Source organism: Bacteroides cellulosilyticus (assembly GCF_020091405.1).
Taxonomy (GTDB): Bacteria; Bacteroidota; Bacteroidia; order Bacteroidales; family Bacteroidaceae; genus Bacteroides.
On the sequence record NZ_CP081903.1, the window covers coordinates 4,788,710 to 4,846,380 of the forward strand.

Annotated in this window: 47 protein-coding genes, 2 tRNA genes and 3 rRNA genes (2 of these 52 running past the window's edge); 27 read left to right on the plus strand and 25 right to left on the minus strand. The window is 44.8% G+C overall.

Going from position 1 to position 57,671, the window contains the following annotated elements; all coding sequences use genetic code 11:
• The 8 genes from K6V21_RS18035 to K6V21_RS18070 form a co-directional block, all read right to left on the minus strand.
• A protein-coding gene (locus K6V21_RS18035) for a glycosyltransferase (RefSeq protein ID WP_217714491.1) crosses the window boundary here: on the minus strand, window positions 1-658 show its 5' portion. The gene continues 515 nt to the left of window position 1, outside the view; the window shows 658 of its 1,173 coding nt (coding positions 1-658); the start codon lies at window positions 656-658; its stop codon lies off the left edge, out of view.
• A 48-nt stretch (window positions 659-706) separates the two neighbouring features.
• Window positions 707-1,348: a dethiobiotin synthase gene (gene bioD / locus K6V21_RS18040; protein ID WP_224319434.1), complete on the minus strand. Its 642-nt coding sequence runs from the start codon at window positions 1,346-1,348 to the stop codon at window positions 707-709.
• Window positions 1,349-1,360: 12 nt separating this feature from the next.
• Window positions 1,361-2,125 (minus strand): malonyl-ACP O-methyltransferase BioC, encoded by a 765-nt coding sequence (gene bioC / locus K6V21_RS18045; protein ID WP_217714489.1) that lies wholly within the window; start codon window positions 2,123-2,125, stop codon window positions 1,361-1,363.
• Entirely contained in the window at window positions 2,110-2,808 is a 699-nt protein-coding gene (locus tag K6V21_RS18050) for a pimeloyl-ACP methyl esterase BioG family protein (protein ID WP_224319435.1), read from the minus strand. The genes bioC and K6V21_RS18050 overlap by 16 nt, the downstream gene beginning before the upstream one ends.
• Window positions 2,809-2,963: 155 nt before the next feature.
• Complete coding sequence (locus tag K6V21_RS18055) at window positions 2,964-4,118, minus strand: 8-amino-7-oxononanoate synthase (protein ID WP_224319436.1); 1,155 nt, start codon at window positions 4,116-4,118, stop codon at window positions 2,964-2,966.
• Window positions 4,115-6,373: an adenosylmethionine--8-amino-7-oxononanoate transaminase gene (bioA, locus tag K6V21_RS18060; RefSeq protein ID WP_224319437.1), complete on the minus strand. Its 2,259-nt coding sequence runs from the start codon at window positions 6,371-6,373 to the stop codon at window positions 4,115-4,117. Before bioA ends, K6V21_RS18055 begins: the two co-directional genes overlap by 4 nt.
• A 15-nt stretch (window positions 6,374-6,388) precedes the next feature.
• Complete coding sequence (locus tag K6V21_RS18065) at window positions 6,389-6,871, minus strand: hypothetical protein (protein WP_224319438.1); 483 nt, start codon at window positions 6,869-6,871, stop codon at window positions 6,389-6,391.
• A 148-nt stretch (window positions 6,872-7,019) separates the two neighbouring features.
• Window positions 7,020-7,163, minus strand: a complete 144-nt coding sequence (locus tag K6V21_RS18070; RefSeq protein WP_224319439.1) for a hypothetical protein — start codon at window positions 7,161-7,163, stop codon at window positions 7,020-7,022.
• Window positions 7,164-7,213: 50 nt separating this feature from the next.
• Between K6V21_RS18070 and K6V21_RS18075 the strand changes: the two genes are divergently transcribed.
• From K6V21_RS18075 to gpmA, 16 genes are all read left to right on the plus strand, one after another.
• Window positions 7,214-7,402 (plus strand): hypothetical protein, encoded by a 189-nt coding sequence (locus K6V21_RS18075; RefSeq protein ID WP_224319440.1) that lies wholly within the window; start codon window positions 7,214-7,216, stop codon window positions 7,400-7,402.
• Window positions 7,403-8,480: 1,078 nt separating this feature from the next.
• Window positions 8,481-10,003, plus strand: a 16S ribosomal RNA gene (locus tag K6V21_RS18080).
• Between the two features lie 138 nt (window positions 10,004-10,141).
• Window positions 10,142-10,215, plus strand: a tRNA-Ile gene (locus tag K6V21_RS18085).
• A gap of 31 nt (window positions 10,216-10,246) precedes the next feature.
• Window positions 10,247-10,320, plus strand: a tRNA-Ala gene (locus tag K6V21_RS18090).
• Between the two features lie 142 nt (window positions 10,321-10,462).
• Window positions 10,463-13,345: ribosomal RNA gene (locus K6V21_RS18095) — 23S ribosomal RNA — on the plus strand.
• A gap of 69 nt (window positions 13,346-13,414) precedes the next feature.
• Window positions 13,415-13,524, plus strand: a 5S ribosomal RNA gene (gene rrf / locus K6V21_RS18100).
• The 16S, 23S and 5S rRNA genes sit together here with 2 tRNA genes alongside, the layout of an rRNA operon.
• A gap of 351 nt (window positions 13,525-13,875) precedes the next feature.
• On the plus strand, window positions 13,876-14,466 hold the full coding sequence (locus K6V21_RS18105; RefSeq protein ID WP_224319441.1) for a hypothetical protein: 591 nt from the start codon (window positions 13,876-13,878) through the stop codon (window positions 14,464-14,466).
• Window positions 14,467-14,477: 11 nt separating this feature from the next.
• A complete protein-coding gene (locus K6V21_RS18110) occupies window positions 14,478-15,320 on the plus strand; it encodes a DUF2764 domain-containing protein (protein WP_224319442.1) in 843 nt (280 codons plus the stop codon).
• 18 nt (window positions 15,321-15,338) lie between these two features.
• Window positions 15,339-17,093, plus strand: coding sequence for a V-type ATP synthase subunit A (locus tag K6V21_RS18115; protein WP_007213465.1), 1,755 nt, complete (start codon window positions 15,339-15,341; stop codon window positions 17,091-17,093).
• A gap of 11 nt (window positions 17,094-17,104) precedes the next feature.
• Window positions 17,105-18,433: a V-type ATP synthase subunit B gene (locus K6V21_RS18120; protein ID WP_029428228.1), complete on the plus strand. Its 1,329-nt coding sequence runs from the start codon at window positions 17,105-17,107 to the stop codon at window positions 18,431-18,433.
• 25 nt (window positions 18,434-18,458) lie between these two features.
• Window positions 18,459-19,064 carry a V-type ATP synthase subunit D gene (locus tag K6V21_RS18125; RefSeq protein WP_007213463.1) on the plus strand — a complete coding sequence of 202 codons (606 nt, stop codon included), beginning with the start codon at window positions 18,459-18,461 and terminating at the stop codon, window positions 19,062-19,064.
• Window positions 19,061-20,866 carry a V-type ATP synthase subunit I gene (locus tag K6V21_RS18130; protein WP_224319443.1) on the plus strand — a complete coding sequence of 602 codons (1,806 nt, stop codon included), beginning with the start codon at window positions 19,061-19,063 and terminating at the stop codon, window positions 20,864-20,866. Before K6V21_RS18125 ends, K6V21_RS18130 begins: the two co-directional genes overlap by 4 nt.
• Window positions 20,867-20,909: 43 nt before the next feature.
• Window positions 20,910-21,374: a V-type ATP synthase subunit K gene (locus tag K6V21_RS18135; protein WP_007662239.1), complete on the plus strand. Its 465-nt coding sequence runs from the start codon at window positions 20,910-20,912 to the stop codon at window positions 21,372-21,374.
• Window positions 21,375-21,734: 360 nt separating this feature from the next.
• The gene (locus K6V21_RS18140; RefSeq protein ID WP_224319444.1) at window positions 21,735-23,396 is read left to right on the plus strand and encodes a glycogen/starch synthase; all 1,662 of its coding nucleotides are present in this window, start codon (window positions 21,735-21,737) and stop codon (window positions 23,394-23,396) included.
• Between the two features lie 38 nt (window positions 23,397-23,434).
• Window positions 23,435-25,999: a glycosyltransferase family 1 protein gene (locus K6V21_RS18145; RefSeq protein WP_217713213.1), complete on the plus strand. Its 2,565-nt coding sequence runs from the start codon at window positions 23,435-23,437 to the stop codon at window positions 25,997-25,999.
• Between the two features lie 458 nt (window positions 26,000-26,457).
• Complete coding sequence (gene gpmA, locus K6V21_RS18150; protein WP_007218697.1) at window positions 26,458-27,204, plus strand: 2,3-diphosphoglycerate-dependent phosphoglycerate mutase; 747 nt, start codon at window positions 26,458-26,460, stop codon at window positions 27,202-27,204.
• 146 nt (window positions 27,205-27,350) lie between these two features.
• Here gpmA and K6V21_RS18155 read toward each other — a convergent pair whose 3' ends face one another.
• The 7 genes from K6V21_RS18155 to K6V21_RS18185 form a co-directional block, all read right to left on the minus strand.
• On the minus strand, window positions 27,351-28,073 hold the full coding sequence (locus K6V21_RS18155) for a DUF6064 family protein (RefSeq protein WP_224319445.1): 723 nt from the start codon (window positions 28,071-28,073) through the stop codon (window positions 27,351-27,353).
• 31 nt (window positions 28,074-28,104) lie between these two features.
• Window positions 28,105-28,599, minus strand: coding sequence for a threonine/serine exporter family protein (locus K6V21_RS18160; protein ID WP_007213454.1), 495 nt, complete (start codon window positions 28,597-28,599; stop codon window positions 28,105-28,107).
• Entirely contained in the window at window positions 28,596-29,363 is a 768-nt protein-coding gene (locus K6V21_RS18165) for a threonine/serine exporter ThrE family protein (RefSeq protein WP_007213453.1), read from the minus strand. The genes K6V21_RS18160 and K6V21_RS18165 overlap by 4 nt, the downstream gene beginning before the upstream one ends.
• Window positions 29,364-29,532: 169 nt before the next feature.
• Window positions 29,533-30,042: an anaerobic ribonucleoside-triphosphate reductase activating protein gene (gene nrdG, locus K6V21_RS18170; protein ID WP_007218695.1), complete on the minus strand. Its 510-nt coding sequence runs from the start codon at window positions 30,040-30,042 to the stop codon at window positions 29,533-29,535.
• Window positions 30,043-30,060: 18 nt separating this feature from the next.
• Window positions 30,061-32,268, minus strand: coding sequence for an anaerobic ribonucleoside triphosphate reductase (locus K6V21_RS18175; RefSeq protein WP_224319446.1), 2,208 nt, complete (start codon window positions 32,266-32,268; stop codon window positions 30,061-30,063).
• 306 nt (window positions 32,269-32,574) lie between these two features.
• Window positions 32,575-33,669 (minus strand): TlpA disulfide reductase family protein, encoded by a 1,095-nt coding sequence (locus K6V21_RS18180; protein ID WP_224319447.1) that lies wholly within the window; start codon window positions 33,667-33,669, stop codon window positions 32,575-32,577.
• Between the two features lie 123 nt (window positions 33,670-33,792).
• Window positions 33,793-34,347, minus strand: a complete 555-nt coding sequence (locus K6V21_RS18185) for a 30S ribosomal protein S16 (protein ID WP_007218692.1) — start codon at window positions 34,345-34,347, stop codon at window positions 33,793-33,795.
• Between the two features lie 173 nt (window positions 34,348-34,520).
• Between K6V21_RS18185 and K6V21_RS18190 the strand changes: the two genes are divergently transcribed.
• From K6V21_RS18190 to K6V21_RS18200, 3 genes are all read left to right on the plus strand, one after another.
• Entirely contained in the window at window positions 34,521-36,191 is a 1,671-nt protein-coding gene (locus K6V21_RS18190; protein ID WP_224319448.1) for a hypothetical protein, read from the plus strand.
• Window positions 36,192-36,354: 163 nt separating this feature from the next.
• Complete coding sequence (locus K6V21_RS18195) at window positions 36,355-37,464, plus strand: toxin-antitoxin system YwqK family antitoxin (RefSeq protein ID WP_224319449.1); 1,110 nt, start codon at window positions 36,355-36,357, stop codon at window positions 37,462-37,464.
• Between the two features lie 37 nt (window positions 37,465-37,501).
• A complete protein-coding gene (locus tag K6V21_RS18200; RefSeq protein WP_224319450.1) occupies window positions 37,502-38,383 on the plus strand; it encodes a YiiG family protein in 882 nt (293 codons plus the stop codon).
• A 73-nt stretch (window positions 38,384-38,456) separates the two neighbouring features.
• Here K6V21_RS18200 and K6V21_RS18205 read toward each other — a convergent pair whose 3' ends face one another.
• Window positions 38,457-38,702: an RNA recognition motif domain-containing protein gene (locus K6V21_RS18205; protein ID WP_007213447.1), complete on the minus strand. Its 246-nt coding sequence runs from the start codon at window positions 38,700-38,702 to the stop codon at window positions 38,457-38,459.
• Between the two features lie 229 nt (window positions 38,703-38,931).
• Window positions 38,932-40,239 carry a Na+/H+ antiporter NhaC family protein gene (locus tag K6V21_RS18210; protein ID WP_224319451.1) on the minus strand — a complete coding sequence of 436 codons (1,308 nt, stop codon included), beginning with the start codon at window positions 40,237-40,239 and terminating at the stop codon, window positions 38,932-38,934.
• A gap of 382 nt (window positions 40,240-40,621) precedes the next feature.
• On the opposite strand from K6V21_RS18210, the gene K6V21_RS18215 reads away from it, so the two are divergent.
• The gene (locus K6V21_RS18215; RefSeq protein WP_224318936.1) at window positions 40,622-41,623 is read left to right on the plus strand and encodes an IS110 family transposase; all 1,002 of its coding nucleotides are present in this window, start codon (window positions 40,622-40,624) and stop codon (window positions 41,621-41,623) included.
• 197 nt (window positions 41,624-41,820) lie between these two features.
• Here the strand turns inward: K6V21_RS18215 and K6V21_RS18220 are convergent, their stop codons facing one another.
• On the minus strand, window positions 41,821-43,311 hold the full coding sequence (locus tag K6V21_RS18220) for a UxaA family hydrolase (RefSeq protein WP_224319452.1): 1,491 nt from the start codon (window positions 43,309-43,311) through the stop codon (window positions 41,821-41,823).
• Between the two features lie 10 nt (window positions 43,312-43,321).
• Window positions 43,322-44,380 (minus strand): LacI family DNA-binding transcriptional regulator, encoded by a 1,059-nt coding sequence (locus tag K6V21_RS18225; RefSeq protein WP_224319453.1) that lies wholly within the window; start codon window positions 44,378-44,380, stop codon window positions 43,322-43,324.
• 255 nt (window positions 44,381-44,635) lie between these two features.
• Between K6V21_RS18225 and K6V21_RS18230 the strand changes: the two genes are divergently transcribed.
• The 6 genes from K6V21_RS18230 (at window position 44,636) to K6V21_RS18255 (ending at window position 51,909) form a co-directional block, all read left to right on the plus strand.
• Window positions 44,636-45,661, plus strand: a complete 1,026-nt coding sequence (locus K6V21_RS18230; RefSeq protein ID WP_007218684.1) for a sugar kinase — start codon at window positions 44,636-44,638, stop codon at window positions 45,659-45,661.
• A gap of 50 nt (window positions 45,662-45,711) precedes the next feature.
• Window positions 45,712-46,071, plus strand: a complete 360-nt coding sequence (locus tag K6V21_RS18235; RefSeq protein ID WP_007218683.1) for a four helix bundle protein — start codon at window positions 45,712-45,714, stop codon at window positions 46,069-46,071.
• Between the two features lie 64 nt (window positions 46,072-46,135).
• Window positions 46,136-46,804 (plus strand): bifunctional 4-hydroxy-2-oxoglutarate aldolase/2-dehydro-3-deoxy-phosphogluconate aldolase, encoded by a 669-nt coding sequence (locus tag K6V21_RS18240; RefSeq protein ID WP_224319454.1) that lies wholly within the window; start codon window positions 46,136-46,138, stop codon window positions 46,802-46,804.
• Between the two features lie 326 nt (window positions 46,805-47,130).
• Window positions 47,131-49,038 carry an LruC domain-containing protein gene (locus K6V21_RS18245; protein WP_224319455.1) on the plus strand — a complete coding sequence of 636 codons (1,908 nt, stop codon included), beginning with the start codon at window positions 47,131-47,133 and terminating at the stop codon, window positions 49,036-49,038.
• 80 nt (window positions 49,039-49,118) lie between these two features.
• Window positions 49,119-50,225: a cytochrome-c peroxidase gene (locus K6V21_RS18250; RefSeq protein ID WP_224319456.1), complete on the plus strand. Its 1,107-nt coding sequence runs from the start codon at window positions 49,119-49,121 to the stop codon at window positions 50,223-50,225.
• A 511-nt stretch (window positions 50,226-50,736) separates the two neighbouring features.
• Window positions 50,737-51,909 carry a glycosyltransferase gene (locus K6V21_RS18255; RefSeq protein WP_224319457.1) on the plus strand — a complete coding sequence of 391 codons (1,173 nt, stop codon included), beginning with the start codon at window positions 50,737-50,739 and terminating at the stop codon, window positions 51,907-51,909.
• Window positions 51,910-52,904: 995 nt separating this feature from the next.
• On the opposite strand, the gene K6V21_RS18260 is transcribed toward K6V21_RS18255, so the two are convergent.
• From K6V21_RS18260 to K6V21_RS18270, 3 genes are all read right to left on the minus strand, one after another.
• Window positions 52,905-53,357, minus strand: a complete 453-nt coding sequence (locus K6V21_RS18260; protein ID WP_224319458.1) for an N-acetylmuramoyl-L-alanine amidase — start codon at window positions 53,355-53,357, stop codon at window positions 52,905-52,907.
• The gene (locus K6V21_RS18265) at window positions 53,354-53,449 is read right to left on the minus strand and encodes a smalltalk protein (protein ID WP_149934701.1); all 96 of its coding nucleotides are present in this window, start codon (window positions 53,447-53,449) and stop codon (window positions 53,354-53,356) included. The genes K6V21_RS18260 and K6V21_RS18265 overlap by 4 nt, the downstream gene beginning before the upstream one ends.
• 105 nt (window positions 53,450-53,554) lie before the next feature.
• The gene (locus K6V21_RS18270; protein WP_224319459.1) at window positions 53,555-54,070 is read right to left on the minus strand and encodes an HU family DNA-binding protein; all 516 of its coding nucleotides are present in this window, start codon (window positions 54,068-54,070) and stop codon (window positions 53,555-53,557) included.
• 28 nt (window positions 54,071-54,098) lie between these two features.
• Here K6V21_RS18270 and K6V21_RS18275 point away from each other — a divergent pair, with 28 nt between their 5' ends.
• A complete protein-coding gene (locus K6V21_RS18275) occupies window positions 54,099-54,305 on the plus strand; it encodes a hypothetical protein (protein WP_224319460.1) in 207 nt (68 codons plus the stop codon).
• A gap of 49 nt (window positions 54,306-54,354) precedes the next feature.
• Here K6V21_RS18275 and K6V21_RS18280 read toward each other — a convergent pair whose 3' ends face one another.
• The 3 genes from K6V21_RS18280 to K6V21_RS18290 all read right to left on the minus strand — a co-directional run.
• Window positions 54,355-54,600 (minus strand): DUF4248 domain-containing protein, encoded by a 246-nt coding sequence (locus K6V21_RS18280; protein ID WP_224322062.1) that lies wholly within the window; start codon window positions 54,598-54,600, stop codon window positions 54,355-54,357.
• A 65-nt stretch (window positions 54,601-54,665) separates the two neighbouring features.
• Window positions 54,666-56,480 (minus strand): bifunctional DNA primase/helicase, encoded by a 1,815-nt coding sequence (locus K6V21_RS18285; protein ID WP_224319461.1) that lies wholly within the window; start codon window positions 56,478-56,480, stop codon window positions 54,666-54,668.
• Between the two features lie 143 nt (window positions 56,481-56,623).
• A protein-coding gene (locus K6V21_RS18290) for a DUF4373 domain-containing protein (RefSeq protein ID WP_224319462.1) crosses the window boundary here: on the minus strand, window positions 56,624-57,671 show its 3' portion. 23 nt of this gene lie beyond the right edge of the window; the window shows 1,048 of its 1,071 coding nt (coding positions 24-1,071); its start codon lies beyond the right edge, outside the window; it ends in the stop codon at window positions 56,624-56,626.

A 57,671-nucleotide genomic window follows, 5' to 3' on the forward strand; every position in this document is an offset into this window, starting at 1 on the left:
TCCGGTATGCCATGTTGCGTCCGATACCCATATAAGGCTTTCCCGCCAATGCATAGCCCAGATAACGCATGGAAGTAAACAGATTATCAAAAGATACCCGTTTGTGCAGCCAGCCTTTTCCACGTTCGTATCCGCTGTATCCCAGTACGATTTGTGCACGGGAGGTAAAGTTACGTGCCATAGTGCGCAGCCATTGGTTGCTTTCGGGCAGACAGTTTGCATCGGTAAACACAAGCCAGTCATATTTGCTTGCCTTTATTCCGAGAGTGATGGCCAGTTTCTTGCGGCTGATGTAGCGTGAAGAACTGGGAACGAAGCTATGATACAGGTTCGGGTACTTTTCCCCTTGCAGAGTCAGGTAATCTTCGCTTTCATCCGTGTTGCCATCATTGATGACGATCACTTCGAATTGCGGGTAATCCTGTTCCAGCACAGCTGGCAGATTACGGCGCAGATTTTCCACTTCCTCGCGGGCATAGATGATGACCGATAAAGGAGGCAACTCCTGTGAAAAATGTATGTCACTTCGCTTTACGGCACGGCTACGGGCATGTATACGATTATAAAGACAAAAGTAATAAAGGAGTTGAATCAGGAAAAGGATACCGACAGCGGCAAGTAATGCTTGTTCTGTAGTATTGAATGTTAATGCTTCCATGTGGTCGTATGACGTTTTTTGTGTTGCAAATGTACACAAAAAATATGATTATACGACAGGTACCACCACAAACTTGCTTTCCGGGAAATACTTATCCAGATACCGGTGGATATACTGCATCGTATCTTCTTGTATTGTAGTATCTTCTACAGTAGGATAGAGATTATACAGCACCGTATCCAGTTGTATTCCTCTGCTTCGGATTACCTCGAAGCTGAGCAATGTATGGTTGATACTTCCCAGCTTGCCGGAAGTTACGAATATCAATGGATATTGTTTTTCTGCAATGTAATCAATCGTCAGGTAATCCTCGGTAAGCGGAACCATTAACCCGCCTGCACCTTCCACGAGCACCACATCGTAGCGTCGGGCAAGTTCTTGCGTGGCACGTTCTATTTTTCCGAAGTCAATCGGACGGTTGTCGATACGTGCAGCCAGATGAGGAGAGCAGGGATAAGAGAATATCTCAGGCATGGTCAACCTCTCACGGTCTTCCTCCATCATGCCGATGCCCATGAGACGGCGGTGCAGGTCTATATCCTCGGAATAGCCGACATTACCTGTCTGGATAAATTTCTGCGTGATAACACGTTTACCGCTGCCAATCAGTTGACAGGCATAATAAGCTGTACAATAAGATTTTCCGGCATCCGTATCGATACCGCTGATAAAATACACATTCTTTTCCATATCCTTTAATACTTAACCCTTAATACTTTTTCTTCGTGTAACAATATAAATAGGATGATACGTCAGAGTGACGTTTCCGTCCTCCCGTCTGAACTGTCCGGTATAACTGTTGCAGAAAGTCTGTAACCGTCCCCGTGTCCATACTTTCTTTTCCGTTCCTGTCACTCCGGTTTCCTTCAGATGTTGTAACACCTGGAGTGGGGTGCTGAAGGGGAGGGAGACTATTTCCTCTTCAGCATACACAGTCTCAAAATGAGGAGCAAGGAGTTCTTTCAGCGCTTCTATGGGCAGATAATCAAGTCCATGTCCTGTGAGTGTGCGGATTTCGCGCATATTTTCAGCACCGAAGGTACTGAAAGCCAGATAACCGTCTTCCGATAGGAAACGATGACAGCGGGCGAAGAACTCCTCCGGGTCATTGAACCATTGCAAGGTAGAGCAGGAAGTGATTAAATCCGTCTTTTCGGGGAAGTCCAGCGCCTCAGCATCTCCGGGAATGAACTGCACAGTATCTTGTAGAAGCAAATCGGCGAGACACTCTTTCATCTCCGGACATAGATCGTTCAGCAGCAGGCTTTCCGGTTGCAACTTGTGCAGCAATAACCTGGAATAGCTGCCGGTACCACATCCGAACTCCACGATACGGCGAAAGAGCGGAGAAGCGTGCTCCGTCAGCAGTTGCAGCATTTTCTCGGCTACCTGTTGCTGTACGCGGGCTTCGCGCGAGTAAGTATCCCGTGCACGGGCAAATCGTTCCGCGATCAGTCTTTTGTCCATATTTCCTGCAAATAGTATCGGAACAGTTCTACTTGATAATGGGCATCTTCCGTGTAGTGCACCCGTAAGGTTTTCCGGCTGATTTCCGCTTCTTTTCGCCAGGCGTTCAGCTGATTATCGGGAGGAATGATGCGGTCGTTGTTTCCCACTACCGCCTGTTGCCAATAGAATGAGGCGGCGGGCAGCGAGAGATACATACGTTCTATTTCCGCCAGTTCCTCTTTCAGTTCCTCCAGCGGTCGTCTGGGCGTAATGTTCAGGAACTCTTTGAAAGCCTCCCCGTTGAAGCACATTCTTCTCAGAAACTTATGTAGGGAAGGGCCGGTCAAACCTTCCAGGGTTCCGTGATAGATTGCAGTCGGAATACCGCATGTATCATCAATAGGATAGGGGGTTCCATTGATAGCTATACTGTTTTTGATGACGAGAGCTGTATCCGTTTCCTGCAATTTACCCATTACCTGAGTTGCCGCCCATACTCCCATTGACCACCCGATAATGTTGATCTCGCGATATTCTTTCAGCAAGGAAGCATCAAACTCCAGTGTCCGGTAATCGTAGCAGAGCATGTAGTCACTGTCCGCAGGCTGATAATCCTTGAACGGTGTTTCGTCGGCTCCCCATCCGGCAAAGAATAGTAATAGCCGGGGATGCCTGTCTTTTATGATATAAACTTGTTTCATAATTCTGTATGTTTTTTCTAAGGTACGCGGACGACACGGATAAAACGGACGAACGCAGAAAAATAAATCCGTGTAATCAGCGTCATCTGCGGATGAAAAATTAAAAATCCGCGTTCGTCCGTTTCATCCGCGTCATCCGCGTACCTGTATTATTATTAGCCAATATATTTTATTAATTCCATGACTTCCCCTTCCCTTATTTCCGCCGTCAGCGAAAAGCGGATGCGCGATGTCCCCTCCGGAACCGTAGGTGGTCGTATAGGCAAGGCATAAAAGCCATGCCGTTGCAACTCCTCGGCCTTCAGAATAGTCTCTGAACTTTCCCCTACAATCATAGGCACTATGTAACTGGCACTCGGACACTCATATCCCTTCTCTTTCAGAGCTTTGCGAAGAATATTGCTGATATTTTCCAAATGTATTCTTCGCTCCCTAAAATCGCCCAATCGGCGGACGATAAACAAAGTCCATGCGATATTTATCGGAGGAAGAGCCGTTGTAAAAATAAGTGTTCGCATTCTGTTCACCAGATACTCCCGAATGGTGCGTCGGCAAACGATGTATGCTCCGGTTGATGCGGCTGCTTTGCCAAAAGTGCCTACCAAAAAATCAATCTCCTGGATGCATCCGGTTTCTTCGGCGCAGCCCAGTCCTTGTTCGCCTCGTGCTCCGAAAGCGTGCGCTTCGTCCACGTAGAGCAATACATTTTCATACATCTGTTTCAGCCGTACCAGTTCTTTCAGATCGGCAGTATCTCCGTCCATGCTGAAAATACTTTCGGTGACGACAATCACCTGTCTGTATGCCGCATGATTTTCGGCGAGCAACCGTTCCAATTGTTTCAGGTCATTGTGCCGGTAGCGGATACATTTGGCTGACGAAAGCCGGATGCCGTCGATCAGGCTTGCGTGTACCAACTTATCCGCCAATATCAGTGTTTGCGTATCGCTCACGGCGGGCAGGATACCCGTATTGGCATGATAACCGCTGTTGAACACCAGTGCCGCTTCCGTTCCGAACAGTTGTGCAAGCGTCTGTTCCAGTTCCGCGTAGACGGTGAAGTTACCGGTCAGCAGGCGTGATGAGGAAGAGGTGGGTAGAAAACTGTCGGCTGTCAGTTCTTGCAGAAACTCTTCCCGCAAGGTGCGGTCGGCAGCCAGCCCCAAGTAATCATTTGAAGAAAGATTCAGCATACGCTGTCCGCCTGCGATAACCTCCCGTCCTTCATGGATTAGGGCGGGCAGGGTTCGCAGGTTGCTGCACTCTTTCAGTCCTTGCAGCTCTTGCTGCATTTGATCTGTTACATTCATCCCATTTCTCCTATAATCTTCAATAATCCGCTTGTCAGCTTTGTCAACTGCTCCGGCTCTATGATGAACGGTGGCATAATGTAAACCAGCTTGCCGAAGGGGCGCACCCAAATTCCTTCTTCCACGAATCGTTTTTGCATCCACGCCATGTCTACCGGGTCTTGTACTTCAATCACACCAATGGCGCCCAACACCCTCACATCTGCCACCTGTGGAAGTGCCAGCGCAGGTTCCAGTTCACGCCACAACTGTTCTTCAATGCGGCTCACTTTTCCCTGCCAATCGTATTCGGGTGACGTCAGCAGGCGTATGGAGGCGCATGCCACTGCACATGCCAGCGGATTTCCCATAAATGTGGGGCCGTGCATGAAAGCTCCCGGTGCATGATTGGAAATTGAATCCGCCACTTCGTTTGTGGTCAGCACGGCGGACAGTGTCATGTATCCGCCCGTCAGCGCTTTGCCTATGCACATGATGTCCGGTTCCACGCCTGCATATTCCCAGGCAAACATCTTGCCTGTGCGCCCGAATCCGGTGGCTATCTCGTCAAAGATCAGCAGAATGTCATATTCCTTGCATATTCTGGCGGCTTCACGCAAGAATTGCGGATGATAGAACCACATGCCGCCGGCACCCTGAACGATGGGTTCCAGAATCAGTGCAGCCAATTCCTCGTGATGCTTTTCCACAATGTCCAGCAGTTCCAGTGCGTCGTCAGCATCCCAGTCGCCATCAAAGCGCGATTGCGGACGTGAAGTGAAATACCGCACCGGCAATGCTGAGCCGAACAGGGAGTGCATTCCGGTCACCGGATCGCATACGGACATTGCGTTCCAGGTATCTCCGTGATACCCGCGACGGATGGTTACGAAATTACTTTTCTTTGCCAGATGCGCCCGTCCAGGAGCCGACTGACTCTTGGCATACCAATACTGTACAGCCATTTTCATGGCTACTTCCACAGCTACCGAACCGGAGTCGGCATAAAATATCTTTTGCATGGATGGCGGCACCAGTGGCAACAGCAGTTTGCCCAGTTCTATCGCCGGATCATGCGTCAGTCCGCCGAACATGACGTGTGACATCTTTTCCGTCTGTTCCCGGAGAGCCCGGTTCAGCACCGGATTGTTGTATCCGTGCACCATGCACCACCAGGACGACATACCTTCTATGAGCACCTGTCCGTTTTCCAGTGTGATGGTTGCCCCGTCTCCCCGTTTCACCTTATACACCGGTAAGGGGTTGGTGGTAGATGTGTAAGGATGCCATAAATGTTCCCTGTCGAATTGTGAATCGCTGAAGCGGTAGCCTGCATCTTCTATCAGTGCTTTGTCTTCTGAGACTTTCGATCCGAGGGTCGTGAGTAAATCTCCCACGATGGCGGAGTTCACACCTATGTACAAGGATTTTTTCACGGCTTCCTTTGTCAGTTGAGAGCGTCCGCCTGCAAAACGCAGGTAGGCTGTGGGGTTAATGAAGCGGAACAGGGCGATGGTGGTCAGCACTTCTTCCTCGGTCAGCCGGGTTTGGCTTTCCAACGGTGTTCCCGGAATGGGCTGCAACAGGTTCAGCGGGATAGAGGGCACTTCCAGATCTCTCAGTGTAAAAGCGAATTCAATCCGCTGTCCGGCTGTTTCGCCCATGCCGATGATGCCGCCGCAACAAATATCCATTCCTACGCGACGGGCGGCTGCCAGGGTTTGTAGTTTTTCTTCCTGTGTGTGCGTGCTGCACAGGGTGGGGAAGTGGCTTGGGGCGGTTTCCAGGTTGCAGTGGTAGCGCGTCACGCCTGCTGTATGCAAGGCACGCAGTTCGTCTTCATTTAGCAGTCCCAGCGAAGCGCAGAGTTGGATGGAGCTTTTCCGTCTCATATATCGGGCTGCTTCACACAGCTTCTCCATGTTTTTCCCCGAAGGCTTCCGCCCGCTGGTCACCAATGAGAAGCGGGCTACGCCTTGTGATTCGTTGTGCAGTGCATGGCGCAGACACTCGTCCTTATCCACCAGATCGTAAACATCCGCTTTCGTCTTATAGTGTGATGATTGTGCGCACCATTTGCAGTTTTCGGGGCAGCGGCCGGACTTTGCATTGATGATGGAGCACATATCGAACTCCTGCGATGCCCGTGCGGCGGTGATCTCGTGTGCCGCTTCATAGAGGGCTTCCTTATCCGGCTGTGTGGCCAGCCATTCCGCTTCTGCCTGTGTGATAGGGACATCTTGTAGTACTTTGTTTTTCAATTCTTCTACTGTCATATTCTTACGTTGTTTTTATGAGCATACAAAATACATGTGACGCGAATCGTGCAAATCTGAAAACAGCATTTGCATGATTCGCGTCACATGTGTTCCACTCTTTTTTATAATGGTGTTTATATTCAACCCCTGTCTTGTTCTGAAATAGGGGGTATTTACATATTTTTTCCCTTTAGGACCGATTGTAACCGGGCACAAAACAGGCGTCAATCCTCTGAAACCGAAGATTTCGAGCTTTGTTAATCCGTTCTCGCTTCCCAACGGTATGCCTATGTCAGTTTCCTGTCCTTTATCGTTGTCTGTATCTTCCAGACTTTGCCTGCCGCTTTTGCAGCCGGCTGATGTTCCGGACTTTTGTTTGGAGAGCGAAGAGTCCGCCACACTTTTGGGCAGGCAACCGATAGTGACGCAACGTCCCAGGCTGGCAAATGCAGCATAGGCTTTCCGGCTCCATTTCCTGAAGCGCAGGGTCGTTCTATTGAGTTGTCTTTTCCTCATGGTGTTTCTGGATCGGTTCAATGCCGTTTTTCGGTATTATTCTTGTTAATCGGCTGCAAATGTAACAAAAATATTTTTCTCTTTATAACGATTGAAGGCCTATGATCGCATGAATAAAAAATAGTTTCCCCATGTTTCTGTTTCCTTGCTATTCAGCAATGCGCTGACAACCGGACACAACGATGTGCATATAAGTACCGCCTTCCATCTGGCCGAACTGTGCGGCATAAAAGATCAAGCCGAAATTCCATCCGACGTTGGTACACTTGGTACAGCCCTTCTTTCGTCTCACACACACGCGCGTAATATATAAGGTGGACGCTCAAGAGGAAAATGTGGCAAATGACAGTAATCCGCTGTCATGGGCGGAGCTTTCACGCTTCGCCTCACCGACGAGCAGAAGAAGGAATTCAAGCCCTATGGGATCTCGCCATTACCTTCGCTTCCATTTGGCTGAAGCACTTGCGGAAATACGGTCTGTTGGAAAGCGCAGATGGAAATGGAACTTATACAAAATCGGATAAGCGGTGAGGAATGATCGGTGGTGGGGGCTGAGTGGTGGGGATTCACACCTTATTATACGCGCACGTGTGTGTGGGGAAAAGGAGCCGGTGAACCTCTGTACCAAGTGTACCAACCTCACCATTACAAAACCATACCTCAACTCCGCAAAAATGAATCTCAACTTTACCTCGCTAAACCTCAGCTCTGCAACGCTAAACCTCAGCTTTAGGTTCTCAAATCTTAGCTTTATACCTCCAATCCTGAGCTTTAAGGTTCTCCCAGTGCTTTTCCCCGCCTCTGTCTACGCGCACATGTTACGCGCACGTATATATAATGTATCCCCTTCCACCCCCTTTCATACTTCCTTTTAAATTTATGTTCTACAACATCCTTATCAATCAGTCAGTTACAAAAATGTTTTAGAAATATGGTGAAAAAGTGATAGATATATTTGGATTGAATCGTAATATGCCCTACTTTTGCATCCGCTTTCCGAGAGACGGTAAGCCTTGAAATTGACATTCTGACAGAAACGGCGTAGGAACTCCAACGTTTTTCTTTTCTTTTGCCTTAATTCCGACCAAGAATACAGCATTCTAAAAGAAAAAAGAAAAAAAACTTCCGGAAACATTTGGAAGTAATGCTTAAAAGTTCTTACCTTTGCACCCGCTTTCCGAACGAAGGCAATCGATAATTGACTTGCTGATTAAGAAACCGGTGTTGCTAAGAACTCCTTTCTCTTTCCTCTTTTATCTCCCTTTCGCAAAGAGAGACGACGAGAAAAAGAAAAAAAAGAAAAAAAACTTCTGAAATTATTTGGAAGATATACTTGAAAGTTCTTACCTTTGCATCCGCTTTCTGAAAAGAAAAGCAGTTTTAAAAAGAAGCGATCTTTGAAGAATTTACATAAACAATACAAGTAGTACAAGAGCAGAATGCTACAGTGGTTAGTAATGAATAATTAATAACCGAACGTACATTCTGGGTATAAAAAAAGAACCGTCAAGTAACTTATATATATAGGTAATTTGAAAACTTTTAATAAACCGAGCGTCCTGAACAGAGCAAAATCACTAGTATTCATACTAGTAATAACAATACTTTTACAATGAAGAGTTTGATCCTGGCTCAGGATGAACGCTAGCTACAGGCTTAACACATGCAAGTCGAGGGGCAGCATGACCTAGCAATAGGTTGATGGCGACCGGCGCACGGGTGAGTAACACGTATCCAACCTACCGGTTATTCCGGGATAGCCTTTCGAAAGAAAGATTAATACCGGATAGCATAACGAGAAGGCATCTTCTTGTTATTAAAGAATTTCGATAACCGATGGGGATGCGTTCCATTAGTTTGTTGGCGGGGTAACGGCCCACCAAGACATCGATGGATAGGGGTTCTGAGAGGAAGGTCCCCCACATTGGAACTGAGACACGGTCCAAACTCCTACGGGAGGCAGCAGTGAGGAATATTGGTCAATGGACGAGAGTCTGAACCAGCCAAGTAGCGTGAAGGATGACTGCCCTATGGGTTGTAAACTTCTTTTATATGGGAATAAAGTGCAGTATGTATACTGTTTTGTATGTACCATACGAATAAGGATCGGCTAACTCCGTGCCAGCAGCCGCGGTAATACGGAGGATCCGAGCGTTATCCGGATTTATTGGGTTTAAAGGGAGCGTAGGCGGACTATTAAGTCAGCTGTGAAAGTTTGCGGCTCAACCGTAAAATTGCAGTTGATACTGGTCGTCTTGAGTGCAGTAGAGGTAGGCGGAATTCGTGGTGTAGCGGTGAAATGCTTAGATATCACGAAGAACTCCGATTGCGAAGGCAGCTTACTGGACTGTAACTGACGCTGATGCTCGAAAGTGTGGGTATCAAACAGGATTAGATACCCTGGTAGTCCACACAGTAAACGATGAATACTCGCTGTTTGCGATATACAGCAAGCGGCCAAGCGAAAGCATTAAGTATTCCACCTGGGGAGTACGCCGGCAACGGTGAAACTCAAAGGAATTGACGGGGGCCCGCACAAGCGGAGGAACATGTGGTTTAATTCGATGATACGCGAGGAACCTTACCCGGGCTTAAATTGCAACTGAATATAGTGGAAACATTATAGCCGCAAGGCAGTTGTGAAGGTGCTGCATGGTTGTCGTCAGCTCGTGCCGTGAGGTGTCGGCTTAAGTGCCATAACGAGCGCAACCCTTATCTTTAGTTACTAACAGGTTATGCTGAGGACTCTAGAGAGACTGCCGTCGTAAGATGTGAGGAAGGTGGGGATGACGTCAAATCAGCACGGCCCTTACGTCCGGGGCTACACACGTGTTACAATGGGGGGTACAGAAGGCAGCTACACAGCGATGTGATGCTAATCCCAAAAGCCTCTCTCAGTTCGGATTGGAGTCTGCAACCCGACTCCATGAAGCTGGATTCGCTAGTAATCGCGCATCAGCCACGGCGCGGTGAATACGTTCCCGGGCCTTGTACACACCGCCCGTCAAGCCATGAAAGCCGGGGGTACCTGAAGTCCGTAACCGTAAGGAGCGGCCTAGGGTAAAACTGGTAATTGGGGCTAAGTCGTAACAAGGTAGCCGTACCGGAAGGTGCGGCTGGAACACCTCCTTTCTGGAGCGACGCTCACGAAGATTAGAAGTCGGTTCTTTTCGTATGCTTCCATGAGAACCTCTTGCACTACGCGTACTTGTTTATATAATATATATTGAGAAAGAAGAAGCCGAGCCGCAAGGCGAGGTTGAACTCGACAGTCCTATAGCTCAGTTGGTTAGAGCGCTACACTGATAATGTAGAGGTCGGCAGTTCAACTCTGCCTGGGACTACGCAGTTGGTAATCTATTGGTTGCTTACTTCGGGGGATTAGCTCAGCTGGCTAGAGCACCTGCTTTGCACGCAGGGGGTCAACGGTTCGAATCCGTTATTCTCCACTCTTGAGAATAGGATAGACTTTAGTCAATCCTAACTTCGACTGGTCGAAGTTTTTCTCATACGATCTTTGACATGATGTACAAAAAAAAGTAAAGTTATAACAAGCTGAAAGTATATATCGAGCCATACGGCTAGGTAAGACTAAAAGTAAGTAAGGGCGCATGGCGGATGCCTTGGCTCTCGGAGGCGATGAAGGACGTGATAAGCTGCGATAAGCTGCGGGTAGGTGCAAATGACCTTTGATCCGCGGATTTCCGAATGGGACAACCCAATATCTTGAAGAGATATTATCCATCTTTTGATGGAGGCGAACGCAGGGAACTGAAACATCTTAGTACCTGTAGGAATAGAAAATAAATAATGATTCCCCTAGTAGTGGCGAGCGAACGGGGAATAGCCCAAACCATATGTGTTACGGCATGTATGGGGTTGTAGGACCACGTCATGGGACGACAGTTAGTGAGTAGAATGATCTGGAAAGTTCAGTCATAGACGGTGATAACCCGGTATACGAAGCTAATTTAACCCTAGTGGTATCCTGAGTAGCGCGGGACACGAGGAATCTTGCGTGAATCTGCCGGGACCATCCGGTAAGGCTAAATACTCCCGAGAGACCGATAGCGAACCAGTACTGTGAAGGAAAGGTGAAAAGCACTTCGAACAGAAGAGTGAAATAGTCCCTGAAACCATGCGCCTACAAGCGGTCGGAGCAGTGTAAACTGTGACGGCGTGCCTTTTGCATAATGAACCTACGAGTTACTTTTTCCGGCAAGGTTAAGGGTCTTGAGACCTGCAGCCGAAGCGAAAGCGAGTCTTAATAGGGCGGATAGTCGGAAGGAGTAGACGCGAAACCAAGTGATCTACCCTTGGCCAGGTTGAAGGACAGGTAACACTGTCTGGAGGACCGAACCGATAAGCGTTGAAAAGCTTCCGGATGAGCTGAGGGTGGGGGTGAAAGGCTAATCAAACTTGGAGATAGCTCGTACTCCCCGAAATGCATTTAGGTGCAGCCTTGATTTATACTAATATGAGGTAGAGCGACTGATAAGATGCGAGGGCTTCGCCGCCTATCAAGTCTTGACAAACTCCGAATGCGTATTAGTTCTATATCAGGAGTGAGGGCATGGGTGCTAAGGTCCATGTCCTAAAGGAGAACAATCCGGACCATCAGCTAAGGTCCCGAAATAATTGCTAAGTTGATCTAACGAAGTCAGATTGCTAAGACAGCTAGGATGTTGGCTTGGAAGCAGCCATTCATTTAAAGAGTGCGTAACAGCTCACTAGTCGAGGAGTTTGGCGTGGATAATAATCGGGCATAAGCAATTTACCGAAGCTATGGGATGTGCAAACATCGGTAGGGGAGCATTCCACTCTGCGTTGAAGGTGAAGCGTAAGCTTTGCTGGAGCGTGTGGAAAAGCAAATGTAGGTATAAGTAACGATAAAGGGGGTGAGAAACCCCCTCGCCGAAAGACTAAGGTTTCCTGATCAACGCTAATCGGATCAGGGTTAGTCGGGTCCTAAGGCTCAGCCGAACGGTGAGGCCGATGGCAGAACAGGTTAATATTCCTGTACTACCTTAAAGAGTGACGTGGAGACGGAGGCGTGACAGTGCCGCGGACTGACGGAATAGTCCGTTGAAGGGTGTAGATGTTGATCGGGGTAGGCAAATCCGCCCCGAGAGTCGAACCTGATAGTATGGAGCGTTCTTCGGAACAATCCAATAGTGCATGTAATCATACTCCCAAGAAAATCCGCTAAACTTAATCTTTAAGGTACCCGTACCGTAAACGGACACACGTGGTCGGGTAGAATATACTAAGGCGCTTGAGTGATTCACGGTTAAGGAACTAGGCAAATTGACCCTGTAACTTCGGGATAAAGGGTCCCCACTGCGAGGTGGGGCGCAGAGAATCGGTCCAGGCAACTGTTTAACAAAAACACAGGGCTATGCCAAATTGAAAGATGAAGTATATAGCCTGACACCTGCCCGGTGCTGGAAGGTTAAGAGGAGATGTCATCGCAAGAGAAGCATTGAATTGAAGCCCCAGTAAACGGCGGCCGTAACTATAACGGTCCTAAGGTAGCGAAATTCCTTGTCGGGTAAGTTCCGACCTGCACGAATGGTGTAATGATCTGGACACTGTCTCAACCGTGAGCTCAGTGAAATTGTAGTATCGGTGAAGATGCCGATTACCCGCGATGGGACGAAAAGACCCCGTGAACCTTTACTATAGCTTAACATTGAATTTGGGTAATTGATGTGTAGGATAGGCCGGAGGCTTTGAAGCAGGTACGCCAGTATTTGTGGAGCCGCTGTTGAAATACGGCCCTTTGGTTATTTGAGTTCTAACTCGTTGATGCGAGGACACTGTTTGGTGGGTAGTTTGACTGGGGTGGTCGCCTCCAAAAATGTAACGGAGGCTTCTAAAGGTGCCCTCACGCCGATTGGTAACCGGCGGCAGAGTGTAATGGCATAAGGGCGCTTGACTGGGAGACTTACAAGTCGATCAGGTAGGAAACTAGAGCATAGTGATCCGGTGTTTCTGTATGGAAAGGACATCGCTCAAAGGATAAAAGGTACTCCGGGGATAACAGGCTGATCCCTCCCAAGAGCTCATATCGACGGAGGGGTTTGGCACCTCGATGTCGGCTCGTCACATCCTGGGGCTGGAGAAGGTCCCAAGGGTTGGGCTGTTCGCCCATTAAAGTGGCACGCGAGCTGGGTTCAGAACGTCGTGAGACAGTTCGGTCTCTATCTATCGTGGGCGTATGAAATTTGCGTGGCTCTGACACTAGTACGAGAGGACCGTGTTGGACTGACCTCTGGTTTACCAGTTGTGCCGCCAGGTGCATTGCTGGGTATCTAAGTCGGGATTGGATAAGTGCTGAAAGCATCTAAGTACGAAGCCAGCCACAAGATTAGATTTCTTAGGGTCGTTGAAGACGACAACGTTGATAGGATGCAGGTGTACAGGTGGTAACATCATAGCCGAGCATTACTAATTGCCCGTTGACTTTTGGTCTTTGCCTTGTATGGCGGATATATACGTTCAGTTTTCGAACTTTGCTTTTTACATCGTGTCTAACTTATTTCAGGTGACTATAGCATCAGGGTTCCACCTCTTCCCATTCCGAACAGAGAAGTTAAGCCTGGTCACGCCGATGGTACTGCGTCAAGTGGGAGAGTAGGTAGTTGCCGTTTTAGAGGAAAGCCTCCATATCGAAATGATATGGAGGCTTTTTGTGTTTATATCAGCTGGTTCTATTTTAATTTTCCTTTTGCATTTTTGAGCTGGTAGGTGAATTGACTCTCCTTTTTCCCTCTTTGAAAACCCTATTCTCCTTTTTCAGCAAGCTTTTTCTTTTTAGTTTGCAACTTCATCCTTATCTTTACGGAATAAAAATGGTATAAAAAGGTTTTTTTTGAAAAATAGGACATTTTTATTCCATTCTTTCTCCTTTTTATCTGAGGGATTTTAGTACTTTTGGACTCGAATCTAATAAAAAGGGAAAAAATCGCAATTATATAATTATTAAAATTACTCCTGTGTATATGGAAAACAAAATTCAAGAGTTGACTGATAAGATTTACCGCGAGGGGGTCGAAAAAGGTAACACTGAGGCCCAGAAACTTATCGCTAACGCTCAAGATGAAGCCAAGAAAATTGTGGAAGACGCTCGTAAAGAAGCTGAAGCAATTGTGGCTGCCTCTCGTAAGTCTGCCGATGAACTGGCAGAAAATACCAAGTCGGAATTGAAATTATTCGCCGGCCAGGCAGTGAATGCACTGAAGTCTGAAATCGCTACACTTGTGACGGATAAGATTGTCAATGCGGATGTGAAAGCGTTTGCTGCCGACAAGGATTATTTGAACGCCTTCATAGTTGCATTGGCTTCCAAATGGAGTGTGAACGAGCCTATCGTGATCTCTACCGCCGATGCCGAAGGTCTGAAGAAATACTTCGCCGCACAAGCAAAAACGTTGCTGGATAAAGGTGTGAAAATAGAACAGGTAAATGGTAATAAGACGTTGTTCACCGTTTCGCCTGCCGATGGTTCGTACAAAGTAAACTTCGGTGAAGAAGAATTTATGAATTACTTCAAAGAATTCCTGCGTCCGCAATTAGTGGAAATGCTGTTCTAAAACCACAGGATATGAGTAAATACTATTACTACTTGGTAGCCGGTTTGCCCGAACTCACTTTGGAGGATAGCAAACTGAGCTATACGGTAGCTGATTTCAAAGCGGAACTGTATCCGGATTTGTCCGACGAAGATAGACGGTTGATTGATCTGTTTTATCTGAAGTTTGACAATGCGAACGTTCTGAAATTACTAAAGGATAAAGACGCCGCCATTGACTCTCGTGGAAATTATTCCACAGAAGAATTGGCTGAGTTTATCTCATTGCTTAAAGATGGTGATGAGGTGGCTGATGCCGTATTTCCTTCCTATCTCTCCACTTTTATTTCAGAATATTTCAATACTCCTGCCGAGGATGATTTTCTACATGAAGACCGTCTGGCTGCGCTTTACTATGCGCATGCAATGAAGTGCAGGAATAAGTTCGTGTCTTCTTGGTTTGAATTCAATCTGACAATGAACAATGTGTTGGTGGCACTGACTGCCCGGAAATTCAAGATGGATATCGCTCCGCTGATAGTGGGAGATACGGAAGTGTGCGAGGCTTTGCGTACATCCGGTGCCCGCGATTTCGGGTTGACGGGGGAGGTGGACTTCCTGGATCAGTTGGTGAAGATCAGTGAAACCGAAGAGTTAGTGGAACGGGAAAAGAAAATTGACCAGTTACGTTGGAATTGGATGGAAGAAGCTACCTTCTTCAACTATTTTACTGTAGAGCGTCTGTTCGTTTTTCTGCTGCAACTGGAAATGATAGAACGGTGGATTTCTTTGGATAAGGAAAAGGGTAATCAGTTGTTCCGCAGCATTATAGCAACGCTGAAGGACGAAGTGCAGATTCCCGCAGAATTCAGATAAAATAAATAACATAATTATATGGCAACAAAAGGAACTGTTAGTGGCGTTATCGCCAACATGGTAACCCTCGTCGTTGACGGCCCGGTGGCACAGAACGAGATTTGCTACATCTCGACCGGCGGTGACCGACTGATGGCGGAGGTGATTAAGGTGGTAGGTACCCATGTGTACGTGCAGGTGTTTGAGAGCACCCGCGGACTGAAAGTAGGGGCTGAAGCCGAATTTACCGGACACATGCTTGAGGTGACATTAGGCCCGGGTATGCTTTCGAAAAACTATGACGGTCTGCAAAATGACCTCGATAAGATGGATGGAGTCTTCCTGAAACGCGGACAATATACCTATCCGCTGGACAAGGGGAGCAGATGGCACTTTATGCCTCTGGTGAAAGTAGGTGATAAAGTGGAAGCGGCTGCCTGGCTGGGACAAGTGGATGAAAACTTCCAACCCCTGAAAATCATGGTGCCTTTCACTCAAAAGGGCGTATGTACCGTGAAATCCATCGTAGACGAAGGTGAGTACAGTATCGAAGATATCGTAGCCGTACTGACTGACGAAGAAGGGAATGACATCCATGTGAACATGATACAGAAATGGCCGGTGAAACGCGCCATGACGAATTATAAAGAAAAACCGCGTCCTTTCAAACTGTTGGAAACGGGTGTACGTGTCATTGATACCGTGAATCCCATCGTAGAAGGTGGTACGGGATTTATCCCCGGCCCGTTCGGTACGGGAAAAACGGTGCTTCAGCACGCCATTTCAAAGCAGGCGGAGGCGGATATCGTAATCATTGCTGCCTGTGGTGAGCGTGCCAATGAGGTTGTGGAAATCTTTACGGAATTTCCGGAACTGGTTGACCCGCACACCGGACGTAAGTTGATGGAGCGTACAATCATTATCGCTAATACTTCGAACATGCCGGTAGCTGCCCGTGAAGCGTCTGTATATACGGCTATGACGATTGCAGAGTATTATCGTAGTATGGGTCTGAAGGTATTGTTGATGGCTGACTCCACTTCCCGTTGGGCACAGGCTTTGCGCGAGATGTCCAACCGTATGGAAGAGTTGCCCGGACCTGATGCATTCCCGATGGACTTGTCTTCTATCATCTCCAATTTCTACGGACGTGCCGGATATGTGGTGCTGGGTAACGGTGAAACGGGTTCTATTACCTTTATCGGTACGGTGTCTCCTGCCGGTGGTAACTTGAAAGAGCCTGTAACGGAGAATACGAAGAAAGTAGCCCGTTGTTTCTACGCTCTTGAGCAGGATCGTGCCGACAAGAAGCGTTATCCCGCTGTGAATCCGATTGATTCTTATTCTAAATATATCGAATATCCTGAATTTGAGGAATATATCAAAACTCACATCAATGGCGAGTGGATCGGTAAGGTGAATGAAATCAAAAACCGCTTGCAACGTGGTAAGGAGATTGCCGAACAGATCAATATCCTGGGTGATGACGGTGTACCTGTAGAATATCATGTAACATTCTGGAAATCAGAATTGATCGATTTCGTAATCCTGCAACAGGATGCTTTCGACGAAATTGACGCTGTAACACCGATGGAGCGCCAGGAAGATATCCTGAACATGATTATTGATATCTGTCATACGGAGTTTGAATTCGATAACTTCAATGAAGTAATGGATTATTTTAAGAAAATGATCAATATCTGTAAGCAGATGAACTACTCGAAGTTCAAATCAGAAGAATATGAAGGATTCCGTAAGCAGTTGCAGGAACTGATTGAAGAACGTAAAGCATAAAAAACAATAAGATGGCAACAAAAGCATTTCAAAAAATATATACCAAGGTCACTCAGATTACGAAAGCTACGTGTTCGCTGAAAGCAACAGGGGTAGGGTATGATGAGTTGGCAACCGTAAACGGTAAGCTCGCCCAGGTGGTGAAGATTGCCGGTGACGATGTGACTTTGCAGGTATTTGAGGGTACGGAAGGTATCCCGACCAATGCGGAGATAGTATTTCTGGGTAAGTCGCCTACGCTGAAAGTGAGCGAACAGCTTGCGGGACGTTTCTTCAACGCTTTCGGTGATCCGATTGACGGTGGTCCGTCTATCGAAGGTCAGGAAGTGGAAATCGGTGGTCCGTCTGTGAACCCGGTACGCCGTAAACAACCGTCGGAACTGATTGCGACCGGTATTGCAGGTATCGACTTGAACAATACGCTGGTATCCGGACAGAAGATTCCGTTCTTTGCCGATCCTGACCAGCCGTTTAATCAGGTAATGGCGAACGTAGCACTTCGTGCCGAGACGGATAAGATCATTCTGGGCGGTATGGGTATGACGAACGATGACTACCTGTACTTTAAGAATGTATTCTCCAACGCCGGTGCGCTCGACCGTATCGTCAGCTTCATGAATACAACGGAGAATCCTCCGGTAGAACGTTTGCTGATTCCAGACATGGCGTTGACAGCAGCCGAATATTTCGCTGTGAACAATAATGAAAAGGTACTGGTGCTGTTGACTGATATGACCTCTTACGCCGATGCGCTGGCGATCGTATCCAACCGTATGGACCAGATTCCTTCAAAAGATTCTATGCCGGGTTCTCTTTATTCGGATTTGGCTAAGATTTATGAGAAGGCAGTACAGTTCCCAAGTGGTGGTTCCATTACCATTATCGCGGTGACAACATTGTCCGGTGGCGATATTACGCATGCTGTGCCTGATAATACGGGTTACATTACGGAAGGTCAGTTGTTCCTGCGTCGTGATACAGATATCGGTAAGGTTATCGTTGACCCGTTCCGCTCACTGTCCCGTCTGAAACAACTCGTTACAGGTAAGAAGACGCGTAAAGACCATCCGCAGGTGATGAATGCTGCTGTACGTCTGTATGCCGATGCTGCCAACGCTAAGACGAAGTTGGAGAACGGTTTCGACCTGACAAACTATGACGAACGTACCCTTGCATTTGCCAAGGATTACTCCAACCAATTGCTGGCTATTGATGTGAACCTCGATACAACTGAGATGCTCGACGTGGCTTGGAGCCTGTTCGGTAAGTATTTCCGTCCGGAAGAAGTGAATATCAAGAAAGAATTGGTTGACGAGTTCTGGCCAAAAGCAAATAACTAATCACTAACAACTAATCACTAATAAAGTGGCTATAAAGTTTCAATATAATAAAACTTCCCTCCAGCAGTTGGAAAAGCAACTGAAAGTGCGGGTACGTACACTCCCTATTATCAAGAATAAGGAGAGCGCACTACGCATGGAAGTGAAGCGCTGCAAATCAGAAGCTGCCGCGCTGGATGAGAAGTTGGAACGGGAAATCCAGGCCTACGAAGCGATGTTCGCCCTTTGGAATGAGTTTGACTCCTCATTGATAAAGGTGAGCGATGTACATCTCGGCGTGAAGAAGATTGCCGGTGTACGGGTGCCGCTGCTCGAAAACGTTGATTTCGAAATACGCCCCTACAGCCTGTTCAATGCTCCCAAATGGTATGCCGACGGCATACATTTGCTCAAGGTGTTGGCACAGACGGCTATCGAACGGGAGTTTATCGTCGCCAAACTGGGCTTGCTGGAACATGCACGTAAGAAGACTACCCAAAAGGTAAACCTCTTTGAGAAAGTGCAGATTCCAGGCTATCAGGATGCTCTGCGAAAGATCAAGCGCTTCATGGAAGACGAGGAAAATCTCTCCAAGTCATCGCAGAAAATCATGAAATCCCATCAAGAGAGTAGGAAGGAGGCAGAAGCATGATTACAAAAATGAAGAAGCTCACATTCCTTGTATATCATAAGGAGTACGAGGTATTTCTGAACGGAGTGCGCGAACTTGGAGTAGTGCACGTGGCTGAAAAACAGCAGGGAGTAGCTGATAATGTAGAGTTGCAGGACAGCATCCGGCTTTCTTCGCGTTTGCAGGCAACATTGAAAATGCTGCATGGCTTGGGCGAAGCGAAGGAAACTACACCCGCTTCTGCTGCCCGCGGGCTGGAAGTGCTGGACGAAGTGGATGTGCTGCAAAGTGAAAAGACGAAGCTGCAACAACAGCTGCAAAACTATCAGAAGGAGAAAGCCGCCCTGGAACCCTGGGGTGATTTCGAGCCTGAAAGTCTGAATCTTCTGCATGATGCCGGCTTTACGGTAAACTTTTACTGTTGCTCGGAAGGTAGCTATGACGAGATTTGGGAAGAAACTTATAATGCGATGATTATCAATCGTGTATCCTCACGTATCTATTTCATTACTGTAACTAAGAATGAAGTGGAAGTAGATTTGGATGCAGAGCAGATAAAGTTACCTCCTTATTCATTGACCCGTGTGCAGATACTTTGTCAGGAGACTGAACAGGCTTTGGCGGACAATGACCAAAAGCTGGCTGTGCTTGCTGAGAAGGAGCAACCTTCATTACAAGCAGCCTTGAAAGAGGTGAACACTGAAATAGAGTTTTCTCAGGTGATATTGAACACAGAGGCTACAGCGGGAGAAAAGCTGATGTTGCTGCAAGGTTGGGCGCCGGCTTCCAAAGAAAAGGAAATTGCCGCATGGCTGGATGAACAGCATATCTATTATGAGATTACGAATCCGACACCGGAAGATAATGTGCCTATCCAATTGAACAATAAGGGTTTCTTTGCCTGGTTTGAACCGATATGCAAACTCTACATGCTTCCGAAATACAGTGAATTGGATCTGACGCCGTTCTTTGCACCGTTCTTTATGGTGTTCTTCGGGTTGTGTCTGGGTGACTCCGGTTACGGATTGTTCCTGTTCCTTGCCGCTACGCTGTACCGTATGTTCGCCAAGAATATCAGTGCAACGATGAAGCCGATTCTTTCATTGGTACAGATATTGGCTGCCTCTACATTCTTCTGTGGAATGCTGACGGGTACGTTCTTCGGAGTGAGCCTCTATGACATTAACATACCTTTCTTGCAGTATATGAAGGAGCATTTGTTCATGGATAATAATGCCATGTTCCAGTTGTCACTGATACTCGGTGTGGTTCAGATTCTCTTCGGTATGATACTGAAAGCAGTCAATCAGGCGATACAGTTCGGCTTTAAGTATGCCGTAGCCACTATCGGTTGGATTGTGTTGCTGATATCCTGCGGAGTAGGATTCCTGTTGCCCGAAGTGATGCCGTTGGGTGGTACGGTACATCTGTGCATTCTTGGTGTGGCTGCCGTTATGATATTTCTCTTCAACAGTCCCGGTAAGAACGTGTTTATGAATATCGGATTGGGTTTGTGGGATTCTTACAACATGGCTACGGGTTTGCTGGGCGACGTGCTTTCGTATGTTCGTCTGTTTGCCCTCGGTCTGTCGGGAGGTATCCTTGCGGGAGTATTCAACAGTCTGGCTGTGGGCATGAGCCCTGACAATGTGATTGTCGGTCCGATTGTGATGGTACTGATATTCGTTATCGGACATGCCATTAACATGTTTATGAACGTACTGGGTGCGATGGTTCACCCCATGCGTTTGACTTTCGTGGAGTTCTTTAAGAATTCCGGTTACGAAGGAGGCGGAAAAGAATATAAGCCATTTAAAAAATAACAATTATAGAATTAAAAATTAAAACAATAAAAAACGTAAGATTATGGAAATGAACTTATTGATTGCCTACATCGGCATCGCAGTAATGATTGGTTTGTCTGGCATCGGTAGTGCCTATGGAGTGACGATTGCCGGTAACGCAGCTATCGGTGCTTTGAAGAAGAACGACGGTGCATTCGGAAACTTTCTCGTATTGACAGCACTTCCCGGTACGCAGGGTTTGTATGGTTTTGCCGGTTACTTTATGTTCCAGACTATTTTCGGTATCCTTACTCCTGAAATGACCGGCATCCAGGCAGCCGCTATTCTCGGTGCAGGTATCGCCTTGGGATTGGTTGCTTTGTTCTCAGCTATTCGCCAGGGACAGGTTTGTGCAAATGGTATCGCAGCTATCGGACAAGGTCACGATGTATTCAGCAATACATTGATCCTTGCCGTATTCCCGGAACTTTACGCTATCGTTGCTTTGGCTGCAACATTCTTGATTGGTAGCGCACTGGTTGCATAAGAATCTATTTCTGAATAATTTGCTAACCCAGGGTTGTCATTTCGATGATGATCCTGGGTTTATTGTTTCCAAATGCCACACTTCAGTAAGCGAAACGCCACACTTCATCAGAGCAAATGCCACACTTTGCAACATACAGAGTGTGGCATTTGCCCTGATGAAGTGTGGCATTTGTCCTGATGAAGTATGGCATTTGCTCTGATGAAGTGTGGCGTTCGGAACGCTATTCAGGTCTTCTAACTATTTTTCGCAAACGATTGTTTATGCATATTTCATTAGTTTTTTCGATTAATAGGCTATTTTTCAAAGAATAATGTGTACTTTTGCAGCCGGTATTAAGTAATAGAGATTAAAAGTAATATGACTAAAGAGCTGTTAACCCCCGACTACATCTTCGAGTCAAGCTGGGAAGTATGTAATAAGGTTGGAGGTATCTATACGGTTTTGTCCACGCGAGCAAATACCTTGCAGGCAAAATTTCATGATAGATTATTTTTTATAGGACCTGATTTTTGGCAGGGTAAAGAGAACCCTTTGTTTATCGAGTCCGATAATCTTTGTGTAGCATGGAGAAAGCATGCAACTGAGCAAGATAACCTTTCCGTCCGTGTAGGACGCTGGAACATTCCGGGCAATCCGATCGTTATATTGGTTGATTTCCAACCGTTTTTCGCACTGAAGAATGAAATATATACAGAAATGTGGAACCACTATCAGGTGGATTCACTGCATGCATACGGTGATTATGATGAAGCATCCATGTTTTCGTATGCAGCCGGAAAGGTGGTAGAGAGTTTTTATCGCTACAACCTGACGGAGACGGATAAAGTGATTTATCAGGCACATGAGTGGATGACCGGTATGGGAGCCCTCTACTTACAAACAGCTGTTCCTGAAATCGCTACGATATTTACCACACATGCCACGTCCATCGGACGTTCCATTGCAGGTAACAATAAGCCTCTTTACGATTATCTCTTCGCTTACAACGGCGATCAGATGGCGGAAGAGCTCAATATGCAATCCAAACACTCCATTGAAAAACAGACTGCGCACTATGTAGACTGTTTTACGACTGTGAGCGAAATCACGAACAACGAGTGCAAGGAATTGCTTGATAAGCCTGCCGATGTAGTGCTTATGAATGGTTTTGAAGATGATTTTGTACCCAAAGGGACTACGTTTACCGGAAAACGCAAACGTGCGAGATCTATCATGTTGCGCGTTGCCAATTGCCTGATGGGTACGGATATGGGTGATGATACGTTGATTATCGGTACCAGCGGTCGTTATGAGTTTAAGAACAAAGGCATAGATGTCTTCCTTGAATCACTGAATCGACTGAACCGTGATAAGAACCTGGAGAAGAATGTATTGGCATTCATCAATGTGCCGGGATGGGTAGGTGATGCCCGTGAAGACCTGCAACAGCGTCTCAAGAGCAAGGAGAAATTCACTACTCCGCTGGAAGTACCTTTGATTACTCACTGGCTGCACAACATGACGCATGATCAAGTGCTGGACATGCTGAAGTATATGGGTATGAGCAACCGTCCTGAGGATAAGGTGAAGATTATTTTTGTTCCCTGCTATCTCGACGGAAAAGATGGCATTATAAACAAGCAATATTACGATTTGATATTGGGAGAAGATCTTAGTGTCTATCCTTCATATTACGAACCTTGGGGCTATACCCCGCTGGAAAGTGTTGCTTTTCATGTTCCTACCGTCACGACCGACCTGGCAGGTTTCGGACTTTGGGTGAACAGCCTGAAGAACCAGCATGGCATCGATGATGGGGTAGAGGTACTTCACCGTTCGGATTACAACTATTCTGAAGTAGCTGACGGTATCAAAGACACCATTTCGGCATTCTCAGCAAAGACGGATGCAGAAGTGAAAAACATTCGCAAGCGTGCCGGGCAAGTGGCTGAGCAGGCTTTGTGGAAGCATTTTATTGAATATTATTATGAAGCCTATGATTTTGCCCTTCGTCATGCGATGGAGCGTCAGTTAGGTTAAAATAAATATGAATTATTAATCAATCAAGTAATCATACAATGAAGATTAAAGTTAGTAATGTAAACACTCCGAACTGGAAAGATGTGAATGTGAAATCTCATGTTCCTGCCGAGTTGGAGAAATTGTCTGAATTGGCACACAACATTTGGTGGTCTTGGAACTATGAAGCTACTGAACTGTTTAGAGACCTTGACCCTGCTTTGTGGAAAGAAGTTGGTCATAACCCCGTCCTTCTGTTGGAAAGAATGAGTTATGCTAAACTCGAGGCGCTTGCAAATGACAAAGTAATTCTGAAGAGAATGAATGACGTCTATGCTATGTTCAGAACGTATATGGACGTGAAACCTGATCAGAAGCGCCCTTCCGTTGCTTATTTCAGCATGGAGTATGGTTTGAACCAGGTACTTAAGATATATTCTGGCGGTTTAGGTGTTCTTGCCGGCGACTACCTGAAAGAGGCTTCCGATAGCAATGTTGACCTTTGCGCAGTAGGATTCCTATATCGTTACGGTTATTTCACGCAGACCCTCTCTATGGATGGCCAGCAGATTGCCAACTACGAAGCTCAGAACTTCGGTCAGTTGCCCATCGAGCGAGTGATGGACGAGAATGGCAATCAGGTGATTGTAGATGTTCCTTATCTGGATTATTTTGTTCATGCTTTTGTATGGCGTGTAAACGTTGGACGTATTTCTCTCTATCTGTTGGATACGGATAATGAAATGAACAGCGAATTCGACCGTCCTATTACTCACCAACTCTATGGTGGTGACTGGGAAAACCGTTTGAAACAAGAAATATTGCTTGGTATCGGTGGTATCTTGACACTGAAGAAACTGGGTATCAAGAAAGATGTTTATCACTGTAACGAAGGACACGCAGCGTTGATCAACGTTCAGCGTATCTGTGATTATGTAGCTGAAGGCTTGTCTTACGACCAGGCTATCGAATTGGTGCGTGCTTCTTCACTGTACACTGTACATACTCCGGTTCCTGCTGGTCACGATTACTTCGACGAAGGTCTCTTCGGTAAGTATATGGGTGGTTATCCTGCTAAGATGGGTATCAGCTGGGACGACCTGATGGATCTTGGCCGTAACAATCCGGGCGACAAAGGCGAACGTTTCTGTATGTCGATTTTTGCTTGCAACACTTCACAGGAAGTGAATGGTGTAAGCTGGTTGCATGGAAAGGTTTCTCAGGAAATGTTCTCTACTATCTGGAAGGGCTATTTCCCTGAAGAAATGCATGTGGGTTATGTTACGAACGGTGTACACTTCCCGACTTGGAGCGCTACCGAATGGAAACATCTCTATGCGGCTAACTTCGACGAAAACTTCTTGTACGATCAGTCTAACCCGAAGATTTGGGAAGCTATCTATAATGTGCCCGATGAAAAAATCTGGGAAACCCGTATGGCTTTGAAGAATAAGTTGATTGACTATGTTCGTAAGCAATACCGTGAAACTTGGTTGAAGAACCAGGGTGATCCTTCACGCATCGTTTCTCTGATGGATAAGATCAATCCCAATGCGTTGCTGATCGGTTTCGGTCGTCGTTTTGCTACTTACAAACGTGCTCACTTGCTGTTCACTGACCTCGACCGTCTGGCTAAGATTGTGAACAACCCTGACTATCCGGTACAGTTCCTGTTCACAGGTAAGGCTCATCCGCATGATGGAGCAGGTCAAGGTTTGATTAAAAGAATTATCGAAATTTCCCGTCGTCCGGAATTCCTGGGTAAGATTATCTTCCTGGAAAACTATGATATGCAGCTGGCTCGCCGTCTGGTATCCGGTGTAGATATCTGGTTGAATACTCCGACTCGTCCGCTCGAAGCATCCGGTACTTCCGGTGAGAAAGCGTTGATGAACGGTGTTGTAAACTTCTCCGTACTCGACGGTTGGTGGTTGGAAGGCTATCGTGAAGGTGCAGGTTGGGCGCTGACTGAAAAGCGTACTTACCAGAACCAGGAACATCAGGATCAGCTCGATGCAGCTACTATCTACAGCATCCTTGAAACAGAAATCCTGCCGTTGTATTATGCACGCAATAAGAAGGGATACTCTGAAGGTTGGGTAAAGACTATCAAGAATTCTATTGCACAGATTGCACCGCACTATACCATGAAACGTCAGTTGGACGACTATTATAGCAAGTTCTACACTAAGCTGGCTAAGCGTTTCAGCGCATTGTCTGCTAATGACAACGCCAAAGCAAAAGAAATTGCTGCTTGGAAAGAAGAAGTGGTGTCTAAGTGGGACAGTATTGAGGTAGTGTCTTATGACAAGTGTGAAGAATTGCTTCAAGCTACTATCGAAAGCGGTAAGGAATATACCATTACTTATGTAATCGATGAGAAAGGCTTGAATGATGCTATCGGTCTGGAACTGGTAACTACTTATACTGCCGGAGACGGTAAACAGCATGTTTATTCTGTTGAACCGTTCAGTGTAGTGAAGAAAGAGGGTAATCTTTATACTTTCCAGGTGAAACATAAATTAGAGAACGCAGGTAGCTTTAAAGTATCCTACCGTATGTTCCCGAAAAACTCTGACCTGCCTCACCGTCAGGACTTCTGCTACGTTCGTTGGTTCGTGTAAGAGAGTTTGATCTAACAATATAGAGAAGCTGCTCACGGGAGGTTTACTAAACTTCTCGGGGCAGCTTTTCGCTTTTTTATTCACCTTATAATATATGTACTATGAGACATTTACTTCTTTCATTGAGTTGTTTGTTTGGCATAGTTTCTGGCGGATATTCACAAACGGAACTATCACCTTCCGAGCGAAAAATTCTATTTTATTGATGAGCAGGATGGAGATCAGGCAAAAGTATTGTCGAATGCTGATGAGGTGAATATTATAAAGTTTGGTGCACGGGTATTGTGAAGACGTATTCTTCCAACAATACAGGATTTTCGCCTGATGCTCCTGTAAAGTTGGAAATAGGAAGCCGGTATAATGTATATTGGGTGGAGAAAAAAGTGCTCCCTCCCTTTTATTGAACAAGTTCCGATAGATGCGTGTTTTATTTATACGACTAATAAAAAATAATTCGTATGAAGAAAATTGTATTACTTCGCCATGGCGAAAGCGCATGGAATAAGGAAAATCGTTTCACTGGTTGGACCGATGTAGATTTAACGGAAAAAGGTATTGCCGAAGCTAAAAAGGCGGGGCAGTTATTGATAGATAATGGCTTCCAGTTTGATAAAGCCTATACTTCCTATCTGAAACGTGCAGTGAAAACACTGAATGTGGTATTGGATCGTATGGATCAGGACTGGATACCGGTAGAGAAATCCTGGCGTCTGAACGAGAAGCATTATGGACAGCTTCAAGGCTTGAATAAGGCGGAAACTGCTGTCAAATACGGTGAAGAGCAAGTATTGATCTGGCGTCGTAGCTATGATATTGCTCCGCATGCACTGACTGAGGATGATCCTCGTAATCCTCGCTTTGAAGCACGTTATAATGAAGTGCCCGATGCGGAACTGCCTCGTACCGAGTCTCTGAAAGATACAATCGAACGCATCATGCCTTACTGGAAATGTGTGATCTTCCCGAATCTGAAAACAGCAGACGAACTGTTGGTAGTGGCACATGGTAATAGTTTAAGAGGAATCATCAAGCACCTGAAGCATATCTCCGATGAAGATATTGTAAAGCTGAACCTGCCCACCGCCGTACCTTATGTCTTTGAATTTGACGATGACCTGAATTTGCAGAAAGACTATTTCTTGGGAGATCCGGAGGAAATAAAGAAGTTGATGGAAGCAGTAGCAAATCAAGGAAAGAATAAATAGAATGAAATATGAAATATGAAGTATTAAGTATCAGGTATTAGGTATTAATGATGCGTGGCCCTTAATACTTAATACCTAATACTTAATACCTAATACTTAATACTTAATACTTCATACTTAATACTTCATATTTCATATTTAATTCTCTAACCAACTAATTCGTTCAATATCGTGATACTTAGAAATACTCCAATTGCTACACAGAGTGCTATTAGAATCCAGTTTGTATATTTGGCACTTGGTTTTGTTTCTTTATGCAGATTCTGGTCGAAGTAATTCTTGAAGAAGAGATAAATGGCAGGAACGGTTGCACTTGCCAGCAATAAGTCTTCGGGAATTTTGTAGATGTACACTTTAGAAAACGCTATCAATGCCCAGTGACAAAGGAAAAGTATTACAAGCAGATTTACTTTGCGTGAAAATGCCAGTAACAATCCGATGGTGAATACTGCCACGGAGCAGGGCATCACACAGGTGGTCATCATTGGGAATTCCATGCCCCGTGTCCATGACAAGAGAGGGTAAAGGAATGGCATGGCATACAGTATGTAAGTCAGTTTGTCATATTTGTGATAACGTTCAAACGGAGTATAGTTTGTAATGAGGTCCCACAGCCAGATAAGTGCAATTATACCCCAGAATATGGCAAGTATATAATTGTAATTCCGGTCACCACAATAGATCATGTAGTAGACGATAGAAATCCAGCTATTTAAAAATACCATATATCCTTTCATCAACCGCTTTATCAGCAGTGTCGGTTTTTGATAAAGTAGTACGGTCAGCAGGATACCTGCAATCGTAATAATTACCTGGAAAATCCAGGTTGCTTCATTATATTGTGCGATTGTTTTCCAAAAAACTTCCATACGCAATCTTTTAAATTTTAATTTTCAACTTTTAATTTTTCTCGTGTCTTGTCATGGAGAAAGCTCGTTTGATAAACAAGAACAACGGTATAGTGGCGCCCACTGCCAACATGAAAATGACGCTACAAGTAACAATTGTGTTCGTGAATAAGTCTATCAGATACTTTTCTTGCAATTCCGGTACTTTCATATTCTGCATGAACATGATGAGTGAGAATACTATTTTGTAGGCGTACATACCCGGAATCATAGGCAGCAATGCAGGGATGTAGAGCACGGTCATGGGGCAATAGATACGTTTTCCCAAAACCAGACTTCCCATACCGATACTGAAAGAAGCAAATAGAGATGCAGTGGCGATATCTACTCCCAGATAGGTCATCAGACAAAAACGCAAAGCATGGCCGATAGCGGCAAGCAAGGCAATGGAAGGAAAAGCGCGCAAGGGAGGATCTGAAATCGCTCCGAAACCGATGGCGGCAACTGCGGCAAATATGCCGTCCGTAAGTATATCAACGAGTATCATAATAAACTGTTTCTAATTAACATAAGAGTGCAGGAGAGTCCTACGGAAATACATAATACCAGCAGTAATGCCTGGATGAGACGGGTGCAGCCGGTTAGTACATGTCCCTCAACAATATCAATGACTCCATTCAGCAAGGGGACGCCAGGCACCAGATAAAGAACACTTGTGGCAATGGCTATCTCAGCTGTCGTTTCCAGCGTAAGCGCTGAAGAAGCAACCATGGAAGCTACGAATGCAGATACAATGAAAACAAGATAATGATTGATTTTCTTCTTCTGCATAATCTGTTTTATATAGAAACCGATGAGTGTTGCGGAGAATACAATGAGACGCGCTGTCCAGTCACCACCAAACAGGGCGCAGAAAGAAGCATTGGCAAAACCCACCAGAAACAATGTACAAAGCGGGTCCATCTTCGGTCGTGATATTATTTTCTCATACTTGTCCCAAAGTGTCTCCAGAGGTAAATGATTGTCGTAGGCTTCCCAGCTAAGCGCACTCAGTTCAGCGTTCAGTTCGAAACTGATGGGGAAAGCGGGAATAATGGCTACTTCATTGTAGACTTCCGTGCTGTCAATGTCGCATACACTTACCACCATGGTCTTTTGGAAAAGGCTCATTTTCACGTCTACATCCAGTGACTTTCCGATGCGACGGGTGTTTCGTATCACACGTGAAGTGTGTACACCGGAACCCATAAGACGATTAGCATACTCCAGTAAAAACCGGGTAATTTCTTTTAATTCGTTTGGCGAATTCATACTTTAAAATGTTATCCTAATATTATCTATTCTTGAAAAGCGCCGCAAAGGTACGGCTTTTTGAGGAAAGAAGGAAATGATAACAAGTTATAATTATGGGAATTTCTGAAAGGAGGGAGACGAGAAAGGAGAGCTTGAGATGGTGTCGGCATCTCAAGCATACTGATTATTAAGCAATGCGAGGTACGGGATTATAATTGTATGTCACTACCTCTTCTGCCTGCAATGAAGCCTGTACGTCAATCAAACGTTGATTTTTGCTTCCGCGGAAGCACAGGCTTTCATCCCGTAGTTCCTGTTTGAATTTCCCGTCTACCAGCACATCGATATACTGCAATAGTTTGGCCTGTAGTGGGTTGCGTAGCAGAGTCTCAAAAGTATATCCTGTATAGCACCAGATGTTCTTGTTACTTTTTTCCTTAATGGCACATGCCAGTTCTGTAAATCCCTCGGGTTGGTACATCGGATCTCCGCCGCTGAATGTTACGTCTGCAAAATTGTCGGCAAGCACTTTCGCCAGAATTTCGTCTGTCGACATCCAGCGTCCCCGGTTGATATCCCAGGATTCAGGGTTATGGCAACCGGGGCATCTGTTCGGGCACCCGGCAGCATAAATGGAGGTCCGGAAGCCCGGACCGTCCACTGTAGTATCTTCTATAATGTCAAGGATAGAAAGCACGTTGATAGTGATTAGTGATTAGTTATGAATGACACGGTCGTTGAGTTCCGCCAGTTTGGCATTGTTCCAGCGGTCGGTAGTCCCTACCAGGTAACCGGTGATACGTTGTAACTTATCAATGTGCGTACTGCCACATTTCGGACAGGCTTCCAGATTCGGAGTAGAGTTTTCATATCCGCATTCCAGACAGCGGTTGCGGTTATGGTTTACTGAGCCGTATCCGATATTGTACTGATCCATCATATCCACTACACGCATGATGACCTCAGGATTGTGTGTCGCATCACCGTCTATTTCTACATAGAAAATATGTCCGCCACGTGTCAGTTCATGATACGGAGCTTCCACTTCTGCTTTATGGCGGGCGCTGCACTTGTAGTACACAGGCACGTGATTGGAATTTGTATAGTAATCCCGGTCTGTAATTCCCGGCAATACACCGAACTTCTTACGGTCTGCCCCTGTAAATTTGCCGGATAGTCCTTCGGCAGGCGTAGCCAGCACACTGTAATTATGGTGATACTGATCGGAGAATTGGTCGGCGCGGTCGCGCATATAAGTTACTATTTTTACTCCCAGTTTTTGTGCTTCTTCCGATTCTCCGTGATGTTTGCCGGTAAGGGCAACCAGACATTCTGCCAAACCTATGAAACCTATGCCCAACGTTCCCTGATTGATCACAGAGGCAATTGTATCGTTTGGTTTCAGCTTTTCGCAACCTACCCATAGGGCAGACATCAGCAATGGGAATTGCTTGGCAAATGCAGTTTTCTGGAATTCCATACGTTCGTGCAGTTGGCGTGCAGTGACTTCGAGCATTGAATCCAGTTTTGCGAAGAATTTGGCTATACGCAATTCTTTATCTTCTATCTTCATGCACTCGATAGCCAGGCGTACGATATTAATGGTAGAAAAAGAGATATTTCCGCGTCCGATTGAAGTTTTCGGTCCGAAACGGTTTTCGAATACACGTGTACGGCATCCCATGGTGGCTACTTCATGCTGATAGCGTTTCGGGTCATCCGCCTTCCATTCTTCGCTTTGGTTGAAAGTAGCGTCCAGATTGAGGAAATTCGGGAAGAAGCGGCGGGCCGTCACTTTGCAGGCAAGCTGGTAAAGGTCATAGTTCCGGTCTTCCGGCAGATAGCTCACACCACGTTTCTTTTTCCATATCTGAATAGGAAATATGGCTGTTTCGCCGTTACCTACACCTTGATAGGTGCTTTTCAGAAGTTCGCGGATGATACAGCGCCCTTCAGCAGATGTATCTGTGCCGTAATTGATAGAACTGAATACTACCTGGTTACCACCGCGTGAGTGAATGGTATTCATATTATGGATGAATGCTTCCATTGACTGATGTACACGTGCTACAGTCTTGTTAATGGCATGTTGCACAATGCGTTTCTCGTCGGACAGTCCATCCAGCGGCTGTTGCAGATAGTCTGTAAGCTCTTTCTTATATAGATGTGAATAATCCTTTCCGTTCAGCTCTTCCAGATTCTTGATTTCTTCGATATAGCTGTTGCGCACGTAGGGTGCCAGATAAAAGTCGAATGCCGGGATAGCCTGACCGCCATGCATTTCATTCTGTGCAGTTTCCAGTGAGATACATCCCAGGATACTTGCAGTTTCAATACGTTTGGCAGGACGGGATTCACCGTGTCCGGCAGAAAAGCCGCAGGTCAAAATACGATCCAATGGATGCTGAACACATGTCAGGCTCTTGGTAGGGTAGTAGTCCTTGTCATGAATATGCAGGTAATTACCGCTTACGGCTTCCAGTACTTCGTCGCTTAGCAGATAGTCATCCACAAAGGGTTTGGTCGTTTCACTGGCAAACTTCATCATCATGCCTGCCGGGGTATCGGCATTCATGTTTGCATTTTCCCGTGTTACGTCATTGGATTTTATTTCTATAATCTCCAGAAACATGTCGCGCGTCTTGGCTTTACGGGCAATGCTGCGCTGATTGCGGTAAGCGATATATTTCTGTGCTACATCTTTCCGGCTACTCTTCATCAGTTCCATTTCTACGGCATCCTGAATGGCTTCCACCGTCATTTGTGCACTTCCCTTGAAAGATATATGATCTGTGATTTGGCGTATCAATTGTAAGTCTTCGCCTTTATCCGTATGTAACATAGCTTTACGGATAGCAGTTACTATTTTCTCTTCATTGAAGCCTACTACACGTCCGTCTCTTTTGATTACAGTCTGTATCATGGTCTCGTTTTAATTTTTTAGTTATCCATTAGAATTGGGAGTGCAAAGGTATAAACTTATCTATAAGTTTTTGTTTTTGGGAAACTTTTATCGGTCTAAAATATGTTAATCAATTGGTTCCTAGTCATGTATAAATGTAAAGTGGATAACTTTTTGTATTAGTCGGTTTTCTAAAGTTGTTCAAAATGGAAAACTCTGTGTAGTAGGTAGATACAAAAAAACTCCCTTGCTACATGTATTTGTAACAAGGGAACTTATACTATAAGAATAATTCCTTGACTGTGATTATTCTTTTCCGAACAAAGATTATTTCAATACTTCAGCCAACTTTTTCTGCAATTCTTCACCGTGCAATCCGCGTGCGATGATGGTTCCTTCACCGTCGATCAATACAGTGTGAGGAATGCTGCTTACTGCATACAATTGAGCGCCTTCGCTGTTCCAGTATTTCAGGTCAGACATTTGCGGCCAAGTGATGTTCAGTTTCTGAATAGCGTCTTTCCATGCTTCGCCACTTTGATCCAAAGATACGCCTACGATTTCGAAACCTTTGTTCTTGTATTGAGCGTAAGCTTCTACCAAGTTTGGCATTTCACGGCGACAAGGACCACACCAGCTTGCCCAGAAGTCGATGAGTACCACTTTACCTTTACCTACATAGTCAGACAGTTTCACGGGCTTTCCGTCAGGAGTTTCCATTTCGAAATCTGTGAACTTCTGGCCTACGGCAGTTGCTTTCATCTTTTCTACGTTTCCTTTGATTTTGATGATTACTTCATCATTCGCAAATTCAGCCGGGATTTGCGGCATCAGCGGATCCAATTCGTCTACTTCAAGATAGTAGTAGTTATTCTTCAGCAAATGAACGCCTACGAGGTTTGTAATATTCTTAGCGATACCTACCTTGGTGATTTCCATTGACTTTTCTTGCAGATCGTTCATTTCCTTCATTTTGGCTTCGCGCTGTTCGTCAGTCAGTGTAGTATCTGACATGGACTCGTATATAGTCATCATTTGCTTGTTCAGATCATTCAGCTGAGCTCTGATTTCCTGGTAAGCATCATTGCTTGGCGTACCGGTAGCGGAGTCATTATCACGCGTCAGGTTGATGTTGATGTTACCGTTTTCAAGGAAAAAGTCCATTAATATGCCTTCTTTTCCTGCTGGTCTGTAAGTCACGTAACGGTTTACGGCAGTATCTTGTACACCTTTGAAGGTGAATGTGCCTTTTGTGATAACTGCGGAGTCTACTTTTACAAGATTTCTTCCGTCTACTTTTTGCAAAAATACGGTGTCGCCGTCAGCTCCACCCTCTACGGTTCCGGTTACCACGTAACCTTTGTTTCCGCTACAGGCAGCGACGATGGCAGCCACAGCGAGCAGATAGATAAATTTTTTCATTGCTTTTATTATTAAGTAAAAATATGTAGCTACAAAGATAATCAATAAAAAATCCCCTCCGGCATAACCGGAGAGGATTTTATAGTTTTAATCCCATTTTTTGTAATCGTGCTGTGCTTACTATTATTCAGCAGCAGCTTCAGCTGCGGGAGCTTCTTCGGCGGGAGCCTCTGTTGCTTCTTCAGCAGGTGCTTCGGCAGCAGCTTTTTCTGCTTCTTCAGCAGCTTTCTTTTCAGCTAATGCTTTAGCTTTCTCAGCGTTCACTTTCTTTTCTGCTTCCAGACGTGCTTTTGCTTCAGCTTTCTTAGCTTCTTCGTCTTTAGCTTTCAAGGTAGCCAAACCGCTTTGTTTGTTGTTCTTCCAAGCTTCAAATTTAGCTTCAGCTTCAGCTTCGCCAAATGCGCCTTTAGTAACACCGCCCAACAGGTGTTTTTTCATGTAAACGCCTTCGCGTGACAAGATGTTGCGAACAGTGTCAGTCGGTTGTGCACCTTTCATAACCCAGTCAAGTGCGCGGTCGAACTTCAAATCTACTGTGGCAGGATTGGTATTCGGATTGTACGTACCAATCTTCTCAATAAATTTACCATCACGTGGTGCTCTTACATCTGCAATAACGATAGAGTAAAAAGCATAGCTCTTACGTCCATGTCTTTGCAATCTGATTTTTGTTGCCATTTTAAATAATGTTTTAAATAAATGATTTGAATTATGCTACTATCTCGTAATAGCGGCTGCAAAGGTAGGGCTTTTATTTTGATTGACAAAGAGTTCGCTCGTTTTTTCTATGAGGCCGTTGTATTTCGGGCAATTGTATTACCTTTGTCGCCACGAAAACGATAACTGCTATTATGAAGCAAAAACTACTACTTGGAACTATTATTGCGTTGTTATTTGGAGCTTGTGGCCGTACCGATGTTCGTTTGCATTGTGCGGATGAACTGATAGAACAAAACCGGAAAGACAGTGCAAGCTTGATACTTGCCGGAATAAAGTATCCGGGAGCTTTTTCTAAATCCGACCGCGCCCTTTATGCTTTGCTGGCTGCCGAAGTGGCACGTAATGAGGAACGTTTGGATGAAATCGACACTTTACTTACCGTAGCTTTGGATTATTACCGTGCTTCTGTGGATAGTGTGCATCTAGTCCGTACCTTGTTTTGTGCGGGGCAGGTGGCACGTTCTTTTCAGCGCAATGAAGAGGCTATGAAATTTTTTCTGGAGGCATTGCCCTATTCGGAGGGCCAACAAGTGGGTGATTACTGGCGGTATTTAGTGAACACCTGGGCGGGGGTAGTGGCAGCAAAAGAACGTCTGTTCGAGGATAAAATACGATATTCGCAGAAAGCGCTGGAGATAGCCCGTCGCATGAAGAATGTTTCCTATGAATGTATTTCATTGGGAGACATCGCTTACGGTCACCTCTTCTCCGGCCGGTATGACAGTACTTTGCATTATACTGAAATCATGCACGAAATTGTTCTTCGCGATTCTCTGACGAGCCAGTTACCTTATATATATACGCGTTTTCAGGGAATTTACACTCAGAAAGGAGACTATGCCCTTGCTTTGCAATATGTGGATAAAGCTCTCCGGCATCGTGCGCCCACGGATTCTGCGAACATCACCGGTCATTATGCTGAAAAAGCCGCAATGTTCGGCAAATTAGGACAATATGATTCCGCCTACTATTACTTTCATAAATCCGAACCTTGTCCCGACCCTTTCACCCAGGAAGCCCGTTACTATAATATGGCGGATACTTACTATGCTATGAAGCGTTATAAAGATGCTTATGAATACCTTTTGCGATACACTCAGATAGATGACTCCATCAAAGCTGCTACTAAAAGTTCCGAATTGATAGCTTTGCAGAGTCTTTATCAGCATGAACGGCTTCGGGCGGATAATCTGCGTTGGCGTGCGCAGCTGGCCGAGCATAAACACCGGGTATATTGGATTATAGCCATATCCGTAACTCTTTTGTGGGTGGCGGGAGGTATTTATTTGATTTTTTACCGTCGTAATCGTCGCCGTCTGATTATCCAGCAGAAGCAGCTTATCGGTCAGCAGGAACAAATCATTGCCCAGCAAGAGGAACTGCGCCATCGTAGTGAAGAACATCTGGAGAATTTGCAAAAGATAAATGAGCTTCAGCAGAAAGAGGGGGAATTGAAAGGCGCCTTTTTCCGGCAACTGAATTTTAGCATTTTGCAGCAAGTGGGGGAGATCAGAAAGAACGGTAATATCATCTTTTCGGATAAAGACTGGGATGTGATAACTGAGAATGCCGATGCTATATTCAATAATTTCACTTTGCGTTTGCAGGACTCTTACCCCGAACTGAACAAAGAAGATTTGCGCTATTGCTGTATGGTGAAAATGCAATTATCACAGTCTGAAATGGCGCAGATCATGCACCTGGAAAAGGATTCCGTCAAGAAGCGCCTCAAGCGTATTCGCGTTGATAAAATAGGCTCGGGGAGTGGCGTGACTTTGGAGGAATTACTACGGAATTTCTGATTTGTCCCCCTGGCTTTTAAAGGGTGAAAGCTGCTTATTTAACTGAATTTCAGGTTTGTAGTTGGTGCTTTTTACTTTTTTATTTGTCCCCCGGTTTTATTTCCCGGTTTCATTGCTACCCCTTAATTTTGCGGCATAAACAAAATTAGGAACACACATGAGTATGACAATGAAAAAAGTTTTGGCTATATGCCTGTTACTGGTATGTACTTTTCCCCTATTAGCTCAGAAAATCTATCAGGTTAATGAGGTTTCCGAAATCAATCTGGGTGACGGACGCTTTCTCTATCGTGATGCCAAAAAGGAAAAACCTTTGAACGGTGAATTCCGTATAATCGACGGCTATCGTTCGCAATATGTGCAGGCGGAATTCAAGGAAGGCATGTTCGACGGAAAATATCAGGAATATTCCCATAATGCGCTTCGTCGGGAAGGTTCTTATAAGGAAGGACGTAAGAATGGTTTGTTTCGCGAATATGTGGGCGGGGCACTTACCCAGGAGTATACCTTCCGCAATGATACCCTTGATGGGGCGGTTATTTCTTATTTCCAAAATGGAAAAGTGTCCCGTTCTGTATTCTTCAAAAATGGTAGGGAGCATGGCAATTTTAAAGAATATAACCATGAGACCGGTGAAGTGCGCTCGGACAATAACTATGAAGATGGTTTGGAGCATGGCCGGCAATGGGCTTATCTGCAAGCCAGATACGACTATACCAGGACTTATACCTGTGAGCATGGCAAACGTATGGGAAAGTATGAGGAGCGCTTTGTTGACACAGACACTCCGAAGGTGCTGGGGAAATATGAGAATGGGATGAAGACCGGCTGCTGGTTGGAGTTCAATGATCTGGGTGATACGCTTTCTATTGAAAACTATGCAAACGACTTGCTGGATGGTGAAAAAGTAGTCTTTACCGGTGGGGTACGCGAAGAAATACAACATTACAAAGCCGGAAAGAAAGACGGACTTTTTGTTTTATTGGATTATTCTACCGGTAAGCCAAAACGCGAAACGAATTATAAGAACGGACGGAAAAATGGTACGGAGCGTGTTTGGGTAACCAGTAACCGCAATGATTTCATTGAGACTTATACTTATGTCAATGACCGTAGACATGGCCCATACGAAGCTGTTTATCAGGAAGACAAGCAGCAGAACATCAAAGCGGGTACTCTGAAAAGCAAAGGGCAGTACCGGAGTGACAGCCGTTCGGGACATTGGATTTCTTATGATACTACCGGAAAGATAGAGAAAGAATGGGATGAATAAAACACTTATTATAAACTGTTTAAAAATTGAATGTAAAATGAAAATCTTAGTATCATTATCTGTTGCAGGCCTTTTGTTGCTTGCTTCGTGTGGCGGTAAAGGCAAGGATGCGGCTTCTATGAGTTATAGTCAGGAAGATGCGAATGAAGTTATCGCTTACTACAACATCACTGTCGATCTGATGAAAAAACTCGTAGCGACGGATGACATTTCCAAAACACTGGCGTACATGAAAAAAGACGGTAAGGGCTTTGTTATAGCTCCCATTGTCAATCGCTCTTATTTTCAGGCTAAAGACACGACGGCATTATTAAATCCGGGCAACTGCTTCCCGGATGCGGTACGTGATAGTTTGAAAGCGCTTTGCCTGGCTTATGTGGATGCGTCAAACAAAGTGTATGCTAATTATGAAGAGTACTGCCAGTATATTAAAGCAGAAGACTATAAGGACGACAAGTATGCCAGGGGGCGTGAAATAGCTGCCGATCAGGAAGAACAGGGAAATCGGATACAGGAACTTCGTACGCAGATTTATGCTTTGGTGACGCCTTATGCCGACAAGGCAGAAGAGGCGACTTTAAAGGATAATCCTCTGAAAGATCATATTATGGCTGGGAAGGCATTGATTTCTTCTTTGGAGGCAGTACTTGAAGGTTATGATTCGGATGTTGCCAAAGAGCGAATGCAATCTTTGTATGATACTGTGAATACTCAGAAGGAGGCGGCTTCAAAGATAGAGAAGTTGAAAGACTATTCCAGTGAAATGATGAGTTATGAAGACATGGTTAATGATACTGATAAGTTCTTGGGTGAGCTTCGCAAACAATTGCGCGATGGGAAGTTTACCGAAAGCGGGTATAAGGAATTGCTTTATAACTATAATCATGTAATCGACGATTACAATCGTTTCGTAAATTGAGGATTATAGCATTAAAAAAGGATGAATTTCATTGAAATTCATCCTTTTTCTGTAACGTACTATCTTAGAATGATTAATTCTTCGGTAATGCTTCTTTAACTACCATCGGACGGCCTCCGTATTCAGCACCGTTCAATGCATTGATAGCGTTAGATGCTTCTGCAGAATCCGGCATTTCGATGAATGCGAATCCTTTAGATCTTCTTGTTTCACGGTCAGTGATGATTCTTACTGAGTCTACTGTTCCGTACTCTTCCATAACTTCTCTCAAATCTGATTCTCTAACCTTGTAATTAAGGTTACCTACATACAAATTCATAAATCTAAATAAAATAATAAATTAATAATTCAATAAACAAAGTTTTTGGAAGTTGTTAGGTCAGAGATGGAAATACTCAATGCAGAGGAAATACATACGTGAAATAATCAAATCGAATAAACTTTCTTATTGTTCGGGTACAAAGTAACGCATTCTATTTTAATAATGCATCATCTTTTACCATATTTTTTTTCGATATTTTCATTTTTTATTGAGTATGGGAGATTTTTCACGAATATTTCCGTGGATATCTCACCAATATTGCCAGTAATGCACATATTCCCATTGTAAACGGGTAATACAAGCTACCGATAATGCTGATGGGAGAAATTCCCGCTAATCCGGCGGCAATCAATAATTGCGCTCCGTAAGGAATGATACCTTGTATCAGGCAGGAGAACGTGTCCAGGATACTGGCTGTCTTCCGGCGGTCCAGATGAAAGCGTTGGGCGATGTCCTTGGCTATCGGTCCGGTGGTAATGATGGCGATGGTATTGTTGGCGGTGCATAGGTTGGCAATGCTGACGAGTGCGGCGATACTCAGTTCTGCACCTCGCTTACCTTTTACGTGACGTGTCAGGCGGGAGATTATGAAATCTATGCCTCCATTATACCGAATAGTCTCAAGCATGCCGCCCGCAAGTAAAGTGATGGTAATAAGTTCTCCCATTCCCGTGATACCTGTTCCCATGGCGCCGAACCAGTCGAAGAAAGCTGTACTTATGTCTGTTCCGCTTGTAACAATACCTATGATGCCTGTGCTGAGGATACCCAGCAGCAAAACCAGCATTACATTTACACCAGCCACTGCCGTGCCCAATACGATGAGGTAGGGGATAACCTTTATCCATTCAATCGCTTGCGTCTGTGCAGGGGCTGATATTGATAATCCCTGGAATATATAGATACATAGTACGACCAGTGCTGCCGGAACCACAATCATAAAGTTCACCCGGAACTTATCCCTCATCACACAATCCTGTGTTTTGGTGGATGCAATTGTTGTGTCCGAAATAAAGGAGAGATTATCTCCGAAAAATGAACCGCCCACTACAATGGCAACCATATATGGCAGATCGATGCCGGTTTTTTCCGCCAGTCCGATGGCTACGGGCGTCAGGGCTACAATTGTTCCTACGCTGGTGCCGATGGAAAGTGAAATGAAACAGGCGGCGATGAAAATTCCTGCCAGTAATAAATTGTCCGGCAGGATGCTCAGAGTCAGGTTTACTGTAGCGTCGATTGCTCCCATCTGTTTGGCGCTCTGTGCAAAAGCTCCGGCAAGGATGAATATCCATATCATCAATATGATATTCTTATTGCTGGCTCCTACCGAGAATTGATACACCCGCTTTTCCAGACTCAATCCGCGCGTCAGTGCGATGGCATAGCAAGATGACAACAGGAATGCTACCGTAATAGGTACTTTATAGAAATCGTTTACAATCAATGAAGTCACCAGGTAAAGGCATAAAAATACTGCCAGCGGGCTCAGTGCCCACCATCCACCTTTTCGTTTATTCGCTGTATTTGTCATTTTAATATATATATGGTAACACGTAAGGCATTTGGGCCGTTAGAGGAATTGATTTCTGTCGGGTTATGAATTCTTCACCACAGAGTAACACGGAGTATCACGGAGTTCTATTCTTTTGGTTTCAAATTGATTAAACTCTGTGAGACTCCTTTAGATTTGCATTACTAAAACTTAGGGTTGAAATATTACCTTTGTAGTTAATAAGAGTTAACCAAGGGAAGCGGGTGACCTATTGTGAGATCTAGGCAGAAGCCCTATACACAGAACTAGTCCTGCCTCCCTTTTCAGTTGAATCGTCCCAATTAGAATTTTAGGTCGTTGGCCTATTAAAGGATTTAGTGAGTTCAACCTATGGTTAACTTCAAATAAGTAATGCGAAGTTATGAAAAAGAAATGGTTTATTGGCATTGACATCAGTAAAAAAACACTTGATGTTGTTATTTACGATCCCGCAAAGAAACATGCGGATGAGACAAACTACAAGCAAGTCTCGAATAATAAAACGGGTTATCAAGCATTGTTTGCCTGGATGAAGCAGAAGCGTATTTCTCCTAAACAGACTGTCATCTGCTTGGAGAATACAGGCATTTACAGCTATGATTTATGTCTGTTTTTAGAGTCATGTAAACAAGATTACAGTTCTTTCACTCCTCTGGATTTAAAGCGTTCTCTGGGGCTTGTCCGTGGAAAGAATGACCGTGTGGATGCCGAGCGGATAGCTTACTACGGTTACTTGCATCGGGATGAATTGACCTATTCCAAACTTTCCGGCAGTGCTGTCCTTATCTTGCGTGACTTGTCGTCCGAAAGGAAACGCCTGGTTAAGCATCTGACTGAAAACAAGGGATTTATCACGGACAGAAAAGACCGGGAGTCCACCTCTACGAGCAGGCGGGCAGAAGAAATGGTTAAGATTCTGGAAAAACAAATTCAAAGCGTAGAAGATGAGATGCACGGGATTGTCAGCTCTGATCCGACTATGAACTTAAACTATCAGCTTCTTAACAGCATTAAAGGGATTGGTAGTGTTAATGCCATCAATACAATCATACATACTAATAATTTCAAGGCATTTGAAACCGCACGGCAATATGCCTGTTATCTGGGTATTGCCCCTTTTGAACATTCTTCAGGAACCAGTGTGAAAGGGAAAACAAGGGTATGTGCTACGGGAGCCAGACTATTGAAAGCGGATCTATCGCAGGCTGCAAGATCGGCCGTTGTATGGGATAAGGAACTCAAAGAGTATTATGAAAGGAAAAGAAAAGAGGGAAAAGAACATGGAGTAGTGCTGAATGCGGTAAAGTTTAAACTTGTGTGCAGAATGTTTGCAGTAGTCAGAAGAGGGACACCCTTTGTTGATTTAATCACGTATAAAGAATAAACGAGCAGGGAAGCATTACGCTCCACTACTCGTTTGGTTTTATTAACAGTGTTTTTAGACCGAATTATTTGCTCAGGTCTTAGAATTCTGTGTTACTCTGTGGTGAAACATTAATCCGCTGCAAAATTATAAAAAACAAAGAGCGGAGCAAAATAGTTTTTGCCCGCCCTCTATCTCTACAATTGTCAATTGCCAATTTATAAGGTAACTCCCGTTTTGAAGATCGCGATTTCCTTGTAACCTTTCTTCTCGTTGTTCACGAATTCACCGCTTGCCACCTGGATAATGTAATCGATAAACCGTTCGCAAGTCTTTTCCATCGGCTCGTTTTCCACGATAACTCCTGCATTGAAATCAATCCATCCCGGCTTATTCTTTGCCAGTGTAGAGTTGGTGGAAATCTTCATGGTCGGCACATACGTTCCGAACGGTGTGCCACGTCCTGTGGTGAACAATACCATGTGGCAACCGCAGGAAGCCAGTGCTGTTGCTGCCACCAGGTCATTTCCCGGAGCTGACAATAAATTCAATCCTTTTACTTTCAGACGCTCACCATACGGCAACACGCCTTCCACGTAGCTTTTGCCACACTTCTGCGTGCATCCCAAGGCCTTGTCCTCCAAAGTTGAGATACCACCCGCCTTGTTTCCCGGAGACGGATTTTCACCTACCGGTTCGCCATGTGAAAGGAAGTACTCCTTGAAGTCATTAATCAGTTTCACAGTTTCTTCAAATAATTCCTTGTTGCGGCAACGGTTCATCAATATGGTCTCTGCGCCGAACATTTCCGGAACTTCCGTCAATACGCTCGTACCACCTTGTGCCACCAGGAAATCGGAGAACATACCCAACAACGGATTGGCTGTGATACCGGAGAAACCATCCGATCCGCCACACTTTAAGCCTACTCGCAGTTCACTCAGGGGTACATCCACACGTTCGTCCTTGCTGGCTTTTTCATACAGCTCCCGCAACAGTTTCATACCTTCTTCGTACTCATCGCCTACTTTCTGCGTTACCATGAATTTTACACGGTCTTCGTCATATTCTCCCAGGAACTCACGGAACACATCCGGCTGATTGTTTTCACAGCCTAAGCCCACTACCAGCACTGCACCTGCATTGGGGTGCAATACCATGTCCCGCAGGATTTTCTTAGTGTTTTCGTGGTCGTCTCCCAATTGCGAGCAGCCATAGTTGTGCGGATATGCCATAATCGCATCCACTCCTTTGCCGCCGGTTTCCCGGCGCAGACCTTCGGCCAGCTGGTTGATGATACCATTCACGCAACCTACGGTCGGTATAATCCAGATCTCATTGCGAATTCCCACTTCGCCGCTTTTACGACGATAACCTTTGAATGTCAGGTCCTTGTGTGGAATGTCCAGCGTAACGCTTGTCGGATTGTATGTATAGTCCAGCAACCCAGCCAGATTTGTCTGAATATTATTCTCATTCATCCAATCCCCCTGTTTCTTAGCCATGCGTGCATGGCCGATAGGGTACCCGTATTTAATGACGTTTTCGCCCTCTGCAAAGTCTTTCAATGCAAATTTATGTCCGGCGGGCACTTCCTCACTCAGAGTGATTTCCGTCCCGTCCACCGTGAGCTTTTCTCCTGCCGGCAGTGTCACGATAGCGACAGCTACATTATCCGCAGGGTTGATTTTAAGGTACTTAGTTTCCATAATTACTTTATTATTTATTTGAATAAAATTCAATATTCTCCTTCGTAAGCAAGTCTATCGGCATAAAGTTTTCTCTTGGTACTTCCTTTCTGAAAATCAGGTAGTCACACAATGCTTTGATACCATCGAATCCTTGTAATTCAGGCTGTTGGGCGATGAGAAAGGATACGCTACCTTCCATCAGGCATTTCACGTTGCGTTCCAGCAAGTCATATCCCATCAGTTTAAAGTCTGTTTTTTGTTGCTTCAATAAATATTCTCCGACAATGTAAACTTTTGAATTGAAAGTGATGCCATTCTTTACGTTCGGATGTTTTCTGAAAAAATCATTCAGCATCTGTGCGTCATCACTGTCTCGCTTGGCGTGCAGGTTCAGTTCCCAGATGCGGCAATCGGGGTGATGCTTCAGCATGTATTCACGAAATCCTATTTCCCGGCGCTCTTGCTGGTTAGAACCTACAATACCTTCGTTTATCTTGCGGAAAATTACAATTTCCCGTTCCCCGCCTGCAAGCAACATCATCATCCGTGCGGCGAAGTATCCACTCTGGTGCGAATTCTGCCCGAAAAAGGAGAGGGCAGGCTGATCTTTCAAATTGGAGTCTATATATATATAAGGTATAGAGCGTTTGTTTAGTTCCTCTGTAAACGGTTTCGTATATTGCGGTACGGTAGGGGCGAACATAATCCCGTCCGGCTCCTGTTCCAGGATATTCCGGGCAACGTCTCCGAATGAATGATAGTCGAACGGATCGTAATAGGAGAGGTTCACGGAGATATTGAAGTCCGAGTACGCTACCAGTGCGTCCTGGATACCGGCTTCTACGGCAGTCCAATATTCGCCTTTCTCATGTTGCGGCAGCAGACAGGAGAATGCATATTTCTTGTTCGATGCCAGTGCGCTGGCGTACATATTGGGTTGGTAATCCAGCTGTTTCAGAATTTCCTCCACCCGTTTCCGGCTGGCTTCTGATACTCCGCTGCGTCCGTGTATCACCCGGTCTACTGTTCCCACCGATACATCCGCCATTTTGGCGATATCTTTAATGCGTATTCTTTCAGACCCCATATCAATTACGATTTAACAATTTACGGTTCTTTGTGTCCGCACACAATAATAATCTTAATATTTTCGACACAAATATATGACAATTTTTGTAATTACGAAAATTGTTGTATCTTTGTGCCCGCACACGAAGGCTATGAAGAACGAACCTTATTTTAGTTTACTCTCCATAGTATCAAGTTGTTAAGGTGGTTTTTAACCCTAAAATGACAAATTGAAAGTTATAAATTAATCACATATTAAAAAAATAATAAGATTATGGGAAAGAAAGTCGTTACATTAGGCGAGATCATGTTGAGATTGTCCACTCCGGGAAATACCCGTTTTGTTCAGTCTGATTCATTTGACGTAGTATATGGTGGTGGTGAAGCAAATGTTGCTGTCAGCTGTGCCAACTATGGACATGACGCTTACTTTGTGACTAAATTGCCGAAACACGAAATCGGTCAATCAGCTGTGAACGCACTGCGCAAATATGGTGTAAAAACAGATTTCATTGCCCGTGGTGGCGACCGCGTAGGTATCTACTATCTTGAAACAGGTGCTTCTATGCGTCCCAGTAAAGTAATCTATGACCGTGCACATTCTGCCATTGCTGAAGCAGATGCAGCTGACTTCGATTTTGATGCAATCATGGAAGGTGCCGATTGGTTCCACTGGTCCGGTATCACTCCCGCTATCTCCGATAAAGCTGCCGAGCTGACAAAATTGGCTTGCGAAGCTGCAAAACGTCATGGCGTTACAGTATCTGTTGACCTCAACTTCCGTAAGAAACTCTGGACGAAAGAAAAAGCACAATCCATCATGAAGCCGTTGATGCAGTTTGTTGATGTTTGTATCGGTAACGAAGAAGATGCGGAACTCTGTCTGGGTTTCAAACCCGACGCTGATGTAGAAGGTGGAAAGACTGATGCTGAAGGCTACAAGGGTATCTTTAAGGCAATGGCTAAAGAATTCGGATTCAAATATGTTATTTCTACTTTGCGTGAATCATTCTCTGCAAGTCATAATGGCTGGAAGGCAATGATTTATAACGGTGAAGAATTCTACGAATCTAAACGTTACGATATCAATCCGATCATCGACCGTGTAGGTGGTGGCGACTCTTTCTCCGGCGGTATCATCCACGGTTTGCTGACGAAGCCTAACCAGGGTGCGGCTCTCGAATTTGCCGTAGCCGCTTCGGCTTTGAAGCATACTATCAATGGAGACTTCAATCTGGTATCGGTAGAAGAAGTTGAAGCATTGGCAGGTGGTGATGCAAGCGGACGTGTACAGAGATAAATTTATTTACTATTGGACTATTTACAATTTACTATTTGATACTCTTGCTGATGACAACGGAAGAATTGAGGAACAGGTTGAAGGTGTTTGCGGTACGAATAGTTAAGTTAGTAGATAAATTGCCTAATACATCGGCTGGTAGGGCTATAGGAAATCAGATCGTTCGTTCCGGAACGTCTCCCGCAGCAAATTACAGAGCCGCGTGTTTGGGAAAATCAGACAAGGATTTCCTAAACAAGCTGAAAATGGTGGAAGAAGAACTTGATGAAACCTTGTATTGGATAGAGTTACTAGGTGACACTTCTTTAGTTAAGCAAGAGTTGCTGTCTGATTTATATCGGGAAAATGAGGAACTTCTGAAGATAATAATCAGTTCGATAACCACTATGAAGGCAAGGATGAATAAATAGTTCAATAGTACAAAGCAAAACATTTAAATAGTAAATAGTAAATCGTTAAATAGTAAATAAAAAAATGGCTAAGTTTGATAAAATAGCAGTATTAAATAAGATCGGTTCTACCGGAATGGTGCCCGTCTTCTATCATAAAGATGCAGAAGTTGCAAAAAAAGTAGTGAAAGCGTGTTATGAAGGTGGTGTTCGTGCCTTTGAATTTACTAACCGTGGTGACTTTGCTCACGAAGTATTTGCAGAAGTTGTGAAATTTGCAGCGAAAGAGTGCCCGGAGATGGCTATGGGCGTAGGTTCTATCGTTGATCCAGCTACGGCTGCCCTTTACCTGCAATTGGGTGCTAACTTCGTTGTAGGCCCATTGTTCAACCCCGAGATCGCTAAGATTTGCAACCGTCGTCTGGTTGCCTATACTCCGGGATGCGGAAGCGTTTCAGAAGTAGGTTTCGCTCAGGAGGCAGGATGCGATCTTTGCAAGATATTCCCGGGTGACGTTCTTGGTGCAAAACTGGTAAAAGGCTTGTTGGCTCCGATGCCGTGGTCTAAGCTGATGGTAACCGGTGGGGTAGAGCCTACTCAGGAAAACCTGACTTCATGGATCAAAGCCGGTGTGTTCTGCGTAGGTATGGGATCTAAACTCTTCCCGAATGATAAAGTTGCTGTGGAAGACTGGACTTATGTAACTGAAAAATGCAAAGAAGCTCTGGCTTATATCGCAGAAGCAAGAAAATAAGAAATTTCATTTTGTTTAAAGGTGTTTAAAGGGGACAACCGTTGGAGTTGGCAGATTAATGCTACTCCGGCGGTTTGTTTTTTTATGTGTGTTATTTTTTGAGGTAATAATCTTGGGATTTGTTAGTTTTCGGTTTCTTTTTTGAAGAATTCTGAGTTAATCTTCTCCGGTTTCTTATAAACTTGTATATTTTGATCTGTAAGATTCTTAATAACTTGTGAATCCTATTATTTTGTTTGATATAAAGTTGTAAATATTGGTATTTATTCCTATCTTTGTAGCCGATTCAGTTTTCATAGAATTGCAAAACAAACAAATTGAGCATTATGGATAGGAAAAAAATGAAACGAGTGGCTCTTGGAGCTCTCATTGGCGCATTCTCGTTGAGTAGTTGTGCTGACAAAGATGTGTATCAGGGAGAACACAAGAACACGCCTCTTAATCCGACAGAAGTTTTCGACTTCAGTATGGTTAAGCAAGTAAAGGTAAATGTAGATTATGGATTTACGAATGACTATTATGTCATTTTCGGACTCTATGATCAGAATCCTCTGAAGGAAGTGGGAGATTCATGGGTGAAAGATGAGACACTGACTCCTGTCTATTCTGCTTCTACCGATAAAAAAGGTAAATATTCAGGTACTATACAGATTCCTTCGGCTATTACGGAAGTATGGCTTTATACGGACTATCTAGGAACGGTTTCTCCGGTTAAGTTGACAGTCTCTGCCAGTGGTGAAATAAACTTCAATCAGGTAGAATATGTTGCTTCATTAAGTACTAAGACAAGGGGGGCAACATCCGGAGGGTATACTTATCTGGATAGCTGGAAGTTAATGCCCGGAGTTGATTGGGATGGCCGTGGCTATCCTAATAATATGGAAAATGACTTGAGTATGCCGTCTGCTGATATATTATATAGTATAAAGGATGTATACAGCAAAATCAACGGTAAAAAAATTACGGACTTGCATCCGGAATGGCTGAATAATAATACAACTTCTGAAATCAAAATCACCAAAGCTACGGAATTAAGTCTTGTATTCGTCACGAGTGGAGCCCAGTTTAATAATACAGTAGGATTCTTTACTTATACCACGGGAACTACTCCTACAGAAGCCTCTATTCAGAAGGTATTGGCGTTCCCTAATGCGTCTCCTATAACTAAAACGTCTGATAATGGTAATGGTTCATTGCTTTGTGGTCACGAAGTGAAACTTAAATACTGGAATGAGTCAGAGCAAAAATTTGAAGATAAATTTCCGGCAGGTGTTACTGTTGGATGGTGTTTGCAGGCGATGGGCTTTAATAAGGGTAATATTGTGAATGGTATGGGAATTCGTTACTCTTATAGTTCAATGAACTCGGATAATGCCCAGCGTGTGGTAGCATTGCGTGAGAAAGGTTCTGATCAGATTGTGGCTATTGGGTTTGAGGATAATAAAGACTATGACTATTGTGATGCTGTGTTCTATCTGAAAGTTGCTGAATCGGGAGCTATAGATACGGATGGACCGGAATTGCCTCCTGTAGATCCTCCCAGTGATAACACTGTTTCTTATAAAGGTACATTGGCTTTTGAGGATATGTGGCCTTCATTAGGTGACTATGATATGAATGATGTGGTTGTAGAATACCAGTCAACTCTTTATCGGAATGTAATAACTAATAAGGTATTTAAAATAGTAGATGAATTTACTCCTGTTAATAATGGAGCTCTCTATAAATGTGGTTTTGGGTATCAATTATATAAACTGGCACCGGACAGAGTTCGGAAAATAACCGTTGAAGGTCCTGACGGTTGGAGTGTAGAAGAAGGGCAGGCACATCCTACTATTCTATTGTTTGATGATGTAAAAAGTGTGCTAAAGAAAACATTTACTGTCACAACAGAATTAGCGGATGTGGATCAAGATGATGTGTTACCTCCGTATAATCCGTTTATTTTCGTAAATAGCAGAAGTACGGAAGTACATTTGGTGAATTATCCTCCTACCGGTAAAGCTAATATGGACTTGTTCAATACTAAGGATGATGTGTCAAATGTAGCTGCAAATATCTATTATTTAGCGCCTTATGATGAGGTTTTAAACCTGATGCCGTTTGGTATAAATCTTCCTATACTTAATTGGGGAGCTCCTGATGAGAAAGTGAAAGTTTACGATACTTATCCTGGTTTTATTGGTTGGGTGACATCAGGAGGCACAAAGAACACTAACTGGTATAAAAAATAGAAAACAATTGCATTGATTGCAATAGAAAAAAGCATATTTTTGTCTTGCTGATAAATAGCAAACAAAAATATGCTTTTTTTATGAAACGACCGATGTTTATTTCTATCTTCTTTTGTAGCGGATTTGTCTGCGGATTGTTATCTTGTAATAGTAATGAGGATTCACTTCAGAATCGAAAAATCGCATTAGGGAAGCGGATTTTTCAGGATACTACACTTTCTGAACCGGTTGGACAGTCTTGTGCAACTTGTCATACAATAACTAAGGGGTTTGCTGATCGTGAATCTCGCATGGTTTCTGAAGGTGCTGTACGAGGTCTTTATTCTCAACGTAATGCTATGACTGTTTGTTATTCAGCATATGTTCCTCCTTTATCCTTTGATAATGATGAAGGTACTTATGTCGGTGGGCTTTTCTGGGATGGTCGTTCTGTTTCATTGCAAAGCCAAGCTGGTGAACCATTTCTTAATCCTGTGGAAATGGGAAATCCTGACACCTGTTTTGTTGTTGAAAAAATATGCCATGCGCCCTATTATGCAGAATTGATTAAAATCTATGGCAAGACTTCAAACAAAGATTCTCTTTATACTTACATTACAGATGCTCTTGCTGCTTACCAACAATCAGATGAAGTGAATCCTTTTTCTTCGAAATACGATGCTTGGGAAGATGGGAAATATACTTTTACCGATTCGGAATGCCGTGGAATGGAGCTTTTTAAAGATAAAGCCATGTGTGCTGAATGTCATATTCTAGACAAGGATGAACGGGCCGGGCGTGTCCTTTTTACTGACCATACCTATGACAATCTAGGTATTCCTCGTAATCCGGAGAATCCACATCTACGCATACCTGCTGATTATTTTCTGTTGACCCCTGATAGCGTAGATCTTGGTTTAGGAAGTGTTGTTGGTAGAGAAGAGGAAAATGGTAAGTTTCGTGTTCCCACTTTGCGAAATATTGCCTTGACTGCTCCTTATGGGCATAATGGTTACTTTAAGACTCTTGAAGAAATTGTTCACTTTTATAATGTGCGTGATGTTGGTAATGAATTTCCTCCGGCTGAGTATCCTGCTACAATCAATCGTGACGAGCTGGGAAATCTTGGTTTGACTTCTGAAGAAGAGGCTGATCTTATAGCATTCATGAAAACGTTAACAGATGATTTTAAGCCTGTTCAGAAGTAGCTACTACTGTGAATAATGCCGGATAAGTTTAAAATAATGTTATAAAACATACGTTTTTTAATGATTCTGTTTGCGTACACGGAAAAACTTTCTACCTTTGTATCGCAGTTGGGAAACTGCTCATGATTTTGACTTTTAAATAAATTAGTTTTGTAGTTTTCAATAAAGGAATTAGTTAGGTAAAAAGATTAGTTAATAGTTTTTCATAGGCTAAAATTTGGATTAAGAAATTTAGGTAATTAGTTATAGAAAAGGTAAAAAAGAAGATTGTGTTTTTATAGGTAGTAGAATTTTCAGGTAAAAAGAAGATTGATTTTTAGGTAACAAGTTTTAGATGCAGTTGAAAGAAAAGCCTCTATGGCTTTTCTTACAGAGGCGAGAGGTTCGTGAGAGCTTGCTCGTTTTTTTATGTTCCATTATGAAAAATGGGACATTTTATTTTTTTAAGAAATGATGATTATTTCAGCCATTTTTTGTATATTTGTGGCATTATCTACATAAAAAATTAATTTTGGAACAGGTACTGCTTATATTCGATTGGATTTTATACGTATTGTTTGCAATAAATGTATTGTATTTATTGGTTTATAGCCTGGCGTCGCTCCGGCGCCACCCCGATAAACCGGTTCTTGCGAAAGAGCATAAGCGGTTTGCTTTGCTGATAGCTGCGTATAAGGAAGATACTGTTATTATAGATACGGTACAGGCCTGTCTAGCACAGGATTATCCAAGTGATAAATACGATGTAGTCGTGATTTCAGATCACATGCAGCCTTCTACAAACGAAAAACTCCGTGCGTTACCAATTAAGCTGCTTCAGGTGGATTTTGAGAAAAGTACGAATACGAAATCGCTGAAGGCTGCTCTTGAGTATTTGGATAAAGACTCCTATGATGTAGCTTTAATAATAGACGCTGATAATGTCATAAATTCATCCTATCTCGTAGAGTTGAATAATGCTTTTGGCAATCCGGAAGTACAGGTGGTACAGACGCATCGGATCGCAAAGAATTTAAATACAAATATGGCTTATCTGGATGCAATTAGTGAGGAGATAAATAATTCCATATTTCGTCTTGGACATGTGAATCTGGGTATGTCAGCTGCTTTGATAGGTTCCGGTATGGCATTTGAGTACTCTTTATTTTATAAAGCTATGATGAGTAATACTTCGGTTGGAGGTTTTGATCGGGTATTGGAAATGAAGCTGCTTTTCCACCGCGTATTTTTCCACTATTTGCCCGATACGTATGTGCTGGACGAGAAGATACAGAAAACGAAAAATTTTTATCAGCAACGCCGTCGTTGGTTGTCGGCACAGTATTATAGTTTGGGTGAATTTGTACATCATTTGATTCCGGCCATTCGTGACCGAAAATGGGATTTTTGTGATAAACTTTTTCAGCAAGCTTCCTTTTCGCGGGTATTATTGCTGGGATTCACTTTTCTATTTTCCCTTTGTCTTTCTATTTGGTATCCCTCGTTGGCCTGTAAGTGGTGGGTAATTTTCGGGCTGTTGTTGCTGGCATTGGTCGTAGCCATTCCCCGCCGTTTCTGGAGGTGGCGTCTTGTCGAGGCAGTTTGCTTTGTTCCTTATTCATTCTTGCTGATGTTTATAAACTTGTTCCGCTTGAAAGAGGCGAATAAAAGGTTTATCCATACGGAGCATGGGGTGGAAGAATGATGTCTTAGTCTTTTAATCAATAAGATAGAATCATTAGGATATAAAAGTTATTTTTGCAGTACGATACGACATGATGAAACTATACTGTCAAAGAAGTTTCATTACTGTTAGTTTAATGACACACCCATATTCCCAAGTTTGGGTATGTGTATGGATTAGTGGAAAAAAGTTTTTCCTGATTATGAGTGGAGAAGTCATTTGATTCCTTTCTTTCACACGGCTCCTTTACAGCCATTGAGTTTCATCCGGAAATGATAGCAAATGATGAATTGTCCGATGAGCGATTGGTGTCTGTGGTATTTGAAAAACGTAAAAGACTTTGTATATTTTGGATAAAATGAATTGTGGGAATTTTGCAATAGTTATAATAAAATGAATCGTGGTGTTTTGTTGATTTCTATTTTCATTTTATTTTTTTCTTAGAAATTTCTAATGCTTTAAAAGGCATTATCTTTTCTTTGTTCTTAATAAATTGGGGGCGTTATTTATAGAGGGGATTCTACTGGAACTAATAAATGTTACATTATCCCCCCCCGTGAAAGCTCATTTAAAACGTTTAGGAATGGCGTGTTGAAAGAAATATGACTCCAAAAACATTGCATTTTTAATGATGAAAAAGTATCTCCAACTTCAGAGTTGGTAACCAATCGAGACAGTTTTGTATCTCCAACTAAGTGTCCCCAACGGTATCCTCAATTTCCCTTTTAACATTTATGATATCTGCGTATCCTTGTCGCTATTTAGTCCATTCCTGCTCTTGGCGGTGTACAATAGTGGCTTGGTGCAACAATTTGATTTGATTTTGTTTATGAAGCAAAAAACGGTTTTGCATTGAAAATCAGTTGTTTGTTGATAATGCCTCTTCAGAGCTTAATGTACATGACGTTTTATTCCTTTTAAGATATGCTGCCTAAACAGCTGTAATACAAAAGCGGCTTTATGAAATGCCCTTAATTGCTTGTTTCCGGACATTTCACAAAACCGTTTTAGGATTTTTAGGATTGTGCTTTCGATAATTCAGAAACATCGAAGCACGGACACTCTTTCGTCCATTCCATTGGCTCCACCTCTCCATTTCCGTTCACATCCGGGCTCAAATCCCGGTGCCCTACAATTCTCGCCTCCGGATAATCCATTTTCAGTGCCCTCACCAGCACCTGCAGTGAATGCCGTTGCCACTCCGTTCGTGTATCCTTTGCCATCCCGTGGCAGTTCAAGCCACCTTCATAGCAAATTCCAATGCTATGGGCATTATAGCCCTTCGCGTGGGCGCCGACCCTCTCGACCGGGCGTGTGGATCGGATATCACCGTTGCGGCGGACGTAGAAATGATAGCCTGCGCCATCAAAACCACGGAGGCGGTGAGCGGTATCCAGGTCGCACTCGGTAAAGGGGCGGTCCTCGCGAGTGGCGCTGCAATGGATCACAATTAGATCAATTCTTCTCACAGATTCATCGCGTTTGCGCTAAAAGCGCCTATTACGGCCGAAGCCACTGCGATGATTACTTTCAGAATCTTGTCCCAAGTCGTTTTTTTCATATTGATAGGTGATTAATGCGAAGCAGGATCCTGCTTCGCATGATTAATAATTAGTTATTAGCGGGCTGCGCAGCCTTTAATTTTTAAAGCCGAAGGCTTTAGGCCTTACCCCAGCGGATTTTCATCCAGGCCGCCGCCTTCGCCGCTGCCACCGGAAGAAGAACCGCCGCCGCCGTTACCGGACGAGCTGCTATCTTCCGACACCAGTTCGAAGACGATGTTGTTCGGTCCCCCCTTGGTGGTCGCAACGCTGTCGTTCGCCAGTCGCAGGGTGTTGGCCACTTTGAAGCGAATGTTGACACGTTCGATATTCTTCACCGTACAATCCTTAGCCGCGTCGGTGGCACGGCATTTGAAGGTGGTGTGGAAAATTCCGAAGCCGTCCAGGCGGACGCTGTTACCGTCGGTCATCGCTTGGCGCATTTGGCGCACGATGGCTTTACCTACGTGTACCACATCCTCGGCCGACATTCCGCCCAGGGCCTCGATGTCCTGTGCGATACGTTGCAGGTCGAACATTTTGGCATCTTTCGGTTTACGCTTCAGGGTGTAAACCATAGGAGATGTTTTATCTCCGATTTTCTTGTGACGCTGTGTGCGTACTACTAATGCATTTGCCATTATTTTACAAATAATTTAGAGTGAATAAATGGTGAATTATTTCATAACCTTTTCGGTAGTAAGGAAGACACCTTTCTTCCGGTTGGGTGAAACAAAGATACGGCATGCCACCGGTGTGTATGGAGGTTCAGAGAGTTTCGCGGAGGTTTGCGGAGGAAAAAAGAGCTTTTCGGAGGATAAACGTTGGGAAATACGGGTAGACGGTGCGAAACTGTGTGAAAAAGGTGGAAAATGATAGTGGAGAATAGGTGGGATTACGAAGGGCGGAAAAAGGAAAGGGAGCCCTAAGGCTCCCCTAAAACATTGACTATCAAACGTACTTGGGCAGGTGTGTAGCACCTGTCGGTGCGGCTCAGTCCTGTTTCCTGCAGGCGCTGCTCCAGCCCGGGAGCTTTTCGTATCCACGTGTTGAAGCGGTTGACGGCTGTCTGCTGGGCTACTCCGCGGATGTAGCACATGGCCAATTCGCCTTTCCCGTAGCAGCGTATCACAAAGCAGATTTCTAAAATGGAATCATCAGTTTTTTGCATATTCAAAAATGAATGTTTTGTTGCTTATATTGGATGCCTTTAATTATATGCAAATGTACTGAAAATTAATCAAATAAGCAACCTTGTTCCGAAGTATTTTCAAGCCAATTTTCATTGTCGAACACCGTGTTTATCGGTCCCGGTCTGTCACCGTCCGGTCCATGCACGATGGCTTCTTCGCAGGGCCAGTAGCGCCCGTTGATGCGGTTGTAGACGAATTTGGCGTTGGTGTGGGCGCTACCCAAATGCTTGAACCGGACTTTGTCGATGTGGACGGTGACGATTTCCTTATCGTCGTTGCGATCTACGATAAGACAGTAGTCGGCCATGTTACCGAAGTTGGCGGAACCGTTGATGTCGTTCATCTCTGCACGTCGCCGTTCGCCGTTGGTGGTGTTGCGGTTCACCTTGCGCGGATGCGCCACGAGGATAACGAGGCACTTGTGTTGCTGGGCGAATCGGCTCAGCTTGTTCAGCAGCGAGGTGATGTATTGCAGTTCCGTTTGTCCCGGTTCCAGTTGCTGGTCAATGCGGTTTAGCGGATCTATGACAAAGATGCGCATCCCGCGGCGACGCACCAGTTGGCGGGCTTTCTCAAGGATGCAGTCCACGGTGTAGCTTCCCGTGTCCGGTAAGATGTGCGTCACGTTGTCCGTCAGCCAGCGCACCACCCGGTTGTAGAGGACTTCCGTCATACCCGCTCCGGGGCGGAACGGATGTCCGGTCAGCTTTTCGGAGAGCTTGGCCAGGTGGTATTCCATGGGCATGTTTTCGGGACTGAAGTAGCCGATTTTCCACCCGTGCCTCAAGCAGAGGCGTAGGACGAGTTCATCGATGAATTCTGACTTTCCATCGCCGGGAAAGCCGCTCGTCACCACGAAACGCCCGGTTTCGAAAGTGCAATTCGCATCCAGATTGTCCCAGCCCGTTTCAGCGCCCCGTTGAAGGCCGTTTTCGAAGAGTGTGCGGAAGGCATCTTGGCGGTCTTCGGTGGTGAAGACGCCTTCCAGCGGGATTTCTTCGGCCTGCGCTAAGGTGATGAGCAGACTTTCGGCTCCGTAGCGGACGAGATGCTCGTTAGCATCCTTGCATTCCGGCCCGAAGCGTACCAGACGGCAGCGTTCGGCTCCGAGGCGCCGCACGAGTTCCCGTTGCAGCAGCCGGCCGGAGTTGTCCTCGTCTGTGGCGATGTAGATGAGTTGCTTCGGCTCGAAGTGCGTATCCACAAAGCGATCCATCCAGGTGAGGTTGTTCTGCGCGCCGGCGGGCACGGAGATCACGTCCTTTCGTCCGGCGCTCATGAAGGCGGCGGCGTCGAATTCGCCCTCGGTGATGATGCATTCCGGAGTGTCCAGTATGGCGTCAATGTTGTAGGGGATCAGCTCGGCGCCTTTCACCATCATGAAGTGTTTGCGGCCGCTGCGGTACTTGGTGTTGATGAGTGTACCGTTTTCGAAATAGTTGAAGCAGAGGCAGTTTTCCAGTTCGTGGCTTTCGGGCAGCATGATGCATTCTTCGGTGATGCGCAGTTCGGCCAGCAGGTGTTGTGCCAAGCAGCGTTCCTGTGTCCAGTACCGTTCCAGGTTCTCGCTGAGCTTTGCCTTGGCGGCGTCGAAGACGGGGCGGCGGAAATGGGAGGGGAGCTTGCTGGCACGGTTGTATTTTTCTTTTAGCTGTTGCCGTTCCCGCTCTTCGGCATCATCGGGCACGTAGAACTTGTGACCGCAGTGATGACAGTAGCATAAACCCTTGTCCAGATCGATGGAGAACGATTTGTTGCCTTTGTGTCCGCGGGTGGCGTTACACTCCGGACAAATGGTTTTGATTTTGCCGCTGGTGCGACCGAGGGTGTCGATTCCGTACTTATGAAAATTTCTCATATTTCGTTGAATTGTTTAAAATTATTTTTGGAAAATCATTTGTAAAGTCGTTTGGAAATGCCACACTTCAGTGTCTCGAATGCCGCACTTCGTGGGGGCAAATGCCACACTTGGATGAGCGTGATCTGTGGCATTTGCTTTGTTCAGCTGTGGCATTTGCCTTGTTCAACTGTGGCGTTTGCTTTGTTCAACTGTGGCATTTGCGAGCTCCATGAGCGTGTGGCTTCATTCCAGAAAGCGGTGGCGTCCGGTCGGGGAGGGGCATTGTCGGGAATAGTGCAGCCCAGATAGGTGCGTCGGCCGTCGATGCGCTGTTCATAGCGGTAGGGGTCGGGCGGGGCAGCAGACTTCTGCTTGGCATCGAGTGCCAGGAGGGTTGCGTACAGGGCTTGCGAAGTGCGTTGCCCGCAGCTTGTATAGTTCACGAAGTAGCGGCGCGCATCGCTTTCGGTCAGCATGTCGTGCCATTTGTCGTAGACTTCGATATGCTGCTTGAAGCAGTCCACGGCCGCCTTGATGTGGCGCATCAGCAGTTCTCCGTAGCCGCTGTGCATGCAGGTCAATTCAAGCCAAGGAGTTCTTTCCGCCAGTCCGTCCACCAATTCCCGCCAGGGACGTATGGGACGCAGCGGTGCTTGCGGCCGGCCGAAGTCGTCGCAGACGGTAAGTGTATTCGGAGAATTATTGGCATCATTATCAGCATCAGCAGTAGTTTCTTTTTCTTTTGCTGCTGCTGTTATTATATCTTTTATATTCTCTTTAAATACTTTGCAGGCTATTTCTTCAACGGTGCTGTTTTTTAGTATGTTACCTTGATTTTTGACCTGGCTTTCCAGATCCAGCTCTGACGTTTTTTGCCGATTTTCATCATTTTTTGCATCGGAACCGGCGTTTTCTCCAGCATTTTTTGCCGTTTCTTTTTCTTTCTTCTTCACCGGATTCAGTTCTTCGGGACTGAAAAAGCCGTCTTCTTCAAGATTGAAAAGTTGGAATTCGTAGATGATTTTCTTCAGGTAGTTGAGCGGCATCTTTTTGCTCTTGCAGTAAGGGCGCAGATATTCCAGTTTTGCTCTGGGGGCAGGCAGTATGGAGAGTTTCTCGATGATGATCCAGTAGGCTCCGGTTCCTCTGGGGCCTTCCTTGTCGAACAGATCTTGCATTCGTGGGTCGTGCATGGCCATGAGCGGGTGT

Coding starts and splice junctions, on each gene's coding strand:
- K6V21_RS18155 (WP_224319445.1), bottom strand. CDS start 28,073: ATGGAAGTTTTTTGGAAAACAATCGCACAATATAATGAAGCAACCTGG.
- K6V21_RS18200 (WP_224319450.1), top strand. CDS start 37,502: ATGAAAATCTTAGTATCATTATCTGTTGCAGGCCTTTTGTTGCTTGCT.
- K6V21_RS18205 (WP_007213447.1), bottom strand. CDS start 38,702: ATGAATTTGTATGTAGGTAACCTTAATTACAAGGTTAGAGAATCAGAT.
- K6V21_RS18220 (WP_224319452.1), bottom strand. CDS start 43,311: ATGGAAACTAAGTACCTTAAAATCAACCCTGCGGATAATGTAGCTGTC.
- K6V21_RS18145 (WP_217713213.1), top strand. CDS start 23,435: ATGAAGATTAAAGTTAGTAATGTAAACACTCCGAACTGGAAAGATGTG.
- K6V21_RS18135 (WP_007662239.1), top strand. CDS start 20,910: ATGGAAATGAACTTATTGATTGCCTACATCGGCATCGCAGTAATGATT.
- K6V21_RS18160 (WP_007213454.1), bottom strand. CDS start 28,599: ATGATACTCGTTGATATACTTACGGACGGCATATTTGCCGCAGTTGCC.
- K6V21_RS18285 (WP_224319461.1), bottom strand. CDS start 56,480: ATGAGAAATTTTCATAAGTACGGAATCGACACCCTCGGTCGCACCAGC.
- K6V21_RS18245 (WP_224319455.1), top strand. CDS start 47,131: ATGGATAGGAAAAAAATGAAACGAGTGGCTCTTGGAGCTCTCATTGGC.
- K6V21_RS18110 (WP_224319442.1), top strand. CDS start 14,478: ATGAGTAAATACTATTACTACTTGGTAGCCGGTTTGCCCGAACTCACT.
- K6V21_RS18075 (WP_224319440.1), top strand. CDS start 7,214: ATGACAGTAATCCGCTGTCATGGGCGGAGCTTTCACGCTTCGCCTCAC.
- K6V21_RS18180 (WP_224319447.1), bottom strand. CDS start 33,669: ATGAAAAAATTTATCTATCTGCTCGCTGTGGCTGCCATCGTCGCTGCC.
- K6V21_RS18140 (WP_224319444.1), top strand. CDS start 21,735: ATGACTAAAGAGCTGTTAACCCCCGACTACATCTTCGAGTCAAGCTGG.
- K6V21_RS18190 (WP_224319448.1), top strand. CDS start 34,521: ATGAAGCAAAAACTACTACTTGGAACTATTATTGCGTTGTTATTTGGA.
- K6V21_RS18195 (WP_224319449.1), top strand. CDS start 36,355: ATGACAATGAAAAAAGTTTTGGCTATATGCCTGTTACTGGTATGTACT.
- K6V21_RS18130 (WP_224319443.1), top strand. CDS start 19,061: ATGATTACAAAAATGAAGAAGCTCACATTCCTTGTATATCATAAGGAG.
- K6V21_RS18055 (WP_224319436.1), bottom strand. CDS start 4,118: ATGAATGTAACAGATCAAATGCAGCAAGAGCTGCAAGGACTGAAAGAG.
- K6V21_RS18210 (WP_224319451.1), bottom strand. CDS start 40,239: ATGACAAATACAGCGAATAAACGAAAAGGTGGATGGTGGGCACTGAGC.
- K6V21_RS18270 (WP_224319459.1), bottom strand. CDS start 54,070: ATGGCAAATGCATTAGTAGTACGCACACAGCGTCACAAGAAAATCGGA.
- K6V21_RS18185 (WP_007218692.1), bottom strand. CDS start 34,347: ATGGCAACAAAAATCAGATTGCAAAGACATGGACGTAAGAGCTATGCT.
- K6V21_RS18105 (WP_224319441.1), top strand. CDS start 13,876: ATGGAAAACAAAATTCAAGAGTTGACTGATAAGATTTACCGCGAGGGG.
- bioD (WP_224319434.1), bottom strand. CDS start 1,348: ATGGAAAAGAATGTGTATTTTATCAGCGGTATCGATACGGATGCCGGA.
- K6V21_RS18275 (WP_224319460.1), top strand. CDS start 54,099: ATGGTGAATTATTTCATAACCTTTTCGGTAGTAAGGAAGACACCTTTC.
- gpmA (WP_007218697.1), top strand. CDS start 26,458: ATGAAGAAAATTGTATTACTTCGCCATGGCGAAAGCGCATGGAATAAG.
- K6V21_RS18240 (WP_224319454.1), top strand. CDS start 46,136: ATGGCTAAGTTTGATAAAATAGCAGTATTAAATAAGATCGGTTCTACC.
- bioA (WP_224319437.1), bottom strand. CDS start 6,373: ATGACAGTAGAAGAATTGAAAAACAAAGTACTACAAGATGTCCCTATC.
- K6V21_RS18280 (WP_224322062.1), bottom strand. CDS start 54,600: ATGCAAAAAACTGATGATTCCATTTTAGAAATCTGCTTTGTGATACGC.
- K6V21_RS18065 (WP_224319438.1), bottom strand. CDS start 6,871: ATGAGGAAAAGACAACTCAATAGAACGACCCTGCGCTTCAGGAAATGG.
- bioC (WP_217714489.1), bottom strand. CDS start 2,125: ATGGACAAAAGACTGATCGCGGAACGATTTGCCCGTGCACGGGATACT.
- K6V21_RS18120 (WP_029428228.1), top strand. CDS start 17,105: ATGGCAACAAAAGCATTTCAAAAAATATATACCAAGGTCACTCAGATT.
- K6V21_RS18165 (WP_007213453.1), bottom strand. CDS start 29,363: ATGAATTCGCCAAACGAATTAAAAGAAATTACCCGGTTTTTACTGGAG.
- K6V21_RS18250 (WP_224319456.1), top strand. CDS start 49,119: ATGAAACGACCGATGTTTATTTCTATCTTCTTTTGTAGCGGATTTGTC.
- K6V21_RS18230 (WP_007218684.1), top strand. CDS start 44,636: ATGGGAAAGAAAGTCGTTACATTAGGCGAGATCATGTTGAGATTGTCC.
- K6V21_RS18235 (WP_007218683.1), top strand. CDS start 45,712: ATGACAACGGAAGAATTGAGGAACAGGTTGAAGGTGTTTGCGGTACGA.
- K6V21_RS18225 (WP_224319453.1), bottom strand. CDS start 44,380: ATGGGGTCTGAAAGAATACGCATTAAAGATATCGCCAAAATGGCGGAT.
- K6V21_RS18175 (WP_224319446.1), bottom strand. CDS start 32,268: ATGATACAGACTGTAATCAAAAGAGACGGACGTGTAGTAGGCTTCAAT.
- K6V21_RS18115 (WP_007213465.1), top strand. CDS start 15,339: ATGGCAACAAAAGGAACTGTTAGTGGCGTTATCGCCAACATGGTAACC.
- K6V21_RS18215 (WP_224318936.1), top strand. CDS start 40,622: ATGAAAAAGAAATGGTTTATTGGCATTGACATCAGTAAAAAAACACTT.
- K6V21_RS18050 (WP_224319435.1), bottom strand. CDS start 2,808: ATGAAACAAGTTTATATCATAAAAGACAGGCATCCCCGGCTATTACTA.
- K6V21_RS18265 (WP_149934701.1), bottom strand. CDS start 53,449: ATGAAAAAAACGACTTGGGACAAGATTCTGAAAGTAATCATCGCAGTG.